The sequence below is a fragment of the Mesorhizobium sp. B2-4-7 genome (genome assembly GCF_006442685.1).
GTDB lineage: Bacteria > Pseudomonadota > Alphaproteobacteria > Rhizobiales > Rhizobiaceae > Mesorhizobium.
The window spans coordinates 1-57,671 of sequence record NZ_VFVH01000015.1 but is presented as its reverse complement, the minus strand read 5'-3'; the positions used below and the strand labels follow the sequence as shown (position 1 = coordinate 57,671).

The 57,671-nt window shown below is 62.5% G+C and carries 52 protein-coding genes and 2 tRNA genes (1 of these 54 running past the window's edge); 20 read left to right on the top strand and 34 right to left on the bottom strand.

What is annotated here, in order from left to right; all coding sequences use genetic code 11:
- The 3 genes from FJ946_RS28810 to FJ946_RS28800 form a co-directional block, all read right to left on the bottom strand.
- Positions 1-844 carry the 5' portion of an SNF2-related protein gene (locus FJ946_RS28810; RefSeq protein ID WP_140567768.1) on the bottom strand. It extends 1,886 nt beyond the left edge of the window, so 844 of the gene's 2,730 nt are visible here — the first part of the coding sequence; it begins with the start codon at positions 842-844; the stop codon falls past the left edge of the window.
- 317 nt (positions 845-1,161) lie between these two features.
- On the bottom strand, positions 1,162-2,730 hold the full coding sequence (locus FJ946_RS28805) for a tyrosine-type recombinase/integrase (RefSeq protein ID WP_140567766.1): 1,569 nt from the start codon (positions 2,728-2,730) through the stop codon (positions 1,162-1,164).
- A 92-nt stretch (positions 2,731-2,822) separates the two neighbouring features.
- Positions 2,823-2,897, bottom strand: a tRNA-Thr gene (locus FJ946_RS28800).
- Between the two features lie 161 nt (positions 2,898-3,058).
- On the opposite strand from FJ946_RS28800, the gene FJ946_RS28795 reads away from it, so the two are divergent.
- The 9 genes from FJ946_RS28795 to yacG all read left to right on the top strand — a co-directional run bounded on the left by FJ946_RS28795 (position 3,059) and on the right by yacG (position 8,743).
- Entirely contained in the window at positions 3,059-3,235 is a 177-nt protein-coding gene (locus FJ946_RS28795; RefSeq protein ID WP_140501051.1) for a hypothetical protein, read from the top strand.
- A gap of 127 nt (positions 3,236-3,362) precedes the next feature.
- Positions 3,363-4,655, top strand: a complete 1,293-nt coding sequence (murA, locus tag FJ946_RS28790; RefSeq protein ID WP_140525562.1) for a UDP-N-acetylglucosamine 1-carboxyvinyltransferase — start codon at positions 3,363-3,365, stop codon at positions 4,653-4,655.
- Between the two features lie 149 nt (positions 4,656-4,804).
- On the top strand, positions 4,805-5,239 hold the full coding sequence (locus FJ946_RS28785; RefSeq protein WP_140501047.1) for a DUF2948 family protein: 435 nt from the start codon (positions 4,805-4,807) through the stop codon (positions 5,237-5,239).
- A 3-nt stretch (positions 5,240-5,242) separates the two neighbouring features.
- Complete coding sequence (hisD, locus tag FJ946_RS28780) at positions 5,243-6,535, top strand: histidinol dehydrogenase (protein ID WP_140501045.1); 1,293 nt, start codon at positions 5,243-5,245, stop codon at positions 6,533-6,535.
- Between the two features lie 5 nt (positions 6,536-6,540).
- Positions 6,541-7,026, top strand: a complete 486-nt coding sequence (locus FJ946_RS28775; protein WP_140501043.1) for a UPF0262 family protein — start codon at positions 6,541-6,543, stop codon at positions 7,024-7,026.
- A 48-nt stretch (positions 7,027-7,074) separates the two neighbouring features.
- Positions 7,075-7,485: a low molecular weight phosphatase family protein gene (locus tag FJ946_RS28770; protein WP_140501041.1), complete on the top strand. Its 411-nt coding sequence runs from the start codon at positions 7,075-7,077 to the stop codon at positions 7,483-7,485.
- A gap of 196 nt (positions 7,486-7,681) precedes the next feature.
- Positions 7,682-7,900 (top strand): translation initiation factor IF-1, encoded by a 219-nt coding sequence (gene infA / locus FJ946_RS28765; RefSeq protein ID WP_006200926.1) that lies wholly within the window; start codon positions 7,682-7,684, stop codon positions 7,898-7,900.
- Between the two features lie 22 nt (positions 7,901-7,922).
- Complete coding sequence (locus FJ946_RS28760) at positions 7,923-8,549, top strand: Maf-like protein (RefSeq protein WP_140501039.1); 627 nt, start codon at positions 7,923-7,925, stop codon at positions 8,547-8,549.
- Positions 8,546-8,743 (top strand): DNA gyrase inhibitor YacG, encoded by a 198-nt coding sequence (yacG, locus tag FJ946_RS28755; RefSeq protein WP_140501037.1) that lies wholly within the window; start codon positions 8,546-8,548, stop codon positions 8,741-8,743. The genes FJ946_RS28760 and yacG overlap by 4 nt, the downstream gene beginning before the upstream one ends.
- 18 nt (positions 8,744-8,761) lie before the next feature.
- Here yacG and FJ946_RS28750 read toward each other — a convergent pair whose 3' ends face one another.
- The 6 genes from FJ946_RS28750 to FJ946_RS28725 all read right to left on the bottom strand — a co-directional run bounded on the left by FJ946_RS28750 (position 8,762) and on the right by FJ946_RS28725 (position 17,744).
- Positions 8,762-10,132 (bottom strand): alpha-glucosidase/alpha-galactosidase, encoded by a 1,371-nt coding sequence (locus FJ946_RS28750; protein ID WP_140567763.1) that lies wholly within the window; start codon positions 10,130-10,132, stop codon positions 8,762-8,764.
- Between the two features lie 19 nt (positions 10,133-10,151).
- The gene (locus tag FJ946_RS28745) at positions 10,152-11,819 is read right to left on the bottom strand and encodes an ABC transporter ATP-binding protein (RefSeq protein WP_140567761.1); all 1,668 of its coding nucleotides are present in this window, start codon (positions 11,817-11,819) and stop codon (positions 10,152-10,154) included.
- A 10-nt stretch (positions 11,820-11,829) separates the two neighbouring features.
- Positions 11,830-12,966, bottom strand: coding sequence for an ABC transporter permease (locus tag FJ946_RS28740; protein ID WP_140567758.1), 1,137 nt, complete (start codon positions 12,964-12,966; stop codon positions 11,830-11,832).
- Complete coding sequence (locus FJ946_RS28735) at positions 12,967-13,974, bottom strand: ABC transporter permease (RefSeq protein WP_140567755.1); 1,008 nt, start codon at positions 13,972-13,974, stop codon at positions 12,967-12,969.
- A gap of 111 nt (positions 13,975-14,085) precedes the next feature.
- The gene (locus tag FJ946_RS28730; protein WP_140525556.1) at positions 14,086-16,167 is read right to left on the bottom strand and encodes an ABC transporter substrate-binding protein; all 2,082 of its coding nucleotides are present in this window, start codon (positions 16,165-16,167) and stop codon (positions 14,086-14,088) included.
- A 110-nt stretch (positions 16,168-16,277) separates the two neighbouring features.
- Positions 16,278-17,744 carry an alpha-glucosidase/alpha-galactosidase gene (locus FJ946_RS28725; protein WP_140558599.1) on the bottom strand — a complete coding sequence of 489 codons (1,467 nt, stop codon included), beginning with the start codon at positions 17,742-17,744 and terminating at the stop codon, positions 16,278-16,280.
- A 244-nt stretch (positions 17,745-17,988) separates the two neighbouring features.
- Here FJ946_RS28725 and FJ946_RS28720 point away from each other — a divergent pair, with 244 nt between their 5' ends.
- On the top strand, positions 17,989-18,864 hold the full coding sequence (locus FJ946_RS28720; protein ID WP_140558629.1) for an AraC family transcriptional regulator: 876 nt from the start codon (positions 17,989-17,991) through the stop codon (positions 18,862-18,864).
- 37 nt (positions 18,865-18,901) lie between these two features.
- Here the strand turns inward: FJ946_RS28720 and FJ946_RS28715 are convergent, their stop codons facing one another.
- The 5 genes from FJ946_RS28715 to FJ946_RS28695 form a co-directional block, all read right to left on the bottom strand.
- Positions 18,902-20,929 carry an aldo/keto reductase gene (locus FJ946_RS28715; RefSeq protein WP_140567753.1) on the bottom strand — a complete coding sequence of 676 codons (2,028 nt, stop codon included), beginning with the start codon at positions 20,927-20,929 and terminating at the stop codon, positions 18,902-18,904.
- A 36-nt stretch (positions 20,930-20,965) separates the two neighbouring features.
- Positions 20,966-22,045, bottom strand: a complete 1,080-nt coding sequence (gene ugpC / locus FJ946_RS28710) for a sn-glycerol-3-phosphate ABC transporter ATP-binding protein UgpC (protein WP_140562216.1) — start codon at positions 22,043-22,045, stop codon at positions 20,966-20,968.
- Positions 22,046-22,053: 8 nt separating this feature from the next.
- A complete protein-coding gene (locus FJ946_RS28705) occupies positions 22,054-22,890 on the bottom strand; it encodes a carbohydrate ABC transporter permease (protein ID WP_140513329.1) in 837 nt (278 codons plus the stop codon).
- Positions 22,887-23,747 carry a sugar ABC transporter permease gene (locus FJ946_RS28700; protein ID WP_140501017.1) on the bottom strand — a complete coding sequence of 287 codons (861 nt, stop codon included), beginning with the start codon at positions 23,745-23,747 and terminating at the stop codon, positions 22,887-22,889. Before FJ946_RS28700 ends, FJ946_RS28705 begins: the two co-directional genes overlap by 4 nt.
- Positions 23,748-23,907: 160 nt before the next feature.
- On the bottom strand, positions 23,908-25,179 hold the full coding sequence (locus tag FJ946_RS28695; RefSeq protein WP_140567750.1) for an extracellular solute-binding protein: 1,272 nt from the start codon (positions 25,177-25,179) through the stop codon (positions 23,908-23,910).
- Positions 25,180-25,283: 104 nt separating this feature from the next.
- Here FJ946_RS28695 and FJ946_RS28690 point away from each other — a divergent pair, with 104 nt between their 5' ends.
- On the top strand, positions 25,284-26,156 hold the full coding sequence (locus FJ946_RS28690) for a helix-turn-helix domain-containing protein (protein ID WP_140567748.1): 873 nt from the start codon (positions 25,284-25,286) through the stop codon (positions 26,154-26,156).
- Positions 26,157-26,328: 172 nt separating this feature from the next.
- Positions 26,329-26,404, top strand: a tRNA-Phe gene (locus tag FJ946_RS28685).
- Between the two features lie 37 nt (positions 26,405-26,441).
- On the opposite strand, the gene FJ946_RS28680 is transcribed toward FJ946_RS28685, so the two are convergent.
- The 12 genes from FJ946_RS28680 to FJ946_RS28625 form a co-directional block, all read right to left on the bottom strand.
- Complete coding sequence (locus FJ946_RS28680) at positions 26,442-27,605, bottom strand: helix-turn-helix domain-containing protein (protein WP_140567745.1); 1,164 nt, start codon at positions 27,603-27,605, stop codon at positions 26,442-26,444.
- 275 nt (positions 27,606-27,880) lie between these two features.
- Positions 27,881-28,621 carry an AprI/Inh family metalloprotease inhibitor gene (locus FJ946_RS28675; RefSeq protein WP_140525780.1) on the bottom strand — a complete coding sequence of 247 codons (741 nt, stop codon included), beginning with the start codon at positions 28,619-28,621 and terminating at the stop codon, positions 27,881-27,883.
- A gap of 51 nt (positions 28,622-28,672) precedes the next feature.
- Positions 28,673-29,050, bottom strand: a complete 378-nt coding sequence (gene csgH / locus FJ946_RS28670; protein WP_140501008.1) for a curli-like amyloid fiber formation chaperone CsgH — start codon at positions 29,048-29,050, stop codon at positions 28,673-28,675.
- A 2-nt stretch (positions 29,051-29,052) separates the two neighbouring features.
- Positions 29,053-29,748: a hypothetical protein gene (locus FJ946_RS28665; protein WP_140525781.1), complete on the bottom strand. Its 696-nt coding sequence runs from the start codon at positions 29,746-29,748 to the stop codon at positions 29,053-29,055.
- A gap of 26 nt (positions 29,749-29,774) precedes the next feature.
- Positions 29,775-30,269, bottom strand: a complete 495-nt coding sequence (locus FJ946_RS28660) for a hypothetical protein (protein WP_181165453.1) — start codon at positions 30,267-30,269, stop codon at positions 29,775-29,777.
- A 267-nt stretch (positions 30,270-30,536) separates the two neighbouring features.
- Positions 30,537-31,646, bottom strand: coding sequence for a CsgG/HfaB family protein (locus FJ946_RS28655; protein WP_181167614.1), 1,110 nt, complete (start codon positions 31,644-31,646; stop codon positions 30,537-30,539).
- A 143-nt stretch (positions 31,647-31,789) separates the two neighbouring features.
- Positions 31,790-32,371 carry a curli assembly protein CsgF gene (locus tag FJ946_RS28650; RefSeq protein WP_210239494.1) on the bottom strand — a complete coding sequence of 194 codons (582 nt, stop codon included), beginning with the start codon at positions 32,369-32,371 and terminating at the stop codon, positions 31,790-31,792.
- A gap of 182 nt (positions 32,372-32,553) precedes the next feature.
- Complete coding sequence (locus FJ946_RS28645; RefSeq protein WP_140567739.1) at positions 32,554-34,734, bottom strand: hypothetical protein; 2,181 nt, start codon at positions 34,732-34,734, stop codon at positions 32,554-32,556.
- A gap of 75 nt (positions 34,735-34,809) precedes the next feature.
- The gene (locus tag FJ946_RS28640) at positions 34,810-36,975 is read right to left on the bottom strand and encodes a hypothetical protein (protein ID WP_140567736.1); all 2,166 of its coding nucleotides are present in this window, start codon (positions 36,973-36,975) and stop codon (positions 34,810-34,812) included.
- 222 nt (positions 36,976-37,197) lie between these two features.
- Complete coding sequence (locus tag FJ946_RS28635) at positions 37,198-38,196, bottom strand: TRAP transporter substrate-binding protein (protein WP_140525785.1); 999 nt, start codon at positions 38,194-38,196, stop codon at positions 37,198-37,200.
- Positions 38,197-38,502: 306 nt separating this feature from the next.
- Positions 38,503-39,474 (bottom strand): cupin domain-containing protein, encoded by a 972-nt coding sequence (locus FJ946_RS28630; RefSeq protein ID WP_140500993.1) that lies wholly within the window; start codon positions 39,472-39,474, stop codon positions 38,503-38,505.
- Between the two features lie 262 nt (positions 39,475-39,736).
- A complete protein-coding gene (locus FJ946_RS28625) occupies positions 39,737-40,681 on the bottom strand; it encodes a 2-hydroxyacid dehydrogenase (RefSeq protein ID WP_246673025.1) in 945 nt (314 codons plus the stop codon).
- 305 nt (positions 40,682-40,986) lie between these two features.
- On the opposite strand from FJ946_RS28625, the gene FJ946_RS28620 reads away from it, so the two are divergent.
- The 3 genes from FJ946_RS28620 (at position 40,987) to FJ946_RS28610 (ending at position 43,649) form a co-directional block, all read left to right on the top strand.
- Positions 40,987-41,463: a hypothetical protein gene (locus tag FJ946_RS28620; RefSeq protein WP_140558614.1), complete on the top strand. Its 477-nt coding sequence runs from the start codon at positions 40,987-40,989 to the stop codon at positions 41,461-41,463.
- Positions 41,464-41,734: 271 nt separating this feature from the next.
- Complete coding sequence (locus FJ946_RS28615; protein ID WP_181167624.1) at positions 41,735-42,862, top strand: iron-containing alcohol dehydrogenase; 1,128 nt, start codon at positions 41,735-41,737, stop codon at positions 42,860-42,862.
- A gap of 40 nt (positions 42,863-42,902) precedes the next feature.
- Complete coding sequence (locus FJ946_RS28610; RefSeq protein ID WP_140525786.1) at positions 42,903-43,649, top strand: SDR family oxidoreductase; 747 nt, start codon at positions 42,903-42,905, stop codon at positions 43,647-43,649.
- An 85-nt stretch (positions 43,650-43,734) separates the two neighbouring features.
- Here the strand turns inward: FJ946_RS28610 and FJ946_RS28605 are convergent, their stop codons facing one another.
- From FJ946_RS28605 to FJ946_RS28580, 6 genes are all read right to left on the bottom strand, one after another.
- Positions 43,735-44,613 (bottom strand): type II secretion system protein GspK, encoded by an 879-nt coding sequence (locus tag FJ946_RS28605; protein ID WP_181167615.1) that lies wholly within the window; start codon positions 44,611-44,613, stop codon positions 43,735-43,737.
- A gap of 104 nt (positions 44,614-44,717) precedes the next feature.
- Complete coding sequence (locus FJ946_RS28600) at positions 44,718-45,278, bottom strand: A24 family peptidase (protein WP_140567733.1); 561 nt, start codon at positions 45,276-45,278, stop codon at positions 44,718-44,720.
- Positions 45,275-47,419: a type II secretion system secretin GspD gene (gene gspD, locus FJ946_RS28595; protein WP_224519202.1), complete on the bottom strand. Its 2,145-nt coding sequence runs from the start codon at positions 47,417-47,419 to the stop codon at positions 45,275-45,277. The genes FJ946_RS28600 and gspD overlap by 4 nt, the downstream gene beginning before the upstream one ends.
- A gap of 381 nt (positions 47,420-47,800) precedes the next feature.
- On the bottom strand, positions 47,801-49,078 hold the full coding sequence (locus tag FJ946_RS28590; RefSeq protein WP_140500983.1) for a TRAP transporter large permease subunit: 1,278 nt from the start codon (positions 49,076-49,078) through the stop codon (positions 47,801-47,803).
- Positions 49,075-49,620, bottom strand: coding sequence for a TRAP transporter small permease (locus tag FJ946_RS28585; RefSeq protein WP_181165438.1), 546 nt, complete (start codon positions 49,618-49,620; stop codon positions 49,075-49,077). Before FJ946_RS28585 ends, FJ946_RS28590 begins: the two co-directional genes overlap by 4 nt.
- Positions 49,621-49,833: 213 nt before the next feature.
- Positions 49,834-50,124, bottom strand: coding sequence for a DUF1330 domain-containing protein (locus FJ946_RS28580; protein ID WP_140500979.1), 291 nt, complete (start codon positions 50,122-50,124; stop codon positions 49,834-49,836).
- Between the two features lie 211 nt (positions 50,125-50,335).
- Between FJ946_RS28580 and FJ946_RS28575 the strand changes: the two genes are divergently transcribed.
- Positions 50,336-51,145 carry an IclR family transcriptional regulator gene (locus FJ946_RS28575; RefSeq protein ID WP_140500977.1) on the top strand — a complete coding sequence of 270 codons (810 nt, stop codon included), beginning with the start codon at positions 50,336-50,338 and terminating at the stop codon, positions 51,143-51,145.
- A gap of 129 nt (positions 51,146-51,274) precedes the next feature.
- Here FJ946_RS28575 and FJ946_RS28570 read toward each other — a convergent pair whose 3' ends face one another.
- Positions 51,275-51,499 carry a hypothetical protein gene (locus tag FJ946_RS28570; protein WP_140500975.1) on the bottom strand — a complete coding sequence of 75 codons (225 nt, stop codon included), beginning with the start codon at positions 51,497-51,499 and terminating at the stop codon, positions 51,275-51,277.
- A 606-nt stretch (positions 51,500-52,105) separates the two neighbouring features.
- Here FJ946_RS28570 and FJ946_RS28565 point away from each other — a divergent pair.
- The 4 genes from FJ946_RS28565 to FJ946_RS28550 are packed head-to-tail and all read left to right on the top strand — an operon-like array spanning position 52,106 to position 55,386.
- Positions 52,106-52,687 carry a DUF2796 domain-containing protein gene (locus FJ946_RS28565; RefSeq protein WP_140500972.1) on the top strand — a complete coding sequence of 194 codons (582 nt, stop codon included), beginning with the start codon at positions 52,106-52,108 and terminating at the stop codon, positions 52,685-52,687.
- Between the two features lies 1 nt (position 52,688).
- On the top strand, positions 52,689-53,411 hold the full coding sequence (locus FJ946_RS28560) for an ATP-binding cassette domain-containing protein (protein WP_140500970.1): 723 nt from the start codon (positions 52,689-52,691) through the stop codon (positions 53,409-53,411).
- Positions 53,408-54,664, top strand: a complete 1,257-nt coding sequence (locus FJ946_RS28555) for an FtsX-like permease family protein (RefSeq protein WP_210239486.1) — start codon at positions 53,408-53,410, stop codon at positions 54,662-54,664. The genes FJ946_RS28560 and FJ946_RS28555 overlap by 4 nt, the downstream gene beginning before the upstream one ends.
- On the top strand, positions 54,661-55,386 hold the full coding sequence (locus tag FJ946_RS28550) for a DUF3299 domain-containing protein (protein WP_140558626.1): 726 nt from the start codon (positions 54,661-54,663) through the stop codon (positions 55,384-55,386). Before FJ946_RS28555 ends, FJ946_RS28550 begins: the two co-directional genes overlap by 4 nt.
- A 74-nt stretch (positions 55,387-55,460) precedes the next feature.
- Here the strand turns inward: FJ946_RS28550 and FJ946_RS28545 are convergent, their stop codons facing one another.
- The gene (locus FJ946_RS28545; RefSeq protein WP_181165437.1) at positions 55,461-57,146 is read right to left on the bottom strand and encodes a GspE/PulE family protein; all 1,686 of its coding nucleotides are present in this window, start codon (positions 57,144-57,146) and stop codon (positions 55,461-55,463) included.
- Positions 57,147-57,671 lie beyond the last annotated feature (525 nt).

The window sequence follows — 57,671 nt, the reverse complement described above, 5'->3', positions numbered from 1 at the left end:
ATGACCCGAGGATCTTACGGACCTGAAGCACCACGAGTTGGTTGGCGCGGTCGCCGTAGGAGATGGTGTCCTTACGTTGCAGGAAGGTTGACACCTTTTCGTAGAGTTGCACCTCGAGGCTGGGCGGTTCAAAATCGAAGACGACCGCATTCCGCTTGGTGAAGTTGATGTGACCGGCCTCTTGAACCTGCCGGCGCAGCGTGCGGTAGCAGACCGGTATGAGGCGCTCGCGCAGCGCCTCAAGGGATGCCGGCGTGGCACGAGCCCCTGTGTAGAGAGTCTTGAAAGCTTCCTCACCGCCGAAATGATTGTCGTCAATCATCGACACAATGCCGAAAAGTTCCATAAGGGAGTTCTGTAGCGGGGTGGCCGTAAGCAACACCTTGAATGGCTCCTTCAAGGCGTCTTTCAGGAGCTTCGACCGGAGAGCACCCGGTTTGTAGACGTTGCGCAACCGATGTGCCTCGTCGAACACCACTAGGTCCCACTTGGTCAAGGCGAGTTCATCGGAACAACGCGCCGCGAACTCGTAACTCGAGATGATGATTCCGGGAGCATCACGGAACGGCTTGGCGCGCCCTTCCTTTTTCAAGATCTTGTAGGTAGCTGACTCCAAAATCGTTGCCGGTAGCGAAAACTTCTCGCGCAGCTCCTGTTCCCACTGCTTGCGCAGCGAGGCCGGGACAATCAGAAGGATGCGGCGTTTCTGCTCAGCCCATTTCTGGCCCATGACGAGACTAGCTTCGATCGTTTTGCCGAGGCCCACTTCGTCAGCAAGAAGAACGCCTTTCGAGAGCGGTGACTTCAAAGCGAACAAGGAGGCTTCCACCTGATGCGGATTCATTTCGACCCGCGCCGCCGTCAGAGACCGTGTGAATGCGTCCTGCTCAAAGCCATCTAAAGTTATGCGATGGCTGTGATAGTGACCCTGAACTCGTGCGTAAGAACCCAAAATTCCCCCAAATTGATTTCACTCGAAACCCGATGTCAAGTCGGATCGAGGATGCCCCGACGATTTCTACTAAGCCGATCAAAATATCGCAAGCTGGGGATACATGATTCGAGCACAGTCTTGTTGCCTAGCTATTTGGCCTGCTGGGGTATGTATTTGGGGTCATCGCGCTACATCGAGCCTTCGTGCGCCGTAAATGCGCTGTCGTTTTAAAATTCATACCGCGGTAGCCGCGCAATCGCGGACGCCTTCGCAGTGATTGTCACATCCCCATAGTCGTCGCCGGCAGTTCGGCCCGCATGACCTTGGATCGCCTCAAGTATCCGTCCAGCCACGCCGATCTCAAGACCGACTGTCTTGAACCTATGTCGCCAACCATGGCTGGGGCTCACGCCTTCTGGGATGACCTTCTTAGCCTGCAACCACTCACTTATTCGGCCTGCGACGGTTCGCGCCGGAAGGGTCCCGTCCTTTTTTTCTGAGGCTGGATAGAAGAGCGGGCCGTCGGCAGCGCCCTCCACGAAATCCATCAAGCCAAGGTCGATTAGCTGCTGATGCAAGGGAACATCGCGATAGTTGCCAGCCTTCACCGAACCAGCGTTGGGGGCAATCCGAACGACCGGCACACCTTTTTCATAACGGAAGTCCTGTTTCCGAAGCTGAGTGATCTCTGCAATGCGTGCCCCGGTGTGCGCGCATAGGATGGGCGACCAACGCTTCGCGGCGGTCGTCTGCGGTGCTTCCCGCGTTTGTGGATTGTCCGAATGTTTCGGTTGATGGTCGCTAGCGACCTTCAAAACCACAACCGCCTCGTCCAGGGTAAAACCTTTTTCGCGCGAGTGCTGCCTTTTCGAAACCTTGATACGAACGTTTTCCGCCACGTTGGTTTCGAGCCGATCATTGTTCACGGCCCATTTCAAGACCGTGCGCACGGATGCCAGATACACGTCACCTACGGTCTTGCTCGCAAGAGTTTTCAGGCTCGCATCTTTCCAATCGAGGAGGTTCTGCTTGGTGAGCTTACGGGCGTCGTTATGCCGGATGAAATTGGACAGGTCAGCGAAAACAGGCGTCCAACGCTTGCGAGCCTCCCGGCCCTTCCCGTCGGCGGCACGCTCATCCAGGTAGTCAGTAAGCAGTCCTTTGAGGGAAACCGGCTGGCGGTCATCCTCGACCGGCTGGGCGGTGGTTAGCAACGGGTGCGAGGGCTCGCCCTTGAAGTCACCGTCATTTCGCTCGTGTTGCCGGGACATGGCCTCATAGGCGGAGACGCAAAGGGCCTGTGCGATCAGGCGCCATTCCAGACCACCTTTGGTGGCTGAATGATTGCCTAACGACTTGAACTCCTCGAGGCGCTCGCCGATCAGCCGTTCCAGCTCATCATCGGACAGCTTTCCCGAGTAGCCGTCTCGAAAGAGCCTGGCAGCCTCGTAGTCGACCTCAAAGCCCGCATATTGATAATGGTGCGCACGGATCTCTGCATCGTCGGCCAGGCGCATTTGATAGTCTCGGCTGGCAATTTGTGGTGGAAGAAGTGGATAGCGGCCGACAGTGATGGACTGTTCGCCAGCCGCGACGGCGCGGCGCTCGCCAAGTGCAATCTCATGCTGAAGAGTGGCGACAGCACCAGGCAGCATCTTCAGGGCTGTCCTGTAGTCGGGACCAAGCCCTGTTCGCAATTCCGTTTTCCCGATATACGGCCGAAGCTCTTTCGGGACTACAAGCCGTGCAAAATAGCGGCCGTCCCGATTCAGGAGATTTCGAACACGACCGGTCATCAGTTCCATCCGAATTGTTACGGCATTTGTAACGTCAGAATGGACAGAAACCGTTGCGTGTCAATGACTTCAATGATTTCAATGGGATAATCTGGTGCTGCGAGAGAGGATTGAACTCTCGACCTCTCCCTTACCAAGGGAGTGCTCTACCACTGAGCTACCGCAGCCGCTGATGGCGGGGCTTCTGCCATATCGAACCGGCAAGCGCAAGGCCAAGTGCAAAGCATCTGTGAAAGCCTTTGCCGGATACGTTTTGATGACATGGCCGCGCCACAATGTTGGTTATGCCTGAATAGCGGGCTGGCCGGCCGCCGGCTAGGACGGGACGATGAACGATAAGACAATTCCACCGAAAAAGGGCGGCACCGGCCGCAAGGACCGCCTGGCCGAGCAGCTGCGCGCGAATCTGCTGAAACGCAAGGCGCAGTCGCGCTCGCGGCGCGCCGGCGACGCCGGCAAGCGGCCGGACGGGGTCGGCGCGGCGAAGGAAATACAAAAAGATTAACTCAAATCCGCCACTCTTGGGTCGGGTGCCAGGAAATCCTATTTCTTGAACCAGCTTGGCCGATGGTCTAGACGGGCCGATACTCAAACGATTGAAACCGGCTTTCAGGGCCGAGGGGATAGTCTTCATGGATCGCATCAGAATTGTCGGCGGCAACAAGCTCGCCGGAAGCATTCCGATCTCGGGCGCGAAAAACGCCGCCCTGCCGCTGATGATCGCGTCGCTTCTGACAGACGACACGCTGACGCTCGAAAACGTGCCGCATCTGGCCGATGTCGAGCAGCTGATCCGCATCCTGGGCAATCACGGCGTCGATTATTCGGTCAACGGACGCCGCGAAAAGCAGAATGAAGGCTATTCGCGCACCATCAATTTTTCCGCCCGCAACATCGTCGACACGACGGCCCCCTACGAGCTGGTGTCGAAGATGCGCGCTTCGTTCTGGGTCATCGGCCCGCTGCTGGCCCGCATGGGCGAGGCCAAGGTGTCGCTTCCGGGCGGTTGCGCCATCGGCACGCGGCCGGTCGACCTGTTCCTGGAAGGCCTGCAGGCGCTGGGCGCCGACATCGACGTCGACACCGGCTACGTTATCGCCAAGACCAGGAACGGCCGCCTCGTCGGCAACCGTTACGTCTTTCCGAAAGTGTCGGTCGGCGCCACCCATGTGCTGATGATGGCGGCGTCGCTCGCCAAGGGCGAGACGGTGCTTGAGAACGCCGCCTGCGAGCCCGAGATCGTCAACCTCGCCGAATGCCTCAATGCCATGGGCGCCAGGATTTCCGGCGCCGGCACGCCAACCATCACCATCGACGGCGTCGAGGCGCTGTCGGGCGCGCGCGTGCGCGTCATCCCGGACCGGATCGAGACCGGAACCTATGCCATGGCCGTCGCCATGACCGGCGGCGACGTCGTGCTCGAGGGCGCGCGTCCCGATTTGCTACAGACCGCGCTGGACGTGATCTCGCAGACGGGCGCCGAGATCACGCCGACCAATTCCGGCATCCGCGTCAAGCGCAACGGCGCCGGCATTTCACCGGTCGACGTGACGACGGCGCCCTTCCCGGCCTTCCCCACCGATCTACAGGCGCAGTTCATGGGGCTGATGACCATGGCCAAGGGCAAGTCGCGCATCACCGAGACGATCTTCGAAAACCGCTTCATGCATGTGCAGGAACTCGCGCGCCTGGGCGCCCACATCACGCTTTCGGGCCAGACGGCGATCGTCGACGGCGTGCCGAAATTGAAGGGCGCGCCTGTCATGGCGACCGACCTTCGCGCTTCCGTTTCGCTGGTCATTGCCGGCCTGGCGGCCGAAGGCGAAACCACGGTCAACCGCGTCTATCATCTCGACCGCGGCTTCGAGCGGCTTGAGGAAAAACTGTCCAATTGCGGCGCGGTGATCGAGCGGATCTCGGCTTAGGTCGATCGCCGCCCGCCTCACGGCTGCGCGGACCGGAATGACCTCCGGATTCCTGCTTGAGCATGATCTTTTCCGAAAAGCGGTTTCCACTTTTCGGGATCATGCTCTAACAGAAGGCTGAACAGTCAATTTTCAGGTGCGAAATCCGCATGAACGGCCTCAAGCTTATCGCCCTCGACGACCAGGACCTGAGCATCGTCTCCGCCCACGTCCAGGACGCCGTGATGAAAGTCTCGGACCTTGAATACCTTCCCGCGGCCAAGCGTTTCGTGCTGACCATGAACCGTTTCGTCTGGGAGGCCAAATCGGGCTTCTTTCGCCAGCACAATGAACGGCGCCAGGCCGTGCTGCATTTCGATCGGGTTCTGGGCGCCAAGACCAGCGGCATTGCCCGCGACAAGCCGGCCGAAGTGCTGTCGCTGCTGGCGATCAGCTTCATCGAGATCAGCAAGCCGGCCGGCATCGTCGAGCTGATCTTTTCCGGAGGCGGCGCGATCATGCTCGATGTCGAATGCATCGAGGCCCGCCTTGCCGATGTCGGCGGCGCGTGGGAAGCCACGTCGCGTCCCGTGCACAGGGCTTGAGCGATGGCCATCACGCTTCGTCAGTCCGACGCCGATTTCGAACAGCGTTTCGCCGCTTTCCTCACCACTAAGAGGGAAGTGTCGGCCGATGTCGACGCGGCCGTGCGCCAGATCATCGCGCGCGTGCGCGCCGACGGCGACGCCGCCCTCGTCGATTTTACCAGACGCTTCGACCGGGCCGACCTCAGGGAACTTGGCATTGCCGTGTCGAAGGACGAGATCGCCCGCGCCTATGCCGCTTGCGACCACCAGACGATCGAGGCGCTCGAATTCGCGCGCGACCGCATCCGCGCCTACCACGAGCGGCAGCGGCCGAAGGACGACCGCTTTACCGATGCCGCGGGCGTCGAGCTCGGCTGGCGCTGGACCGCGGTCGAGGCGGTCGGGCTCTACGTGCCGGGCGGCACTGCGAGCTATCCGAGTTCGGTGCTGATGAACGCCATACCGGCCAAGGTCGCCGGCGTGGAGCGCATCGTCATGGTGGTGCCGGCACCCGGTGGCGTCATCAATCCGCTTGTGCTGGTGGCGGCCGATCTTGCCGGCGTGCCGGAAATCTATCGCGTCGGCGGCGCCCAGGCGATCGCTGCCCTGGCTTATGGCACCGAGACGATCAAGCCGGTCGCCAAGATCGTCGGCCCCGGCAATGCCTATGTCGCGGCGGCCAAGCGCCAGGTGTTCGGCACCGTCGGCATCGACATGATCGCCGGCCCCTCGGAAGTGCTCGTCGTGGCCGACGGCGACAATGATCCCGACTGGATCGCCGCCGATCTTCTGGCCCAGGCCGAACATGACGCGTCGGCACAGTCGATCCTGATCACCGACGATCCGGCCTTTGGCAAGGCGGTGGAAGAGGCGGTCGAACGGCAGCTGCCAAACCTGCCGCGCGCGGAGACGGCAGCGGCGAGTTGGCGCGATTTCGGCGCGGTGATCGAGGTCGAGGCGATCGAGGCGGCGCTGCCGCTGGTCGACCGTATCGCGGCCGAGCATGTCGAACTGGCAATCGACGATGCCGAGGGTTTCCTGTCGCGGATGCACAATGCCGGTGCCGTATTTCTCGGCCGCCATACGCCGGAAGCCATCGGCGACTATGTCGGCGGTTCCAACCACGTGCTGCCGACGGCACGCTCGGCGCGTTTCTCGTCAGGCCTTTCGGTACTCGATTTCGTCAAGCGCACCTCGATCCTGAAGCTCGGGCCCGAGCAATTGCGCGCGCTGGCGCCCGCCGCGATCGCGCTGGCCAAGGCGGAAGGGCTCGACGCGCATGGACGCTCCGTCGCCATACGGCTGAACATGTAGGCGCCATGTCGGGCTCCGATCAAACCCGTGCGAGGCTGATCGATGTCGAACTCGATGAATCGATCGGCCGTTCGACGCCCGACGTCGAGCACGAACGCGCGGTGGCGATCTTCGACCTGATCGAGGAGAACAGTTTTCAACCGGTCAACGACAGCGGCGCCGGCCCCTACCGGCTGAAGCTGTCGCTGGCCGAGTCCCGCCTGGTTTTCGCCGTGACGCGCGACGACGGTTCCGCCGTGGTCACCCATATCCTGTCGCTGACGCCGCTCAGGCGCATCGTCAAGGACTACTACATGATCTGCGAAAGCTATTACGACGCCATTCGCTCCTCGACGCCGAGCCATATCGAGGCGATCGACATGGGTCGCCGCGGCCTGCACAATGAGGGTTCGCAGACGTTGATGGACCGGCTCGCCGGCAAGATCGACATCGATTTCGACACGGCGCGCCGGCTGTTCACGCTGGTCTGCGTGCTCCATTGGCGGGGTTAACCCCTGACCGCCGGCGCGCAGCCCCGTTCGATCCTGTTCCTGTGCGGCATGAATGCCGTGCGCTCGCCGATGGCCGAACTGTTGGCGCGACGCATGCTGCCGGCCAGCACCTTCGTCGCCTCGGCGGGCGTGCGCAGCGGCGAGCGTGACCCGTTCGTCGATGCCGTGCTTGCCGAGGAAGGCCTGTCGCTGGGCGAGCGCCACCCAAGGACGATGGACGAGCTGGAAGACGACTATTTCGATCTCATCGTCACGCTCGCGCCGGAGGCGCACCATGCCGCGCTGGAGCTCACCCGCTCGCTCGCCGTCGAGGTCGAATACTGGCCGACGCCGGATCCTACCGGCGCCAGCGGCACGCGCGAGCAGATCATCGCGGCCTATCGCGATGTGCGTGAACGGCTGAAGTTGCGCATAGGCCGACGTTTTTTGCTTCCGGAAGCAAAAAACGCGACGGATTAAGCGTGTTCACAAGCCGACGATTATCATATAGGTTCCGCCGAATTTCCGGCTAGAGTCGGATGCGGTTGGGTCTCTTCGACCTGACAGCTTCCGACTCTAGATCAAAGAAGTAGAGCATGATGTCGTCCGAAAACCGCCTCATACTTTTCGGCATCATGCTCTAAACGCCGGGAAACCATCCAAGCAAAGGTATCGAATGCCGAAGGAAGAAGTCCTCGAGTTTCCGGGTGTCGTCACGGAACTGCTGCCCAACGCCATGTTCCGAGTGAAACTCGAAAACGAACACGAAATCATAGCCCATACGGCCGGCCGCATGCGCAAGAACCGTATCCGCGTGCTGACCGGCGACAAGGTCCTGGTCGAGATGACGCCCTACGACCTGACCAAGGGCCGCATCACCTATCGTTTCAAGTAAGATCAAGGCCGACTGGTCCGCGATGAGCATTTTGCTGAAGCTGGTGCTTGCCTCGGGTTCGCCGCGCCGCATTGAACTCCTGCAGCAGGCCGGCATCGAACCGGACCGCATATTGCCTGCCGACATCGACGAGACGCCGCTGCGTGCCGAGCATCCGCGCTCGCTGGCCAAAAGGCTGTCGAAGGAAAAGGCCGAAAAGGCATTCGCCTCGCTGAAGTCGGAAACCGACTACGCGCCGGCCTTGGTGCTGGCCGCCGACACGGTGGTCGCTGTCGGGCGGCGCATCCTGCCCAAGGCCGAGACGCTCGACGATGCCGCCAACTGCCTCGGATTGCTGTCGGGGCGTTCGCACCGGGTCTATTCCGGCATCTGCCTGATCACGCCCGGCGGCAAACTGCGCCAGCGGCTGGTCGAGACGCGCGTGCGGTTCAAGCGGCTGCCGCGCGAGGAGATCGACGCCTATGTCGCGTCGGGAGAATGGCGCGGCAAGGCCGGCGGCTATGCCGTGCAGGGGCTCGCGGGCGCTTTCGTCGTCAAGCTGGTCGGCTCCTACACCAATGTCGTCGGCTTGCCGCTTTACGAGACCGTAGCGTTGCTTTCGGGCGAAGGCTTCAAGGTCCATCAAAACTGGTCCTCGGCGCGGCCATGAGCGCGGACGACAAGGTGACGCCGCTGCGGCCAAGGCGCCCCTGCCCCGAATGCGGCAAGCCTTCGGCGCGCGAGACCTACCCGTTCTGCTCCAAGCGCTGCAAGGACATCGACCTCAACCGCTGGCTGAAGGGCGCCTATGTCATCAAAGCCCGCGACGACGAGGAAGAACCCGACGCCGACGAGCCGAAATAAGCTAAGAGCGACGCTTGGTCAGGCGGCTTCAGTCTTGCGGCTCACGCGCGCCCAGGCCGGCAGCCAGTCGCCGTGAGCGGCAAGAAGCTCGTCCACCAGTGACCATATCTGGTCGAGGTCGAGCTCGGCTGCCGTGTGCGGATCCATCATCGCCGCATGATAGATGTGTTCCCGGTTCTCGCTCGTCAGCGCCCGCACCGTCAGTTCCTGCACGTTGATGTTGGTGCGGATCAGCGCCGTCAATTGCGGCGGCAGGTCGCCGATGTAAGTCGGCTGGATGCCGGAGGCGTCGACCAGGCACGGCACCTCGGCGGCGCACTCGCGGGGCAGCGAGGTGATGCAGCCATTGTTGCGAACATTGCCGTAGATCACCGACGGCTCGCCGGTCCAGACCGAATTCATGATCGAGGAGGCATATTCCTTTGACTGCTCGACTTCGATGCGCTCGGCCGAACGGTAGGCCTCCGCCTGTCCCTGCCAACGCTCGATCTGCTCGATGCAGCGCTTGGGATATTCATCCAGCGGGATACCGTATTTCTCGATCAGGTCGGGACGGCCGCTCTTGATGAAATAGGGCGTGTATTCGGCGAAATGCTCCGAGCTTTCGGTGACGAAATAGCCGAGCCGGGTCAGCATCTCGTAGCGCACCTTGTTGGGGCAGCGCGGATTCCAGCCGGGCTTGGGCGCGCGGCCCTCGCGATAGGCGCGCAGGAGATCTGGGTAGAGGTCGCGGTAGGAGCCGTCGGCCTGGCGGTGCTCGAACTTCAGGTAGAATGCCATGTGGTTGATGCCGGCCGAGCGATAACGGATGTCCTCGTAGGGAAGATCGAGATCGTGCGCCAGTTCCATCGCGGTGCCCTGCACCGAGTGGCACAGCCCGACCTGCCTGATCTCAGGATATTTCTCCGATATCGCCCAGGTGTTGATCGCCATCGGATTGACGTATTGCAGCATGATCGCATCGGGGCAGACGGCGAGCACATCCTCGCAGATCTTCCACAGATGCGGCACGGTCCTCAAGCCTCGCATGATGCCGCCGACGCCGAGCGTGTCGGCGATGGTCTGGCGCAGGCCATATTTCTTCGGCACTTCAAAGTCGGTGACGGTGCAGGGCTCGTAGCCGCCGATCTGGAAGGCGACGACGACGAAATCGGCACCGGCCAGCGCCTTGCGCTGGTCGGAATAGGTCTCCGCTTTCGCCTTCACGCCGAGCGTCGCGATCAGCTTGTTGACGACGACGGCACTCTCTTCCAGCCGCTGCGGATCGATGTCCATCAGCGCGATCGTCGCGCCCGAAAGCGCCGGCCGCTGCAGCACGTCACCGACGATGTTCTTCATGAACACGGTCGAGCCGGCGCCGATGAAAGTGATCCTGGGATTTCTTGCCACGCTAACCTCCGGCATGTGTTCAGGCCACGTCGAAAGCGGCCCGGACGAGCCGTTCGGTGTAGGCGGTCTTGGGATTGGTGAGGACCTCGTCGACAGGTCCCTGTTCGACGATCTTGCCGTGCTGCATGACGATGACGCGGTGACACAGAGCGCGCACCACCTTGAGATCGTGCGAGATGAAAAGATAACTCAGGCCACGCTCGTCCTGCAGCCTGCGCAAGAGATCGATGACCTGCGCCTGGACGGAGAGGTCCAGCGCCGATGTCGGCTCGTCGAGCAGGATGAATTCCGGTTCCAACGCGATGGCTCGGGCGATGGCGACGCGCTGCCGCTGTCCGCCGGAGAACTCGTGCGGAAATCGCGAAAGGATGTCGCCCGGCATGCCGGCGCTGACCAGCGCCTCGCGCACCCGCTCGACCCGCTCGCGCCGCGTCGCTCCGATGCCGTTGACGATCAGCCCTTCCTCGATGATCTGCCCGATCGTCATGCGCGGGTTGAGCGAGGAGAACGGATCCTGGAAGACGACCTGCATGCGCGATCGCAGCGGCCGCATCTCGGCCCGTGACAGCCCATGGATCGGCTGGCCGTCGAAACGGATCTCGCCGCGCTTGGCATCGATCAACCTGAGCAGGCACTGGCCGAATGTGGTCTTGCCGGAGCCGGATTCGCCGACCAGTCCCAGTGTTTCGTGGCGGCAAAGCTTGAGATCGAGATCGTCGACGGCGACCAGCTCGCGCCAGTCGGGTTTGAGGAAGGTGCCGTGACGCAGCATGAAGCAGACGCGCACCCCGTTCGCTTCGAGGATGGTGCCGGAGCCCTCCGGCAGCGGTTGTGGCCGCCCGCGCGGTTCGGAGGCGAGCAGTCGTTGCGTATAGGGATGCTGGGGATCGGAGAACAGACGTTCGGTGACGTTATGCTCCCGCATCTCGCCATGCTGCATGACATAGACGTAGTCGGAGAATTTGCGCACGACCGTGAGGTCATGGGTGATCAGGATCACCGCCATGCGCAGCTCTTTCTGCAGATTGCGGATCAGGTTCAGGATCTGTGCCTGGACGGTGACGTCGAGCGCCGTCGTCGGCTCGTCGGCGATCAGCACGTCGGGGTCGTTGGCCAGCGCCATGGCGATCATCACGCGCTGGCGCTGGCCGCCCGAGAGCTGATGCGGATATTGCTTGAGCCGCGCGACGGGATCCGGGATCTGGACATGCTGCAGGAGTTCGAGCGCCCGTGCCCAGGCTTGCCGCCGGCCGACCTTGCGATGAACCCTGATCGCCTCGACGATCTGGCTGCCGATCGTATAGATCGGATTGAGCGAGCTCATCGGCTCCTGGAAGATCATCGAGATGCGGTTGCCGCGCAGCTTGCGCCGGGCGCTTTCGGGGAACTTCAGGATGTTCTGCCCATCATAACAGACGGTCGATCTCGGCGACACGGTGGCGCGCCGGGACAGCAATCCCATGACGGTGCGCGCCGTCACCGATTTGCCGGAACCGGATTCGCCGACGATGGCGATCGTCTCGCCGCGATAGAGCTGGAACGAGACGTCCTTGACCGCCTCGACCGTGCCGTGCTCGACCTTGAAGACGACCTCGATGTTGCGGGCATCGATGACGGGTTCTCCCTGGCGTCCGTCATGGTCGTGCCGGACGGAAGGTGCGAAAGGTTCGGCGAGCGCGAGCGTCATCCCAACCACCTCAATAAGGATCGACGGCGTCGCGCAGCCCGTCGCCCAGCGCGTTGAAGGCAAAGACGGTGACCAGCACGAAACCGACCGGCGACAGGATCCACGGATAGGTGCCGATGACGGAGTAGGTCGCGGTGTCCTGCAGCATCAGCCCCCACGAGATCAGCGGCGGCTTCACCGCGAAGCCGAGGAACCCGAGGAAGGATTCGAGCAGCACCACGGTGGGGATCGCCAGCGTCACCGCGACGATCACATGGCTCATCACATTGGGGAAGATGTGCTGCATGATGATGCGCCGGTCGGTGGCACCGACCGCCATGGCGGCGCGTACGTATTCAATGCGCGCAAGCGCCAGCGTCTTGCCGCGCACCTCGCGCGACATCTGCGCCCAGCCCAGCGCCGACATGACGATGATGACGAAGGCGAGGAAGACGTTGGTGGGCGCGGTGACCGGGATCAGCGTCGTCAGCGCCAGATAGAGCGGCAGCTGCGGGAAGGCCAGCACGAGTTCGACGAAGCGCTGCATCCAGACATCGAACCGACCGCCGAAATAGCCGGAAGCCATGCCGACCGTAGTGCCGATGACGGTGATGATGAAGACCACCGTCAGCGCGATCATCAGCGAGACGCGCGAGCCATGGATGGCGCGCGAGAGCACGTCGCGTCCGAACTTGTCGGTGCCGAGGAAATGCACCGGCTGGCCGTCCATCGAACCGAAGAAATGCCGGTTCGCCGCAATGAGCCCGAAGAGCCTGTAGGGCGCGCCGTCGACGAAAAGGCCGAGCAGTCTTGGATGATCATAGTCGGGACCGACGATGGGCTGAAAGGTGACCGGATCGAGATCCGCCGAATCCGCCAGCGCATAGACCCTGGGCCGGGCGACGAAGTTGCCGTCCCTGTCGTGGAAAATAGGGGTTTGCGGCGGCGCGAAGGCGACATCGGTCACCTTCGGGTCCATCGGCGCCAGGAACTCGGCGAATACCGCCATGAGGATCAGCAGCATGACGAGCCAGAACCCCGCCATGCCGGTCCAGGAGCGCTTCAGCCGGCGCCAGACGAGCGCGGTGTAGCTCTCGTTGCCGCGCGCGGGTCTCTCGACGGGTCCTTCGGCCGGCAGCGGCGGCGGCGATGTATCGCGGGCTAGCATCTAGCTCTCCCCGAACTGGCGCACGCGCGGATCGAGCAGGACCAGCAACATGTCGGCGACGATGTTGCCGACGATCAGCGTGGCCGACAGCACCATCATGAAAGTGGCGGTGACATAGACGTCGCCGACCGCCATCGAGCCGACGATCGCCGGGCCGACGGTCGGCAGCGCGAAGATGATCGCCGTCTCGATTTCGCCGGTCAGCATGTAGGGCAGCACCACGCCCTGATACATGACCAGCGGATGCAGCGCATTGGGCACGGCGTGTCGCATGACGACGGCGCTGCCGGTCAGCCCCTTGGCTCTGGCCGTCTCGACATATTGCGCATTCAGCGTGTCGAGCAGATTGCCGCGCATGACGCGCATGTTGTAGGCGAGCCCGCCGAAGGTGGCGATCGCGACCACCGGCCAGACATGCTTGACCAGATCGACGAACTTGGCCCACGACCATGGCGCACCGCCATATTGCGGCGAGAAGAAGCTGCCTATCTCCGAGACGTTGAACTGGAAGACCAGGAGATAGACGATGATCAGCGCCATCAGGAAGCGCGGCACCGTCATGCCGAGGAAGGAAATGGCCGAAAGTGTCGAGTCGATCCAGGTGTATTGCCTGGTTGCCGCCCAGATGCCGAAGGTGATGCCGAGCACCGAGGCGAGCAGATGGCACACAAGCGCCAGGATGAGGGTGCGCGGCAGGCGCTCGCCCACGACGTCGGCTACCGGCTTGTTGTAGTAGAGGCTGTAGCCGAAATCGCCGCGGGTGACGATGCCGCCGATCCAGTTGAGATACTGGACGGGCAGCGGCTTATCGAGGCCATGTTCGATCCGGTAGGCGTTGGCCTGAGCGTCGGCTTCGGCGAAGGAAGCGCCTCCCTGGTTGATCAGCTGCGAGCGGATGTAGTCGGCATAGTCGCCGGGCGGTGCCTGGATGATGGCGAAGGTGACGAGGCTCAGTATGGCAAGGACCGGGATTGCCGACGCTATGCGCATGAGCAGAAATCGCAGCATGGACGGTCGCTTCCTCGTCTTGCCGATCGCGTCTTTTTGGTGCGTTCGGAGGTTGCCTTTGTCCGGCCGCGCCAGCGGCGCGGCCGGAGGTCTCAGTCAGGGGAGGTAAACTTACATCGGGCCCTTGTCTCCAGGCTTGCCGGGCAGCTCTTCCGGGAACAATTCGTATTTCGCCTGCTTGTCGGCCGCCACGAAGACCCGTTCTCGAATGATCGAATCCTCTGCCCAGTTGAACATGTAGATCGGCGTGCCCTTTGGAACGTTGGAGAAGCGCTTATTGACGATCAGCGCACCGGGATATTCCGTCAGGCCGACATTGTAGACGTGCTCCGTCGAAATCTTCTGGAAGTCTCTCATCAGGGCGGCGCGCTGGTCATTGTCCTCAGACGTGACAAATTTGTTGACGATGTCGACGAGGTCCTTCTCGAAAGGCATCAGGTCGACCTCGCCGCTTTCAGGTGCGCGGTGATCCCAGCTGGTCTTGGGGCCGACGGGAGCGAGCTGCACGGTGTTCTGCACGACGGAGGTCAACTCCTGGTCGTTGCGCCGGATCAGCCAGTCGAAGCGCCCGGAATATTGCGAGGCATCGCGCTGGGTGCCGTTGAGACCGTTGAGCACGATCCGCAGCCCGAGCTTCTCCATCTGGGCGACAACGCCTTCGGCGAGGCTCTTGTCGGTGCCGTAGTCATTGTTGACCAGCATGACGATCTCGACATTCTTGCCGCCGGCCGTGCCGGCCGGGAAGTTCACGAAACCGTCGCCATCGGTATCCTTGAGTCCGGCCTTGGCGAGTTCGGCCTTAGCGCCCTCGAGGTCGAAGGGATAGTAGACCGTCGACTTGCGGTCATAGAAGCTGGTGCCGGAGGACAAGCCGCCGGGGTAGATGGCGGTGAACGGCCCCTTGACCAGGGAGTTGCCAAGCGCCTTGCGGTCGAGCGCCATGGTAACGGCCTTGCGGAAATCCTCATTGCGGTTCAGCTCGCGAATCGCCTGACCGCGCTCGTCCGGGTTGCCCCAGCCATTAGCGGAAAAATTGAGGCGCAGATTATAGCCGATCAGCCGTGGACCGAACGCCAGGCGTGCAGGCGCATTCGCCTCCGCGGCCCGCTTCAGCGAGGCGACGAAGTTCTCCGGCTGCTCCAGATTGGAGAAATCGCCCGAGCCGGCCACCGCCTGGACATCGCGGTCGGCCCAGGTGGACAGCTTGTAATGTAATTCGTTGAGGTAGGGCAGCTGATTGCCCTTCTCATCGACCTTCCAATAATAGGGATTGCGGCGCATGACGATGATGTCGTCTGGCCGGTATTCAACCGGCACCCAGGCGCCCATGACCGGCATGTTCATATATTCCGGCGGGAAGGCGTTCTTGAACTGGTCGTAGGTGTTCTTCGAATATTTCGGATGCTGCGGCTTCAATATGTGCGCGGGGCCAGGACAGAAAGTGCCGTAGGCCATCGCGTAGAGATACTGTTTCGGGAAGGCTTCCTTGAAGGTCCACTCGACGGTGTAGTCGTCGACCTTCTTGAGCGTGGTGCCGACGCCGAACGTTTCCTGGGTGGCACCATTGAGCGGCGAGACATTGGGATCGACGACCTCGTCGTCCCAGTAGAACATGACGTCGTCTGAGTTGAAGGGCGCGCCGTCGGACCATTTGGCACCCTCGACGAGGTGCATGGTGAGCTTGTGGCCATCCGCCGACCAGTCCCAGCTTTTGGCGAGGTTGGGCAGCGGTTCGGTGTCCTTGGCCTCGACCTGGAACAGCGGCGCGGTGCGCGTCAGGCATTCGGACAGGCCGATATCGATGCCGCCCCATCCCTGCGTCTGACCGGCGCCGTAGTTCCAGCCTTCCGGCCGCCCGCCGATAACGTGGCGCATTGTATCGCCGTAGACGCCGATGCCATCAGGCATGTTGCCCGTCTTGAAAACCAAGGGCTCCTTCGGCAGCCTGTCTTTCACCGGCGGCAGCTTGCCGGCCTTGACGTATTTCTCGGTCACCCAGTCCGGCTCGTGATAGTCGGGCAGCGCCTTGAACTCCAGGATGGACTCGCGCGGCACATAAGTGATCTTGCCTTCGGCCGGAAACGCCGCCGGTACCGGCGGGACCGTCGGCTCGGAGGCGAAAGCGTTGAGCGCCGGGACGGAGACGCCCAGCGCCAGTCCCGCGACCATGCCAATGCTGCGTAGGTTCCTCATTGTCTCCTCCCTCGTGTTCGGACGTTTTGTTTTGCTGCTGCTCGTCTTCTGCCCGGACGGCGACCGCGGCGGACCTGTCTCCCGCAGGCCCGTCGCCGCCACCTGGGTTTTCAGCCGGCCTGCTTCAGCGCGGCCTTTTCGGCGCGCAACTCCTCGATCGAGCGGACGCTGCGCCAAGCGGCGCCCGCCCATTCGCGGGTCTTGACCCTGGATTTCGACAACCTCTCTTTTGCCGCCGGAACGGCGTGCGCATATTGCGGCAGCCAGGCGGCTTCAGCGACGACCATTTCGTCGACCATCTGCCAGACCTCCTCCGGTGTCGATACCGCACCAACCAGCGGGTCATGCAGCACGGCAAGCTTGAGCAGGTCGATGTCGCCGGATATGGCGGCATGCACCGACATGCGCTGGACATTGATCGAGGATATGCAGGTCGCGGCACATGCTTCCGGCAAGGTGATGCCGGCCGCCATGTTGATGCCGAAGCGGTCGACGAAGCCGGGCGATTCGACGATGGCGTCCTGCGGCAAATTGGTGATGACACCGTCATTCTTGACGTTGAAGTGGCCGCGATAGACGCGGTTGGTCTCCAGCGCCTCCAAGATGTGGCTGGCATGCTCGTTGGAGCGTTTTGAAGGATCGATCGGCTTCGACGCCGCTTCGAGGAATTGCGGATATTCCGTCTCGAACCAGTTGCGGGTCTCGGTGGAATAACGGAGATAGCCGCCCGTCTCGCCATGGATCCAGTCGGACATGTCGATCCAGCGGGTGATCTCGTCCGGGCGCTTGCGGTACCAGGGAAGATACTCGGACAAATGGCCATTGCTTTCGGTCGAATAGACGCCGAAGCGCTTCAACACGTCTATGCGCAGCTTTTCCTGCCTGGAATAGACCGGGTGCGCCTCGAAGGCGGCGACCAGCTCGTCCTTGCCGATTTCGCGCCCGTTCAGGCGCAACTCGATGAACCAGGTCTGGTGGTTTATGCCGGAACAGACATAGTCGAGCTCCCGAGGTGACTTCGCGCCCAGTACCTCGGCGATCTGCTCGGCGCCGTGCTGGACCCCGTGGCACAGCCCGACCGTGTCGACCTTGCCGTACTCGATCGCCGCCCAGGTGTTCATCGCCATCGGGTTGGCATAGTTGAGGAATTTCGCATCGGTCTCGGCGACATCGCGTATATCCTTGCAGAAATCGAGGATCACCGGGATGTTGCGCTGGCCATAGAGGATGCCGCCGGCGCAGATCGTGTCACCGACGCATTGGTCGATGCCGTATTTCAGGGGGATCCTGATATCGTCGGCATAGGCTTCGAGGCCACCGACCCGCACACAGCTGATGACATAACGTGCGCCCTCGAGCGCCTTGCGGCGGTCCGTCGTCGCCGTCACCGTGGTCGGCAATTTGTTGGCCTCGACGATCCGGTCGAGGATCGCTTTGATCATCTGGAGATTGTGTTCGCTGACATCGGTCAGCGCGAATTCGATGCCCTTGAATTCCGGCACGCACAATATGTCGGTGAACAGTTTTTTGGTGAAGCCGACGCTGCCGGCGCCGATAATAGCGATTTTGAAACTCATCACCTTCACCTCGATCCGATCGAATGCTAGGCAAGGAGCAGTAAGGGAGGATATGGCCACACGCCAAGGTGCGCGTGCCAATCGAGCCGAATTCCGGCTTTTTTCCTCCCGCCCGCTCCTCGACCGCGGGTTCTTCACGTTCTTCGAGGATGGATTATGCGCTTATTCGCGAGCACGGCCAGAGAAGGATTATGCTTTCAAGGGTAATTTTGTGCTGCGGGATCTGATCGCCAACGGACAGTCGATGCGTACGATCTCGCTGCCGCGCGGTCGCCAGCGCCTGCATGCCATGCCGACGAGCACCGGCTACGAAGTGCGCGAAGGCGAAATCTATGATTGGGACGGGCGCAAGCGCGGCCAGACGCCATTCACCGTGCTCCAGCACACGATCAACGGAAGCGGCCGGCTTCGCTATGAGAACCGCGACTATCGCCTGCAGCAGAACGACACGCTGCTGGTGCTGGTGCCGCACAACCATCGTTACTGGCTGGCCAAGGACGAGCGCTGGGAATATTTCTGGATCTCGATGAATGGCGAGGAGGCGCTGCGCATCCACAAATCGATCCTCGACGTCTCGGGTCCCGTGTTCCGGCTGCAGCCGGAGACGATCGATCACCTCGCCCATTGCAGCCTGCGTCTCATCAACGGGGCCGCTGCGCCGGGGGCGGCTTCTGCGATCGCCTACGAGGCGGCGATGGCGCTCTACGACGATGTCTTCGGCTCACATGCCTTTGCCGAGAAGCAGAGCGCCATGCAGCCGGTCATCGACCACATCAACGCCAATCTCGACAGGCCGCTGCCGGTAGCGGACCTCGTGGCGATCAGCGGCCTCAGCCGGGCGCACTTCTCGCGCTGCTTCGCCGAGAGCGAAGGCATCCCGCCCGCGGAGTTCGTGCTGCAGCAGCGGCTGCAACGCGCCGCCAAGCTTTTGACCAAGGCTGACTTCCTGCCGGTGAAGGAAGTCGCCATCCTGTGCGGCTTCGAGGACGCGAACTATTTCTCGAAGGTCTTCCGCCGCTGTTACGGCATTAGCCCGGGCCAGTTCCGCACCACCGGCATGTATGCCAGCATGAGGGTTCCGGCCAGGCGCGACATCAGGGTGTCCGACGACGAGACCTGACCCCGTAGCCGTCCAGCGCAGCCTTGCATGACATGCACTACGCCGCTTGCCGGCTGCCGCCGTCCAGCCATTGGAGATCGGCAGGTGAAAGCGCGATGTCCAGGGCGCGCAAGCTGTCGTCCAGTTCGCCCAGCGTGCGCGGGCCGATCAACGGCACCGATGGGAAAGGCTGGTTGAGCACATAGGCGAGCGCAACATGGATCGGGCTCTTGCCCAGCCGCGCGGCAAGTTCGATCGCCCGGTCGCGGCGGCCGAAATTGCGCTCCGAGTACCAGACCCGCACCAGTTCTTCATTGTCGCGCCGGTCGCGCCCGGCGCGTTCGGTGAAGAAGCCGCGCCCTTGGCTCGACCAGGCGAAATTCGGCATCTGCCGGGCGGTCAGCCAGGCCTTCCAGTCATCGGTGGAGGAGGTCACGCAACCGGCCCAGATCGGCTCCAGCATTTCAGCCAGCGAGAAGTTGTTGGAGAGCGCGCCGGGCTTTTGCTTGCCGGTGCGCTCGGCATAGGCGATCGCCTCGTCCATGCGCTGCATCGTCCAGTTCGAGCCGCCGAACGGGCCACGGATGCGGCCTGCCTTGACCTCGCGGTCCATCGCATCGACGAACTCGCCGACGGGCACGTCCGGATTGTCGCGATGCATGAAATAGATATCGACATGGTCGGTTTGCAGGCGGTCGAGCGACTGGACGAGCTGCTTGCCGATCACGTCGGGATAGCAAAGCGGCGAATGTGCCCCCTTGGCGATGACCACCGACTGCTCGCGAACGCCACGGTTCTTCAGCCATTGCCCAAGCAGCGTCTCGGTGTAGCCGCCGCCATAGACATAGCCGGTGTCGAACAGATTGCCGCCAGCCTCGAAGAAGGCATCGAGCAGGATCGAACCCGAGGAGAAGGTGCGGAAATCCTCGAAACCGAGCGCCACGATCGAGGCCGGCTTCGACAGGCCCGGAATGGCGCGTTTGGCGATCGCCGTGCCGCCGGATCGCAAGGGCCGGTCGGCGATGGTGTTGGTGCGTCGCGAGGCCTTTTCGATCTCGTACTCCAACCCCACAGCCGCGCGCCATCTGTCGAGCACGCGCAAGGTGCCGAGGCTGTCGGCCCAGGCCATGCCCGGCCAGGCGAACTCCTGCCGGCCGGCAAGGATGGCGTCCCCGGCGGCGTCGACTTCGAAGGAATAGACGTGACGCTTTTCGTTCACGCTGATGGTTTCGCGCACGCCGTCCGCGCCGATCACATCGATCCGGCCGAGGCCGACATCGCGGTCGCCGCCGGCGAACCAGAAATCCGGCACTTCGATGCGGCCCCTGGTGCCGAAGATGCGCAGCACATTGTCCTGGTTGAGCGAGATGCTGCAGGAGACCTCGGCGAGGATGCCACCTGGAAAATGCAGCAGCGCGGACGCCCATTCGTCGACGCCGGACTGGCCAAGATGGGCAACGCCGGTCACCTTGTCCGGCTCGAGGAACGGCTTGCCGGCCGCGGCGCCGGCAATCAGCCGCGCTATCGAGACGGGATAGCCGCCGACGTCCAGGATGCCACCGCCGGCGAGGTCGTTGGCATAAAGCCGGTGCTGCGGCATGAAATCAGGCATGGCAAAACCGAAGCTCGACTTGATCATCCTGATCTCGCCGATGACGCCGGATTTGATCAGTTCCACCAGCTTCAGCGTCTGCGGGTGCAGCCGGTACATGAAGGCCTCGCCGAGAAAGGTGCCGGCCTTGCGCGCCGCATGCATCATGGCGTCGGCCTCGAACGCGGTCAGCGCCAGCGGCTTTTCGCACAGCACGTGCTTTCCCGCCTCCGCCGCCCGGATCGCCCATTGCGCGTGGCCCGGGTGCGGGACCGAAATGTAGATCGCGTCGATTTCCGCGTCAGTGAGCAATGCTTCGTAGCCCTCGAGAATGCGCGCGCCGGGAAAGCTCTGCGCCAGGCCCGGCTTGCCCGGATCGCGCGCACCGATGGCGACCAGCTTTCCGTTGCGGGAGGCGGCGACGCCGCCGGCGAAGGCCTTGGCGATGCTGCCCGGGCCGAGAATGCCCCAGCGGATGGGCGTGGTTGCAGTCATTGTCATTCTCCTTGCGGGATGGGAAAGGGCAGCCGATCAGCGCAGCCGCAGCCCTTTTTCGTCGAACAGGTAGGATTTGCGGATGGATACGATGATCTCTGATGTCTCGGGGACCTTGGCCGCGTCGCGCTGGATCACCACGTCCTCGCCATTGGCCGTTCTGGCGTAGAGAAAGCTCGTGCCGCCCAGGTGCTCGACCACATCGATGGTGACGGCAAGATCGGCGTCGCCTTCTCCGGCGCTGCCAAAATGTTCGGGCCGCACGCCAACGATGACCTTGCTGCCGATTGCGGGCGCGGCGCCCGTCAGCGGCTGCGTGATGCGGGTCTTCTCCTGGCCAGCGAGTTCCACCACGACGCCGCGCGCATCGCAGCCGACGACGCGGCCCTTGATGAAATTCATCTTCGGCGAGCCGACGAAACCGGCCACGAACTGATTGTCGGGATTGTCATAAAGATCGAGCGGGCGGCCGATCTGCTCGACATGGCCGCCGCGCAGCACGACGATCCGGTCGGCGAGCGTCATCGCCTCGGTCTGGTCGTGCGTGACATAGACCATGGTGGTGCCGAGCTCCTTGTGCAGGCGCGAGATCTCGACCCGCATCTGGACGCGCAGTTCGGCGTCGAGGTTGGACAGCGGCTCGTCGAACAGGAACACCTGCGGCTCGCGCACGATGGCGCGGCCGATGGCAACGCGCTGGCGCTGGCCGCCGGAGAGTTTCTTCGGACGGCGCTCCATCAATTCGCTGATGCGCAGGATCTCGGCCGCCCGTTTCACCCTGCGGTCGGTGTCTGCCTTCGGATTGCCGGTCATACGCAGGCCGAAGGAGAGATTCTGCTCCACGTTCATATGCGGATAGAGCGCGTAGGACTGGAACACCATGGCGATGCCGCGGTCGGCCGGCTCGACATCGTTGACCACCTTGCCGCCGATGGCGATCTCGCCATCGCTGATATCCTCCAGCCCGGCGATCATCCTGAGCAGCGTGGACTTGCCGCAGCCAGACGGGCCGACGAAGACGACGAACTCGCCATCCCTGATGTCGATGTTGGCGCCATGGACGACCTCGAAAACGCCGAAGCGCTTGACGACATTCGTGAGCGTGACGGTTGCCATGCCTACCCTTACTTGACCGCGCCGGCGGCGATGCCGGCAATGAAATGGCGTTGCAGCAGCACGAACACGATCAGCATCGGCACCGTCAGCATTACCGCGCCCGCCATGATGCCGCCCCACGACACTTTGGTGAGGCCGATCAGCGTGCCGAGCGCCACCGGTGCGGTCATCGCGCCGGGCTGGCTGTTGATCAAAAGCGGCCAGAGATAATTGTTCCAGGACGCCAGGAACAGGATGATGCAAAGGGCGGCCAGCATCGGCCGCGCCAGCGGCAGCGCGATGAAGACGAAGATGCGCCACTCCTTCACGCCTTCGACGCGGGCGGCATCGAACAGGTCATCGGGCATCATGGAAAAGCTCTGGCGCATGAACAGCACGCCCAGCGAATTGAACAGCGGCGGCACGATCAGCGCCACCCAGGTATTGGCGAGCTTGAAATCGCGCGCCACCATGATGAATTGCGGGATCAGCACCACCGCATAGGGAAGCGTGATGGTGCCCAGGATGATGGCGACGACCAAGCCCTTGCCGACGAACCGGTAACGCGCCAGCGCCCAGCCGGCCATCGACGTCAGCAGCACCGACAGAAAAGTGTAGGTGACCGCCACCGAGACGGAGATGAAAATCGCGCCGACAAAGTCGGTGTCGCGCTGCAGGTTGTTGAAATTGTCCACGAAATTGCCATGCGGCAGCAACTCGATGCCGGGGCTGAAGATGCCGTTGTCCGGCATGGTCGAGAACACGACCATCATCCACAGCGGAAACAGCCAGATCAGCGCCAGTGGCGTGAGAAAGAGATGCAGCAAGAGGCTGCGCTTCAGCCTGGCCGAGGCGAGCGAGCTCATTTCGGTTCCCTCGTCAGCCACAGTTGCACCAGCGTGATGGCGATCGCCAGCCCCGCCATGGTGTAGGCGACGGCCGAGGCGTAGCCGAAATTGAGCGACCGGAAGCCCTGGCGATAGAGCAGCAGGCCGAGCGTCTCGGTGCCGCCGCCCGGTCCGCCGCGTTCGGTGATCAGGAACGGCTCGGTGAACAGCTGCATGGTGCCGATGATCGACAGCACGGTGCAGAACACGATGACCGGCTTCAACAGCGGCAAGGTGATGAAGAAGAACTGCTTGAGCTTGCTGACCCGGTCGAGCGTCGCCGCCTCGTAGACGTCCTCGGGGATGGACTGCATGCCGGCCAGAAGGATGATGGCGTTGTAGCCGGCCCAGCGCCAGGTGACCGCGATCATGATCAGCGCCATGGCCGGCGTGACATTGGAGAACCAGTCGATCTTTGGCAGCCCGACGCTGTTCAGGAGCTTGTTGATGATGCCGAAATCGAGGTTGAACATCAGCCGGAACACCGCGGAGTAGGCGACCTCGCCGACCACCACGGGAGCGAAGAAGGCGAAGCGGTAAAGTCCTCTCGCCTTCAGGAGCGGCGAATTCAAAAGCACGGCCATCACCATCGCCAGCGCGATCATCACCGGCACCTGGATGACGAGGATGAGCAGCGTGTTCTTCAAGGCATTGAAGAAGGCCGGATCGCCGATCAGCCGGCCCCAGTTGAAGCCGGGCGCAAAGCGCCAGGGCACGGTGCGCGTCGCCTGGAACGAGATCAGGAACGAAGAGATGATCGGCCATACCCAGAAGACGGAGAAGATCAGCAAATAGGGCGCGAGGAAACGATAGGCCGTGGCGTTGCGGTTGCGCATCGTGCTCCTCCTTCTCTCGTCGGCGTTTCAAGCTGTGGTCCCGCGCGCAGCGGCAACCGGTTGGTCGGGACATGCGACATTTCACACGTCCCGCGAGGAAGCCCCGCGGGCCGCGGTCGGGTCCGGGCGGCGCATGCCTGCCCGGACCCCGTCTGGGAGGTTATGACTTGACCGGCAGTCCGGTCGCCGCCGCGATCTGGCCGGCGGCATCGTCGAGTGCCGCCTTGGCATCGGGATAGCCGCCGGCGAGATATTTGGTCTGCACCGCGCGCATGATGATTTCGGCGTCGCTCTGGAACTGCGTGCCGCGGCTGGGGACGATCTTGGGCAGGGTGGCGAGGATGTCCTTCCACACCGCCTGGCCGCCCCAATAGGGCAGGCCTTCAGAGACGTAGGGGTCGTTCAGCGCCGAGACCAGCGAGGGAACGAGGCCGAACTCCTTCAGCATGGTGATCTGGCCCTCATTGGTTTCGAGCGTGTATTTCAGGTACTCGTAAGCCGCTTCCTTGTTCTTCGACCCGGAAGCGATGGCCAGCGACGACCCGCCGAGATTGGCGGCGCGTGGCCCGTCGGCGGTAAGGCTCGGCATCAGGTAGACGCCCCATTTGCCGTTTTCGCCAGCCGATTCGGTGCGGATGGTGCCTTCATACCAGCCGCCATAGACCTGGGTGGCGACGGTGCCGGCGGTGTTGTTGGTGATCTTGGTGCCCCAGTCGGCCGAGGAGATGACGCCGGCGTCCTTCATCTCCTTGATCTTGGCCAGCGTATCGATGCATTTCGGCTGGTTCACCGTGATCGACTGGCCATCCTCGGAGAAATAGCCGCAGCCCTGTTCATTGGAGATCATGCGGAAGAATTCGGTGTCGCCGTTGAAGTCGGCGTTGGTCATCGTGACGCCGGGATTGGCGGCCTGGATCTTCTTGCCGGCGGCAATGAAATCGTCCCAGGTCTTGATCGACGCCGGATCGACGCCGGCCTTTTCGTAGAAGTCGCGGCGGTAGAAGGCGGCGACCGGGCCGGAATCCCACGGCATTGCATAGGCCTTGTCGCCGACTTCGAGCTCGGTGCGCTTGAAATCGGGGAATTTCGCCTGGTCCTCTGCGCTGTAGCCCAGCGTGTGCAGGTCGACAAAGCAATCGGGAAATTGGCTCCAGTAATTCTCGGCCTCGCCGTTCTCGATGGTGACGACATCAGGCAGGCCGACGCCACCGGCGGCGCAGCCGGCGATCGATTTGTCATAGGTCGGCTGGTTGCCGAGATCCTGGACGGTGACCTTGATGTCAGGATGCAGCTTGTTGAACCCGGCAATCGTCGCCTTCAGCGACGAGGCGGCGATGTTCCAGCTCCAGATGGTGATTTCGCCCGATTGCGCGAAGGCCGGGGCTGAACCCAAGGCAAGCGCGAGCGCGGCGCAGGACAGTGTGATGCGCATTGAAATCCTCCCATTTCATTTGCTCTCTCTGCGAGCCGGGCTAGACTATGCGGCGCGGAAGGCTTGTCCCCGACAAAGGGAATACGAAATTGGCGGAAAGTAAGATGCCGGACCGGCCGTTTTACCAGCCTGGCGCCAGCAGCGTGGAAGGAATGCCGCTGCTGTTGCAGATGTTCCACACCGCTCCCCTGGTGATGCTCAAGCCGCATTGGCATGCGCAGGTCGAGGTGAACTTCATCGTGCGCGGCAGCGTGCACTACCGCATGAACGACCACGAAATCTCGCTTTCGGCCGGTGAGATGTGCCTGTTCTGGGGCGGACTGCCGCACCAGATGGACGATTTGAGCGACGACGCCATCTATGCCGGCGCGCATCTGCCGCTGGTGCATTTCTTCCGGCTGCATCTGCCGGCTGACATACGTCACCGGCTGATGACGGGTGCCACGCTGGTGACCAGCGCCACCGATCAGTCCGACAACGATAATTTCGACCGATGGAACCGCTACGCCCGCTCCGGCGACCCGGCCAAGGCGGAGCACGCCGTCAACGAACTGTTGCTGCGGCTCGAGCGGGTGCGGTTCGAGCCGTACAGGCTGGTGCCGGAAAATGCGGCCGGACAGGAAGCGGGCAGTCCGTTCGACCAGCAGTCGTCGCGCAATGTCGGGCGCATGTGCGATTTCATCGCCGAGAATTTCCTCTACGACATCGATTGCATGAACATAGCGGCGGCCGCCGACCTCCATCCCAAATACGCCATGAGCATCTTCAAGAAATCGACCGGCATGACGCTCAACGAATATGTCAACCTGTTGCGGCTGAGCTATGCGCAGGCGCTGCTCATGCACCAGGACGCCAATGTGCTCAGGGTCGCGATGGATTCGGGCTTCGGTTCGCTCAGCGCCTTCAACAAGTCGTTCCGGAAGCTCGCCGGCATGACACCTACGGATTTTCGCAAGGGATTGGCGGGCGCCCGATAGCGGCGGTGAGGCGCGGAAACCAGCGGATCGGGCGGCACTTCTTTTCCTGCCGGAAATCCACATCTGGGCGCTGGACAGGCCGGATTCCCATGCTATAACCCACGCGCTTTCAAGGGGACGCCCACGGCGCTTCCATGAAATCCGGAGCGCGAGTTTTCGTTAGCCGGAACAGGCCCAGATAGCTCAGTTGGTAGAGCAGCGGACTGAAAATCCGCGTGTCGGTGGTTCGAATCCGCCTCTGGGCACCATTTCCCCCCGGTCCGTTCCGGACACATAGGTTACGGTTTATACCGGAGACATGGGTAACACTTTTGGCCCGAAGGGGTTTTGGAGTGGTTCGAGCCTGCATGTCTCATCATCGAAATATCCCAAATCGTAGTCCATGAAGCTAGCCAGCCAGATATGGTCCTCGACCTCTTTGATGCCGACGATCTGGCCGGCAAAGACAAGGCTGAGGTTGATCTTCTTTCTGTTATAGCAGATGCGGCCGCAGGTGGTGACGGTGAGGGCCTTGTCGTGAAACGGATAGTCGAGGTCTGGTAGGCCGGCATAGGGACGCGTTGAGGGCGCGTAGCGCTCCGCCGGGTAGTCCATGTCGAGCGCCTGGTGCGGGCGTTCTGAGTTGAACTCATCGATGAAGTCATCGAACCTGGCCTGCTGTTGAAGGAAATTGGCACCAGCCGGTTTGGTGGTTTCCTTCTTCAGGGTGAGGTGCATGCGCTCATGACGCCCGTTCTGCTGCGGGCAGCCCGGCTTGATGCGCTCGATGTCGATGCCCAGGCGCAGCCACCAGACCGACAGCTTGCTGAGGTTGAACAGCGCATTGGGGCTGGCGAAGGGAACGCCATTGTCGGTCCTGATCGCGCTGGGGAGGCCGAACTCTTTGAAAACGCTTTCGAACACGGTGAAGGCATAGGCTTCCTTGGTGGTCGAGAGCGCCTCGCAGGCGATGAGATAGCGGCTGGCAAAGTCGGTGATCGTCAACGGATAGCAATAGCGCCGATCGGCGAGCATGAACTCGCCCTTGTAGTCGGCACACCACAGATCGTTGGGGCGACAGCCGTTTGAAAGCGGTGTCCCCGTCGCCCGGTTTCGCCTGCGCTTGCGGTGCTCGACCAGGCCGTGGCGATCGAGCACGGCGTGCACCGTCGAGATCGCCGGCCGGTGCACATCCGGATACAGCCGGGCCAGCCGCTCGCGTATCTTCGGCGCGCCCCATGTCGGCTTGTCTTGCTTGAGGCGCACAATCAGCTTCTCGATTTGAAACGGAAGCTGATTGGCGTGGCGATAGGGCCGACGCGATCGATCCGTCAGCCCCTCCAGGCCGCTACCGTTGTAGCGCGCGAGGATCTTGTAGCCGGTCTTGCGCGAGATATCGAACTCTCGGCAAAGCACGGCCATCTTCTCACCGTCCAGCAGCCGGGCGACGAACTTCAGCCGCTCTTCCATGACGTTACACTCCTTCCAAGGCACCTTGCTCTCCTTGCAAAGGGCCGAAAGTGTAACCCATCTATCCGGAATGAACTGTCACCCATCTCTCGGGAAGGGCACCCAAGCCGCTGATTTTCCTGAAGCGTTATTTTCCAAGGGTTTGACCCACCTCGACTGTCACACACGCTGTGATACAGTCGAGGAATGGACGACATGCGCAAGATACCAAACACAATCATCCGAAATGGCATCTACTATGTTCACGTCCGCGTACCGAAAGACCTCATAGAGAGTTAGCCGCCCTGCTTGGGGCAAGAGTTGTCGAAGGTGACGATGGCCCAGCGGTTCTGGCGCAAGGCCAACTTGCGCATCCATCCGGTCCTCTCCCCGAACTTGGCGCGGCACCAGGCGCCGTCGGTCGCCGTCATGCACAGTTCGGTCGTGACGCAGGTTTGCGACGGAACCACGCCGACCACCTCGGCGTCGTCGCGCGCCTCGGCGCGGACGTTCAGGTTAACCAGGACCTGGACGCTGGCGCCTTCCGGCGCGGGAGGCGCGGCCTGTGCCGCATCCGCGCACTTGCCGGTGAAGCCCGAATAGAAGCAGCCCCCGGCCCGCTTGGCAGTCTTGAGCATGGCCGCCGTTCCGGCAACACCGACCTTCTCGAAGATCAGCGGAGCGCCCGATACGCTGGTGCCGCTGATCCGCCGCTGGTTGCCGCCAAGACGGGCGATCACCGCTCCGGCCGCATCGAACAGGGCCATCTGACCCTCGCTCACGCCCCAGGAACTGACCAGAGCGGCATCGCCGCGGCAGCCCAGCCCCTTAATGGCGAAGCGGCCGTTCGCATCGGCTGTCGACCCCAGCGCCATGTGGCAAGTTGAGGGAAGGTTGGAATAGCGCGCATCAACGAGCTGCCAGGTGCCGCTGAATGCCTGAACGAACTGGTCCACGGACTGCGCCCGTACCACCGTGGCCGGGAACGACATGCCCGCCACGGCCAGAACGACGGTCAAAAATCTCGCAACCTTCATGATGCCCTCTCCGCTGCGCGAAAGTCGAAAATTAGGGAGCTAGCGACTTCCTCAGGGCTCGCCCGCCGAAACCTCGGCCTGGCCGACGACCCTGCCGTCCTGCCGGAGAACAACCCTGATGGAGATGTGGTCGCCCTTGGCGAGAGACAGCGCAGTCCTGGCTATGTCCTGGGATTGGCCGGCGGAGAGCCTCAGTGTGCGGTTCTGGCGCGTGGTCATCGTGCCCGAGCCGCCCGTCCGGTCGATCTCAACCGAGCCCTCGATCTCCACAACGCCAAGGCCGACGGCCGATGCAGTGATCTGGACCCCGGCGCCCGTGGGCACGATGGCGATGGAGGGGACCGCGACGGCGCCTCCGTGCTGCGCCACCGCGCCGCCTGCACCGCAGGCGGCGGCAAGACCCACGACGAGTGCAGCCGCGCCGCGCATCGCTAGAAACCGGTCTGGGTGATCGAAACTGTTCCCGGCGCCGTCGAGAACACCTGCATGCCTGTCACGCCTACCGGGCTAAGATTGTTGCCGTTCTGCGTGATGGTCACGGCGGTGTTGGCCGCCACGGACGTGGAGAAGGTGTTGCCGTTGCCGTTCTGAACTATCTCGCCGCTGCCACCAGAACCCACGGTGAGTGAGTTGGCATTGCCGCTGCCGTTCTGCACGATCAGACCGGTTGCGCCACCGCCTACGGTCAGCGATGCATCGTTGCCATCGCCGAGCTGCAGGACGGCGCCAAGGGAATCGGCTCCAAATGCGCTCAACTGAGCCGAATTGCCCAACGTCCCGCCAGCCGAATTGTCCTGGAGAAGAAACAACTGACCACCATCGCCTTCGATGGTCAGCGTTGCGGTGTTGCCCTGGCCTGTCTGAAGCGCGGACGGCGCAGTCGCCTGGTCCATCCGGTACAGGTCGCCGACAGCAAGCGTGCCGCCGAGCGCGTTATCGATCATCTGCTGCGTCGGGCCGGCGACAAGCGAACCGGTGGCGCGCGACTGGTCTGACGACAGGACGTTTCCCTCGAGCGCGCCAGGAGGGCTGGTCTGGATGATCTTCAGGACGTTATTGTCGCCAGCAAAGGCCGGAGAGGAACATAAGACGAGAGCGCTCGCCAGAACAGCCGTAGATTTGCGCATGATGCGAACAAGCTCCCTGTGTTGCGTCACCAGGATGTCTGCGAGACGCTGACCGTATTGCCGTTTCCGGACTGTGAAAATCCCACGACGTTATTTCTTCCGGATTGGGTGACGGCTGCCTGATTTGCCATGCCCGAGATCGAGGCTGTAAGCCGGTCGCCGCTGCCCTCCTGCGCGAAAGCGAAGAGATTGTAGCTGCCGGTTACGCTGGCGATGATGTGGTCGTCGAATCCGCTCTGTGTGATCGAACCGGGCGTGAGGCCAGCCGAGAGGATCGCTCCGATGAAGGACGGGCCAAGCGGGCCGCCGTTGAAATCGCTCTCGATGTTGACGTCGATCACGTTCGCCGCGCCGAGACCGTGGTGGGCCTGAAGAACGGACACCGCATTGAGGCTGCCGCTCACGCCGAGCATGAGCGAATTGGACAACCCGTGCTGGGCCAGGATAACCAGTTCGTTGCCGGCCTGGGCAGGCGCCGACGCCAAGACGACGCCCGCAACAAAGACAGAATGCAGATTCATTGTTACAGTCCCCTCGTAATGTGGGGAGATCATCGCAAGTGCTGCCTAATATTCGGGCCTCGGGATCGATCAAAGTTGAAGCAACGTCGCTTTCTCCGGTCCGACCGAAGACAAGGTCATTGCTGGAGCACGACGGCGCTCTGCCAGAACCAGCCTGAGGCGCCACGCCACCGAACTGGTTGCTGTCGCCGTGCACCGACGCCAGGAGGGTAAGCGCCGCGCCGCCCTTTGCGTTGGAGAACGGATTGAGAGGGTCCATGAGCATCGTCAACGCACCGGCGCTATCGAGGCCACATAGTCACGTTGCCGGGCCGCCTTCGGAGTCGCGGCAGGGTTTGGCGCCGTCGCCGCGCCGGCGACCGCAGGCGAAGCCTCGGGAACGGCCACGCCCGGCTCAAGCGAGCCGACGGTTTCGTCCGGCGCTGCGGGAGGCGGAGCCACGGGGACGGGCGCGCCCGGCGGCGGAGCCGCCAGGGCCGGAGTCGTGCGTCGCGGCGCAGCCGCCGCGCGCGGCCATGCGGCTGTCGTCTCGACGACGTCCGCGGCGTTGCGTGTCTTGGGCGGCGGCACGATTTCAGCGGCCGCGGTCAGCTTGGTGCCATACTTCTCGTTGCGGTAGTCGGCTATCAGCTCGCGTCCTGCATCCCGGTCCTCAAACGACCAGACACCGAGTTCGGCGCCCTCGATGATCATACCCATCACCGCCTTCTCGATGGCCTGCTGCACGGCGATCTGCTTGGGCTCGTTCTGGGTGACGCCCGCCTCAGCCTCGAGGATCTTGTCCAGGGCGACATAGCGGAATGCACCGCCCTGCAGCGCGTAGGAGGCGATCATCTTGTGGACCGCCACGCTGGACAGCACCTCTCCCGTGTTCGTCGAAACGGCCCGCAATGTGACGGTCACAGTGTCCTGCTGCCACTTCACATCGCCGCCGATGCCCAGGTAGCGCGCGCCGATGCCGCCCGTCATGGTGTTGGTGTCGTAACCGGTGATTCCGCCCTGGAGGATGATGCCCGCGTGATCGAGCGGCGGCAGGATCCGCGCGTCGATACGCTGCTCGTTGCGGTAGAGCCGCCGCATCTCGGTGACGATCTGCCGTTCCTTGAGCAGGTCGTCAAGGCGGGCACGGTCGAGCACAGTGAACCAGCGCTTCTCGCCAGCATCCTGCAAGGCCTTGATCAGCATGGGCGCACCGCCCTGGGTGACAGCCCGCGACAGGGTCTGGACGTTCTCGCGTTCCTTGTACTGGCCGGTGAGATCGGGGAAATCGTAGACGGCGACGGTAATTCGCTTCGAGGGGGCCGGGATGGTGCGCAGGCTGTGGCTCTGCTTCGTCACAGGCGTATAAACAGGCTGCAGAACGCCTTCGGTCGGCACCGCCTGGCATCCGCCAAGCACTGACACGAGTGCGCCTACGACGGCGACCCTTGCGATCTTTGTCCCAAAGCGCCGGCTTTTCGGCATGTCGGCCTCCCGTGAGGCCGCTGCCCGCACTCGCACTGATCCATCCCGCATCGAAATCAATTGAGCCCCGGGCTGAGCGACGTGCTCGACGTCAGGTCGCCGCTCAGGGCGCCGGTGTTCAATCCGCCGGACAGAGCGTTGCCCGACTCCAGGCCACCAGCGCCCTGCATGAGGGAATTCACGGTGTTGTTTGTCGCGACCAGCAGGGGCACCACGATCTCGGTGACGCCGGTCGGGTCAGTGATGATCAGCCGGATCGAATCGACGGTCCGCTCGAAGGTGACGGTCGTCTCACCGAAACGGACCGTACCCGAGTCCTGGGGATTGTCACCGAAGATCGCCTCGGTAACCTGACTCGCGAGCCCCGAAAGCAGGCGGCTCTGGAGCTGGCGGATGAAGAGGTCCGCGTCGGTGGAGCCCGGATCGCTCGGATCCGTCGAATCCGTGCCCGGGCCTGGCGTACGGGCCGTGGCCGTACGCTGGGCGTTGGCGAGGCCGAGCAGGTGAGACGAATTCAGCGGGCTGCCGCCGAAGGAGGGGTTGACCGGAGTGTAAACCATATCCTGAGCGACCGAACCGCCCGCGGCAGCCAGAACAACGCCAGCGGTCAGAAGCGCCGCACAAGCAGTCTTCATCATCTCATCTCCCCCAACACCTTGCGAATGAAAACCGCCATAACGGCGTTTCTTGCAAACACTTCCAGGCACCGTTTCCGCCACCCTGCCGCTTTTCCCCAACGTACATGACAGGATCGCTATTGCGCCTGCGCCCGGCCTCACTGCGCTTTTACGGGACGTGCTGGCGGGGCGGCCTGGCAACCCTACTGCGAGACGCCGATGCTGTTTGAGCTGCCGATCTGGCTGAACGATGCATAGTTGCTGTTCCCCGCCTGGACGATCGCGACCTCGTTGCCGGTTCCCATGACCGACCCGTCGATCGTGTTGCCGCCGCCGATCTGGGCGAAGGCGAACTCGTTCAGATTGCCGACGATGTCATAGGTCAGGCTGTTGCCCGACAGCGCCGAGGACGAGTCCTGAAGCGCCCTGCCCGCCACGAGTTGACCGCCAGACGTGCTGACCAGCAATCCCGCGGCGCCGGTCAGGCTGCCACTGCCGTTCGAGTCCCCCTGGAAGGTCATGCTGACCGTATTGAAGCTGCCGTTCTGGTCGATCGCTACATCGTTCTGGTCGCCGAAGATGTCGACAGAGCCGGTATTCACGTCTCCTGTCTGACTCAGCGTGACCTCGTTGGCATTGCCGTTCGCCAGCGCCACCGCGTCGTTGAAGGTGCCGTCCTGATCGACGTCGAACTGGTTGCCGTCCCCGTAGATCTCGATGAGCGCGCTGTTGATGGCGCCGTCCTGGGCGAGCGTTGCGCCGTTGAGGTTTCCGGTGACGACCATCCCGCCCGTATTGCTGCCCTCCTGGTCGACCGCCACGTCGTTCTGGTCGCCCTGGATGTCGACTGTCGCTTCGTTGGAGCCGGCCGCGCCGAGTTGATCGACGACAAGGTTGTTGCTGTTTCCATCGACGCGGATCCCGGCTTCATTACCGAAGGAGGAGATGGCTTCCTGGTCGAGCGAAACGACGTTGAGGTTTCCGGTGACGAACACCTCGCCCGTATTGCTGCCGTCCTGGTCCACCGCCACGGCGTTCTCGTCGCCGAGAATGTCGACGGTCCCGTAGTTGCTGCCGATCACGCCCAGCTGGTCGAGCGAAATCGTGTTGGCGTTCCCGTCGACGTCGATCTCGCCGACATTGCCGAACGAAGCGAGGCTGTCCTGGTTCAGGACCACCGCATTGTCGTCGCTGCTGCCGGCGGTCCGGGATCCGATCAGGACCTCGCCGAGATTGGCGATTCCGATCTGGCTCAGTGTAAGTTCGTTGGAGTTGCCGTTCGCAAACGCCAGCGCCTCGTTTGCCTCGCCAATCTGGGCAATGCCGAACTGGTTGCTGTCTCCGCGGATCTCGAGTTCGGCGCTGTTGACGTCGCCTTCCTGCGATACCGCGACCTGATTGGCATTTCCGTCCACAGTGCCGACGATCCGGTTACCCAGCCCGTCCTGGACGAAGCCGAACAGGTTGCCGTCGCCGGTCGCGACATAGCTCAGGTCGTTGCCTTCCCCGGTCTGGCGAATGCGCGACTGGGAGATCCCCACGCCCAGCGCCACCCCGGTGAAGACGCCGGACGTCACCCCGTTGCCGGCACCCGAGAAGGTCAGCCTCGCGGTGTTGTCCAGGGTGCCGGTGTTGGTCTGGCTCAGCTCGCGAATCTGGTTGCCATTGCCGCCGCCCTGGGTCACCGACGCGACGTTCGTGCCGCCGCTCGAGGCGCTGTTGATCTGCGTCGCCGTGTAGACGAGCTGGGAATTGCCAGTCTGGTTGACGGTCAGCTGGTTGCCGAAGCCGGTCTGGTGTGCGCCACTGCCGTCATTGCGCGGGCCGCTGCTGGTGTTGCCCACGCGCGAAGACTGGCCGGTCTGGGTGATGGTGACGTCGTTGGAACCGTCCGCGGCGCCGCCGGTGAAGGTCTGCCGCAAGTTGGAGACGCGTGCCGACCAGCCGCCGTTCTGGGTGATCGTTGCGTTGTTGGAAGAGGTCGTCGCAGACGTGCCGCCATTCTGCTGCACCTCGAAGACGGCCTGGTTGGCACCCGTCTGATCGATTCGCAGATAGTTGGAGTTTCCGATCTGGTCGATGCCAAGACCCGCCTGGTCGCCCGGCGCTCCTGCCCGGTTGATCTGGTTGCGCGGCGGGCTGTTCACGTTCGAGTCATGCGTCTGGTTGATGATCAGCTCGTTGTCGGTGCCGTCCTGCCGGATTCGCTGCGTCGTGTGTCCGGCTCTGTTGCCGACGGCTGAACCGTTCGACTGGCCCTGGACTATGGAGGCCGAGTTACCGTCGCCGATCTGGTCGATATAGGCCTCGTTCTCGCCTGCGAGTGCCGCCCCCATGAGAAGTCCGACCGCCGTGGTGGTCGCAAGTGTCAGCTTGAATGTCATCGTGTAACCCCTGTCACGCGGTTGAATGTTGCTCGAAGACGGCGGCCGGGCGGCTTCCCGCCCGGCCGATAGTGCTTACTGCGAGACTGAGAGGCTGTTCGAGCCGCCACCGTTCTGGGTGAACGACGTCACGTTGTTCGACCCGTTCTGCAACACGGCGACCTGGTTTCCATCGGATGCACCGGCGTTGCCGACGAGGCCGGTGATGGAGTTGCCGCCACCGATCTGAGCAAAGGCGAACTGGTTCAGATTGCCGATGGCCTCATAGGTCAGGCTGTTCCCCGTCAGGGCCGAGGACGAGTCCTGAAGAGCCCTGCCCGCCACGAGGAGGCCGCCCGAACTGCCGGCCAGAGCTCCCGCAGCGCCAGTCAAGCCGTTCGCGCCGTTCGTGTCACCCTGGAAGGTGATGAGGGCCGTGTTGAAGCTGCCAACCTGGCTGATCAGCGCTTCGTTGCCATTGCCGGTCGCCAGGCCCAGCGCATCGTTCAACGTGCCGGACTGGACCACCGCCAGCTCGTTGCTGTCTCCGAGGATCTCGATCTGCCCGTTGTTGGAGTCGCCGGTCTGGTCGAGCGATGCGGTGTTGAGGTTTCCGACCACCGACACCAAGCCCTCGTTCCTGCCGACCTGGTCGACCGCGACGTGGTTCGTGTCGCCGAAGACGTCGGCGAGCACGTTGTTGCCGTAATCGAGACTGGTCACGCCGAGCTGGTCGACGGAAATCGTGTTGGTGTTTCCATCGACGAGAATCTCGGCTTGATTGCCGAACGAGGCGCCGCTGTCCTGGTTCAGAGCCACGACATTGTCGTCGCTGCCGCCGTTCCGGTCGCCGACCAGGATCTGGCCGATATTGGTGCCTCCCGTCTGGCTCATCGTGACGTCGTTGGCGTTGCCGGTCGCCCGCGCCGTCGCCTCGTTGTAATCGCCGGACTGGTCAACGTCGAACTCGTTGTCGTCCCCGATGATCTCGAGCAGCGCGCTGTTGACGGCGCCGTCCTGGTCCAGCGTTGCGTCGTTGGCGTTTCCGACGACGTACACGTCGCTCTGATTGCTGCCGTTCTGGTCGACAGCCAGGTCGTTGTCGTCGCCCTGGACGTCGACGGCCGCCTCATTGTAGCCGATCGCGCCGAGCTGATCGACCGACACCGTATTGCCGTTTCCGTCGACCAGGATCTCGGCTTCATTGCCGAACGAGGAGCCGGTGTCCTGGTTCAGAACCACCAGGTTCTCGTTGCTGGCGCCATCCCGGTCTCCGATCGCGATCCGACCGATATTCGCGTCGCCCGTCTGGCCCACCGCGAACTCGTTGGCGTTGCCGGTCGCCCGAGCCACCGCGTCGTTCCCCGAGCCGGACTGGTCGATGCCGAACTGGTTGCCGTCACCGAGGATGTCGAGCAGCAGGCTGTTGCCGTTGCCTTCCTGCTTGATCAAGCCTTGCGTCACCGAGGACGAGGTGCTGACAAAGGTGCCGAAGCCGGTCGTGCCGTTCGAGTTGCCGACCTGCGACGCTTCCGCGGTGTTGCCATCGCCGACCTGCGATCCGTCGATCGCGTTGCCGTCGCCGTCCTGGCTCATGGCCGTCGCATTGCCCTGGCCGTTCTGGAGCGAGGCGCCGATGCGGTTGCCTGCCCCGGTCTGGCTCAGGTTGGCGTCGTTGCCGCCGCCGGTCTGCGTCACCCCGCCGCTGACGGAGTCAGCGTTGCCGGTGCCGATGATGTTGCCGCCGGCGCCTTCGCTGGTCTGGGTGATCGCCACAGTGTTGGCAGCACCCGAGACATGCGTCTGTGCGATGCCGGTGACGGTGGAGAGCCCATCCACAGGCTCGCCCGAAGCGGTCTGCTGGGTGACGGTCGCGCTGTTGAGCCTCCCCGAGCCGCTTGCGCTGCTCTGGTTGATCTGGTTGACGCGGTTGCCGTCGGAAAGCTGGTCGATGACCAGCACATTGCCGTCGCCTGTCTGGTCGAGGCCGGTGCCGCGGGTACCCACCTGGTTGCGGTTGCCGGCCTGCCCGACATCGAGGTTGTTACCCGAGCCGTTCTGGCTGGCCGCGTCGGTCGCGGTGCCGACTTCGTTCTCGTCGCCGGGACCCTGGACCACCATGCCAGTGTTGCCGCTGCCCGTCTGCGAGACGTTAGCGAAGTTGTCGTCGGCCCAGGCCGGCGCAGACACCAGCGCCATCGCCGTCGCGGCCAGAAGTGTCGAAGCGAAACGTTTGGATGAGAGTAGTGCCGTCTTCTTCATTTTGATTATCCCCAACTAGAGTGAGAGATGTCGATGCCGGTCGCGCCCGGATGCCGGAAGCCGGATTGGAGCGCGGGGGCATCGTCAATTTGTTGAACCTTGGCGTCTGCGACGTGTCGTAAGCCGCGCACACTGCTTGCGGCTTCAAACTGACTCGGACGCACGATGCTTCTGCAAATGGACGCCGGAGCAGGCGAACCTGGCTCCGGCGCCATAAGACCTCTATGGCTTGGCAACTGCCGCCATAGCGGCGCGCGCCTGCTCGACCAGATCGACGCCGATCTTTTCGCTGTACTCTTTCACGACAGGCGCAACGCGTTCGGTCATGGCTGCGAGCGCTTCAGGCGTGGGTTGGGAAATCTCGAAGCCCTTCGCCGCGAGCTCCGCCTCCAATTTCCCTGCCTCCTTGCGAGAAAGATCCCGTTGGAAGGCTGCCGATTCCTTCGCAGCTTCCATGACGGCTGCCTTGTCCTCCTCGGAGAGGCTTCCAAACCATTTCTGGCTCGCGAGAAGAACAAACGGCGTATAGACATGGCCCGTCTTGGTCAGATACTTCTGCACCTCATAGAACCTTGCGGTGTAGATAAGAGCGTACGGCGTCTCCTGGGCATCGACGGCGCCATTTTCGAGCGCGCTGTACAGCTCAGGCCAAGGAAGCGGCGTCGGATTGGTTCCCAAAGCCGTCCAGGTCGCAATGAACAACGGGTTGGGTATGACGCGGATGTTGATCCCTGCCATATCGTCCACCGTTTTGACGGGACGAACCTTGTTGGTCATGTGGCGGAAGCCGTTGTCCCACCACGCCAGACCGACGATGCCGGTCTTTTCCTTCAGCTGTGCAAACAGCTGCTCGCCGACCGCGCCGTCCATGACGGCATCGACCGCGGCGAAGTCCTTGTAGAAAAACGGAAGATCGTAGATCATGAATTGCGGAACGACGCCGACCAGGTTGGGCGTGGGGCCAACCATGATATCGATGAAGCCGGCCTGAACCGACGCCTGCATCTCGGGCTCGCTGCCGAGCACGCCATTTCCGAACGTGTCGATCTTGATGCGCCCGCCCGTCTTCTCTTCCACCAGCTTCGCAAAATAGCGCGAAGCCTGTCCGACCGGATGGTCTTCCGTAGGCACGTAGCCCAGGCGCGGGTTCTGAGCCATGGCCGGAGCGGCGGCCAAGAGCCCTCCCAGCAGCGCCGCAGTCAGAAACAATACTTTCTTCATAGTTCAACCTCCCAAGAATTGGTTCAAAGGAACCAGAATGCAGGAACTGCAACCACTAAGGAACAGGACCGGCGGTACGAGAATGGCCTATTCGGCCAAGACTAACGATATGGCGTCCCTGGCTGCTGAAGCGGACGGTACGCCGCTTCTGCTACGGCGCCGACGAGCCTCCGACGGGCGGTGTGATCAATTTCTGCGGCCACGATGAACGCGCCCCCCGAATACACCCCGGCCGATGCTCCCCCGCGCCAAAGTCAGGTCAGACCAACGGCCCGCCCTCACGATGAGGACGGGCCACCGGCAACATCAATCAAGCCATCCCTTGCCCGAGATCGGGGGCATCGGTGGGTTGGGCTGGCTGGCAGTCGGCGGCCAGTTATGCGTACCGGTCGGGAAGGGATTGATGGCAATCCGCGTGTCACTCCCCGGACAATAGTTCGCCGCCGAGTGCCACCGGCCGGCCGGGACATAGACAATGTCGCCGGCCTCCGAGACGAAGCCCGGCAGGCCTTCGAGGTTGTATTGGATCTGACCTTCCATGATGAACCAGAATTCACCATAGTTGATGTGCCTGTGTCCGAGCGCCGTGGGGGACTGCATATTGCAGTTGAACGCCTGGCCGCGGATGGCGTTAACGAACAAGCCAGGGGCGGTTACGAATGCGCCGCCCGAGGGCGAAGCAAGGAAATCCCTGAAAGTAGAATTGCCTGTCCCAAGGGCTTCTGCACCCGGATCCTGTCGCGTCAACGCCCAGGTCATCCCCGGCTGCGGCTTAGGCAAGGTTGCCGCCGCCTGCGGGTAAGTGATCTTGGCGTCCGCGGTGAAGACCTCGAAGTGCAAGGACGGCACCGCGCCGACGTTCTTCATCTGGAACTGCGTGCGCGCGGGGACCTGGACCATAAAGCCTTTGGTGGCCGTAAACGGCGCCTCGCTCCCGATCGTGAACTCGACCGAACCTTCCCAGACAATGAAGGCCGCGCGGGTATCCGATATGAACATGGCCGGCGACTGATCACCGACCGCCAACTGAACCCATGAAGCCCGCAGGTGCGCGTCGCTGACGATCTCCTGGTGCCAAGTCTTGGACTGATTGGCGGGAGAAATCTTGGCGCGCACGTCGGCTATCGTCGTGTGCGGCTTGTTCGGGGCCTTGTATGGTGCCAGCGCCACCGGCTTTGGCGTCCAGGTGAACACCGTCTGTGCGAGCGCCGCGGTGGACGATACCGCCCCGATCGCCAGCGCGGCCACCACGGCCAATCCGCCTTTCCATAGGTTCATGAGAGTCACTCCTCCGTTTTCTGCTTGACCGATGGTGACACCGCGAATCTGACCGAAACCCCAAGCATCGACCGATCAGAAAAATCCACAATGTGGACGCGATGTCCAACAATGCATATTGGGCAGACTATTAATGGGTTGTCAACGCCTCACCGCGGCGCTTCAGGGCCTGTCGATCGGATGCTTGCCTGTTGGGTTAACGTGCATGGATCATAACGTCCGCTGACAGTGCAGGAGGCCTCGGCGGCTGATCGGAGGCTGTCTAGGGTACGGGTGTGATCGCCGCTCCACTCTGGAACCAGGCGATCACGTTCTGGGCCACGAGGTCCGCCATTGCGGTGCGCGTACTGACCGACGCGGACCCGATATGCGGCAGGATCGTCAGGTTATCGAGCGCCAGCAGGTCTTCGGAGACATTGGGTTCATCCGCGAGCACGTCGAGGCCGGCCGCCGCAATGGCTCCCGTGCGCAGGGCGCCGATCAGTGCATCCTCGTCCACGACGGTTCCGCGGCCTACATTGATGAACACGCCCTCGGGCCCGAGGGCGGACAGCACCTCGGCATTCACGCTGTTTGCGGTCGACGGGTCGCCCGGCACGATGGAGATGAGCACATCGACGGCACTGGCAAGTTCCAGCAGTGAAGGAAAGTAGTCGTACGCAACCCCCTCCGCCGGGCGCCGGCTGTGATAGGCAACAGGAAGCCCAAACGCTTCAACTCGTCGGGCGATGCAGCGACCGATCCGCCCCATTCCGTAGATGCCGACCCTGCGGTTCCGCAGTGTCAGACGGCTAAGCGGGTAGTCCGATGCTTTCCAGTGGCCCCCGCGAACGAAGGCTGCCGCCTTGGGTATCTCGCGCACGACGCTGATAAGGAGCCCCAACGTGAGATCGGCGACCTCCTCGTTCAGGACATCAGGGGTGTTCGTGACGACGATATTCTTGCTTCGTGCGTAGGCAGCATCCACCGCGTCGTAGCCGACGCCGTAGCTGGCGATGATCTCAAGGTTGGGAAGGGCGTCTATGAACTGCCGATCGATTCTGGCGCGACAGGCCACGCCACGAATTGACGCCCGCACCTCCGGGGACAAACGGGCGTGAATGTCACAGTCAGGGGTTTCGACCAGGCTGAAATGCGTTCCGAGCATGCAGCGGGCATGCTCGTGCATCCAGCCTGGTATCAACACGGTGGCGGCGGGTTTCGACAAAGGCTTTCCTTCCGGTTCGGGGTGTCACTGCCGGCACGAATGGCCGCAGGTGAATCAGGGTTTTCGCACGGGAGGCCTTTGGATTGCGCAATGCGCCGATAGTGAGCCGCGGACTTGATTTTGGCTTCGAGTTCGCGGCGGCTGGCCAGTTTCTCCAGCGCAATCGGCATGTCAGCGGTTCCTGTACCACGTCCTCCAAGGTCGCCATCGATGTGACCATACTGTGGTCAATCTGCCCAAACTTTGATAGGAGCCCGCGACCTCTTTGTCAAGGCGGCGGGAACGCCGTGTCGTAAGCAGATGAGTTGGGTATCGAACATATTCCAGCCTATTCCCCTGAAGCGCGAGGCCGCTCGGAGCGGATGTTCTCCACCTTGCAGGATCGGCTGCCGAGGGAGCTGGCGCTGGCCGGAATTGCCGACATCGAGGCCGCCAACCGGTTCATCGCACAGACCTACCTACCAGCTCACAATGCCCGCTTCGCCAGGCCGGCCGCGGTCGAGGACAGCGCCTTTGTCGCCGCAGACCCGCAACAACTGGCCCAGATCCTGTGCATCGAGGAGGAGCGCGTCGTTGCCCGCGACAACACGGTCGCCTTCGCGCGGCTGCGATTGCAGCTGCCGCAGAGCCCGATCCGGCATCACTTCGTCAAAGCCACCGTCAAGGTCAGGCACTACCCGGATGGAACCCTCGCGATCTTTCACGGGCCGCGCCGCATTGCTCGCTACAGCTCTGACGGCGCCGCAATCGAAGACACTTGCCCCATCAGGCAAGCCGCGTGAACCGCTTCGACGCCATAACAGAAGCGGACAGATCATGTGCTACCAAACCGGACAACTTGATTAGCTACCGACAGGCGGCGGGAACGCCGCAACCAAAAGGGGGAGCTTGACAAGTGTGCAGTTCCACCCAATGCTTGGGCATATTGTCCATATTATGGACGAAGCGATTCCAAAAAGGTCGCGCGTTCGCATTCACCGGCTGCACGAATGTGCCGAATGCCAGGCGGTGGCTGCAGCGATGCATGTGCGGAATGTCAAGGAGAGTGGCAGCGTGAACAACATAAACTACCTTACAAATATCAATTTCGGGCTTGGAGCGGCCGAGTCACTGGCGGAAATTTTGGGCGAACTCGGCGTGTCCCGCCCTTTGGTGATCAGCGATCACGGCATCAAATCCGCTGGTTTGCTTGAGCGTCCGGTATTCGAGTTCCTGAGAACAGCGCCGATCTTCCTGGACGTTCCCTCCAACCCGACTGAGAGCGCAGTTGCTGCCGGTCTCGCGCTATACAGGCAAGGCGGCTGCGATGGGGTAGTGGCGATTGGCGGAGGCTCTCCGATCGACCTGGCAAAGGGCGTGGCGCTGCTTGCCACGCACGATGGTGAACTTGAGCGTTATGCAGCGATCCTGGGCGGGCTGGCACGCATCACCGGCGCGGTAGCGCCGCTTGTGGCCATCCCGACAACGGCGGGTACGGGGTCCGAAGTTGGACGCGCGGCACTGATCACACTGGATGACGGCCGGAAGCTCGGATTTATCAGCCCGCACCTCATCCCGCGCAGGGCGATCTGTGACCCGGGGTTGACGATGGGGCTCCCCCCGGCTCTGACGGCCTCGACAGGGCTCGACGCACTGTCGCATTGTATCGAGACGTACCTTTCCCCCCGCTATAATCCGCCTGCCGAGGCAATTGCCACCGACGGCTTCCAACGGATCTGGAAGGCTTTGCCTGTCGCCTACGCAGACGGCGCGAACGCGGAGGCGCGGACCGAACTCATGATGGGTGCCCTCGAAGGGGGCATGACGTTTCAGAAGGGGCTTGGCGCCGTCCATGCGCTTAGCCATGCATTGGGCGGTCTCAAGGAGGCTAAGCTCCATCATGGGACGCTCAACGCCATCCTGATGCCGACCGTCCTTCGGTGGAACGTGGAAGTTGAAGCCGTGGCTCAGAAGGTCGACTACCTCGAGCGCCTGGCGGGACTTGAACATACAACGCTCGCAGATGCACTGGACGGGTTGAACCGTAGTCTTGGCATTACGCCCAGATTGTCCGAACTGGGGGTGCCCCGGCACGTCATCGATTGGGTGTGTGAGCGAGCCATTGCAGACCACAGCCATCCCACAAATCCACGTTCGCTGACCAAGGAAGACTACGCCGCGATCCTTGAGACCGTTTTCTAGGCTGCGAATGCCCTCAAAGGAGGAGCGAGGAGGTAATTCCGTGAGACCGATCGTGATCGTAACGGGCGCAAGCCACGGCATCGGTGCCGCAACGGCGCGGCTGTTCGCCGTTGAAGGCTACGATGTTTGCATAAACTATCTTTCGGATGCTGCCGCTGCATCCGAAGTCGTTGAGCACTGCAACGCCGCAGGCGCCCGCGCCATCGCGGTACAGGGAGACGTGGGCAAGAGGGAGGACATCGAGGCCCTGTTCAGTGCCTGCGACGATGCACTGGGGCGAGTGACCTGCCTGGTCAATAATGCCGGGATCATTGGGAAAGCCTGCAGAATCGATGAGTTGCAGCCCGCGGTGCTGGAAAACACCTTCAGGACCAACGTCTTCGCCGTCATGTACTGTATACAGGAAGCCGCGAAACGCATGTCCAACCGCAAGGGCGGCAGAGGCGGGACGATTATCAACATGTCTTCGCTCGCCGCCTTCCTCGGCAGCCCGAACGAATATGTGCATTATGCCGCAAGCAAGGGTGCAGTGGAATCCATCTCCATCGGCGCGGGGAAAGAACTGGCGCCGGAGGGCATCCGTGTGAATGCCATACGTGTCGGGACCACCAACACGCGGATACACACACAAGGCGGAAACCCCGAGCGACCAGCCAGGATTGCGGCGGCAACCCCCATGGGGCGCATCGCGGAGCCTGAAGACATCGCGCGCGCGGCCCTGATGCTTGCGTCTCCTGGCGCGGGGTTCATGACAGGCACCCTGATCACGGTGTCCGGGGGGCTCTGATGCTCCGCGGTCGGGATATTCCGCTGGGAGTGCCAGGCTGGCCTGGCACTCCTGCTGAGACCAGTCGCGCCCCATCCACGGGCATTCATTCCAGCTCAATTGCCGCGCGACGCCAGTCAAGCACTCTGTAAGGTGCCTCGTCCGCGTTCGATACAAGTATCAATGCCTCGAAAGATTCGCTGTAGCCGGACCGCAGGGTCGTCCTGAGATCGACGCGCCAGCTCGGTGCCGGCTTCAGTGTGTTGAAGGTCACCCCCGCCAGCGACTGATCGAGTTGCTCGCGCGACAGACGGCCGGCGTGGAAATCCTTGATCGCCTTTCGCACCGACGGCGGCAGGCCAGGAATGTCGCCCAGCAGCCCATCATCGAGCGCTTCCAGGCGAACGCCGGCCAATCCGGAGGAGACGGTGACATAGGGTTCGATGGCGATGGCCATGTCGGGCGTTATTCCCGGGAAGGCGGCCAATTCGGAGACCGTCTGAAACAGCTTTGTGTCGTTTCCAGCCTGCTGCGGAGCGGAACCGGCCGGCTGTCCGTTCGCCGGAGTCGGCCGGGCGCGGTGGCCGATGATCTTTGTCGCCAGATCCTCCGCGGTTCCGGGAGCGGCGCCGGCGGCTCGCAACGCGCCAACGATCAGCGGCCGCTCGGCGGTGTTGAGATCGATCCGCAATGCTTCATTTCTCGCAGAGATGGAAGCGACCCCGGCCGGCAGGGTGATCGTGGACGAAATCTGATCGCTCAGCTTGCCCACACTGTCGGGCGGGCCAGCGCGGATCTCGGCCGCGGCCTGCGACAGCCCGGCTTCCGCCAGAATGCGCGCCGACGCCTTGTCTTCCGTGACGCGCACACTGGCCACGACCCCGGTCATCTGCACGCGAAGTATGACGGCAAGGAATCCCAGAAAAATCATGATCCACAGGACGCTGACGAGGATTGCACCTCGCCGGGTCGTTGCCGAGTTCATGCCCACTGCCGCAAGACCCATTTCGGCCCCATGCTTCGCCACGAAAGGTGACGCCACGATCGCGTCGAAATCAAGACTTCGCTCCCCGGCTCAAGCAATGTGATTCACCATGCGGCGGGCAGCCACGCCCAGATGATGACCAGTGCCGGCGCGAGGAACGTTCCGAACGGAACGCGCGCCGCGGCACGGAGCGGGCGGCGCAAGCGAACCGCGCGGATGATGCTGAAGATGAAAGCCGCGACCGAAGCAAGCAGGATCTGGGCGCCGACGCCGGCCAGCCCGGCCAAGACGGTGGATACACCGATCAGCTTGATGTCGCCGAAGCCTATGCCGTCGCGGCCGCGCAGCCTCCCATACGTGACGTCGAACAGACACAGCAGGAGCATCAGGACGCCCCCCGGCCCGATGCGCCAGGCCAGCGCGGCGAAATCGCTCGCCTCGAACCACCAGTCGGCGAGCGCGACGACCAAGATGCCGGCCGTGTAGCGGTCAGGAATGAGCAAAGACGCAAGATCATGGACCGCGATTGCCGCGGCCAGAAGGCATAGCGCAAGCGCCGAAGCGACGACGAATGCGGGGCTTCCCATGACAGCCGGCACGGTAGCGGCGGCGAGCGCGACTGCGACGGCGGCGGTAGACCGACGCCGCGCCCTCAGAATCTTCATTCGATCATCGTCTTGGCCGGCCGCCGAAGCGGCACGTTTCTGGATGGCTCGTTCATCAGCCGCAATTGCGACCGCATCTCCTCCGCCACATGTTGCGCATCCATGCCGTCCTTCATGACCTGAGGCCGGATCAGGATGATCAGCTCCGTCCGCGTCGCGGAGTTCTGGTTGCTCCGGAAGGCGTCGCCGATGACGGGCAGATCGCCAAGCACCGGCACACCGTCGCGGCCGCGCTGCTGGCGTTCGCTGATCAGTCCGCCGAGCATCACGGTCTGGCCGCTGGTGACCGATACGGTCGAGCTGACCTTTCGTTGCGATATGGTCGGCGTCAGGGACTGGGCCTGGCTGCGCTGGACCGAGCTGATCTCCTGTTCGATGACGAGGCTGATCGTGCCGTTCCCGGTGATCCGGGGCAGAACCTTCAGGATCACGCCGGTATCGCGGAACTCGACGTTGTTGACGACCGGCGCTTCGGGATCGGTGACGGACTGCGCGGTGCGGGTGACGATCGGTATTTCATCACCGACCTGCAGCAAGGCGGGTTTGTTGTCGAGCACCACCACCGAGGGCGAGGAAAGCACCTTGACCTCGGTAACGCCGCGCAGCGCATCGATGACAACGCGCGGCTCGGTGTCGGGGCCAAGCAGCAGGTTGAAGCCCGGAAGCGTTCGCGACAGCACGGCCTTGCTGGCTTCCTGGAACAGACCGACCGATCCGTGGTTGCCGCCCACGCCGATATCATTGGATTTCAGGAAGAACTGCACGCCATAGCGCAGCTCGTTGGTCAGGGTGACCTCGGCTATCGTCGCTTCGATAGCGACCTGCTCTTGCGGCCGGTCGAGTGCGGTGATCGCCTGTTCGATCAGCCGTTGCTGGTCGGGCCGCCCGTAGATGAGAATGGTGTTGTTTTCGGGGTTCGCGGCGATGCGCACGCCGCTTTGCGACCCACCACCGCCCGGGATAGGCTGGTCGGTTTCGCCAGCGGGGGCCGGCAGGCTATCCGCCATGCGCTGATCCGGCGTCGCAGTGGCCGCCTGCGAACCGTTTGCGCCCTGATTCTGGCCGTCAGCCTGCGAGCCGGGCGGAAACTGCGAGGCCGGGTCTTCTGAAGCCGACGATGCCGGGGCGCCGTTGAATATTTCGTTGACCATCGATGCAAGGCGCCGTGGCTCCAGGTGCTGGACCTTGTACACCCGCAAATTGGAGGCAGACGCGTCGATCCGGTCGAGCCGCTCGATCCAGCTCGCCGCGCGCTGCAACTGGTTGCGCGTCTTCGCCACCACCAGAATCGCATTGCTGCGCTCGATCGGCTCGACCCTGATCGTGTTGCGTCCGCGACCGCCCTCCCCGATGTCGAGCACGCGGGTCAGCTCGGGCATCATGGTGGCCGCGCTGGAATTGTTGACAGGGAAAATGCCGACTGACTGGTCGGCCAGCCAGTCCTGGTCGAAAGAGCGCGCTGCTTCGATCGCCGCAGTCCGCTCCGCCGCCGTCCCCTGGAAGATCAGCGCGTTGCGGCTGGGATCCTCGCGCACCATGCCGGGACGGGCGACGAAGTTTTCGAGCAGCGGCAGGATCGTGCTGGCGGAAACGTTTTTCAGGGGAAACACCGTGACGGCGTAGCCAGGCTGGATGGTGGTGCCCGGATCGAGTTGGGCGGCTCCGAACGCTTCGTTCGCAGGTATCAGCCGCAGACGGTCGCTTTCGCGCATCATGGCCACGCCGCTGCTGTGCAGCGCGGACTCGAACATGGTGAGGATTTCCGCGGCCGGCGTAGGCTTCGACGTCGTGATCGATACCTTGCCCGCGATTCTGGGGTCGAGCGAGTAGCTGATCCCCAGCACCTCGCCCAGCACCGTGCGGGCCGCGACTTTGATCTCGGCCTCCTCGAGGTTGACCTCGAACTTTTCGCCGCTCAGCCGCTCGAGCGACTTGCGCTCGCCGGCAGTCAGCTGCTGTTGGTATCCGTAGTATACTTCACCCTGCCGGTTGTTCTGCGTGCGGCCGAAGCCGAGCCTCGACAGAAAACCGCCGCCGGAAGGTTTGCGCGCACTCAAATCTGCGTTCGCGACCTTGTCCAGGGCATCCGGCCGCGCGGCAACGTCTCCAAGATAATCACCAGTGGAGGTACACGCGGCCACTACCGCCAAGAGGCAGGCCGCCGCGCCTCTGCGAACCCACACGGAACAGGCATTTGGGGCACTGCCTTGCCGACCTACGCTCACCTACACACCCAACCCAAGCCTACGCCCGGCGCCTCGGGAAAGTACCGTTCTATGACGCTTGAAAACCACAAGGCACGCTTTCTGCTTCCCGCTTGGACACCGTACACCTCGTCGACCTCGGTCAGCCCGAGGTAGGTGAAGAACTCGAACTTATGCCGCGATTCGACATGGACCTGCGCCAGCGGCTGCAACTCCTCCCGCGTCAGGGCCCCGCCGACGTCGTCGTTGAGGCCCTGCTCGCATGGGCGGCAAAGCCATCGTCGAATGTTCAGCCTAACTCCTCCACGGTTGGGATTCTCAATGGAACCAGCCCGCTGGCACGGTCACCAATGCCGGGAACAGAACCAGCAGCACGATGAGGACCATCTCGGCCAGAAGGAAAGGCCACACACCTCTCAGGGCCGACCCCATTGAAACTTTGCTGATTCCGCACACCGTGTTGAGGACAGTTCCGACAGGGGGCGTAATCATGCCGACCGCGGCGGTCATGATGAACATGACCCCAAAATAGATCGGGTCGATCCCGGCCGCCGTTACGAGCGGCATGAGGATGGGTACCAGTATGGTGATCGAAGGTGCGAAATCGAGCACCATGCCGATGACAAAGATCGCCAGAACGATCATGGCCATCAGCAGGATCGGCATATCGATGAAAGGACTGAGGAGAGTAACGAGCTGGGCGGGCAGACTGGCGATCGTCATCATGAAGCCGGTGACCACGGAGGCTGCCACCAGCAGCATGATTACTGCCGTCATTCGACCGGCGTCGAGCAGCGCGTCAAAGAGCAGCCGCGGCGTCAGCTCCCGATAAACAACCAGCCCCACGAACAGTGCATAGAAGGCTGCAACGACGCCGGCCTCCGTGGGGGTGAAGATGCCGAACCGCAGTCCGACCAGGATAATCACCGGCAGCATCAACGCCCAACCGGCGGTCAGAATGGCTTTCGGGATGTCCCTGCGCGGGAGTTTGGGCTGGACCGCCGACGTTTCCTTTCTGGAGACGATCCACCAAGTCACCACTAGGCTCAGCCCCATCAGGATCCCTGGCACGATTCCGGCGAGGAATAAGCCGACGATGGAAATGTTTGCGGTGACGCCCAGGATGATGAATCCGACAGAGGGCGGGATCACGGGGGCAATGATGCCCGTCGCCGCCATCAAGCCCGAGGCGCGACTCATGCTGTAGCCCGCATCGCGCATAAGAGGGATCAGCATGACGGCAAGCGTCGCCGTATCCGCGATTGCCGATCCGGAGAGGCTGGCCATCAGCAAGCCCGTGCCGATGACCACGTAACCGAGGCCGCCACGTATGTGACCGAAGAGCGCCAGGGCCACGTTCACGATGCGGCGGGAGAGGCCGCCGGCGTTCATGAGCTCGCCGGCAATGAGAAAGAACGGGATCGCCATCAGCGGATAGCTGTCAGCGCCATTGACCAGCCTCTGCGCCAGAATCTGTGCATCCAGATTTCCCATCAGCATCATCATCGCGACGCCCGACAGCATCAGGGCGAAGGCGATTGGAATCCCGATGCCCATTGCACCGAGGAGTGAACCTATGAAGACCAAGCCGCTCACGGTGTTTTCTCCGAAACTAGCGCGGGGGACACGGCCGGTGGCGGCACATCGATCTCTGCTCCCGACCACGGGGCGGGCAGGATGCCGCGCAGCGAGCGCCACAGATCAAGAAGGAGGATCAGAGCCATCATGATGGCAGCGGTAATACCCGCGGCGTAGATGGCCCCGACGGGAATTCCCGACAGTGCTTGGACGTTGCCCCATTCGATCACGGTGAGTGACCAGCTGCCTTGTGCCAGGAGCCAGCAGCACCAAAGCATCAAGCCATACGAAACAAGAAAGCAGACGAAGCGCGCCCTGCGAGGCAACCGGACCACCAATGAGTCGACGCCGAGATGCGCGCCCTTGGCTAGGGCCACCACGGATCCCATAAAGATGATCCAGACGAGGACCACACGGGAGACTTCAACGGCAAACGGAATGCCTGAGCTGAAGCCGTAGCGTAGCACGACATTTGTAAAGATTAGGATGCTGATGACGGCCATGCCGACGACGACGAAGACGTCAAAAGCCTTGAAAAGCCACTGTAACGGCGTGGTCATGACTGCTCCCAAAAGGTTGTGCGCGCATGCATCGATCCTTGCGGCACTCTGACGAGAATCCGCAGACCGTGAGCAGGGAGCCTCCAGCATGCTGATGGGGTAGAAACACCCAATCGCGTGATGAAGGCCTGTCCTGCTCATCCGGTCGAACAGCGCAGGGGTAAAGCCAACGATCCCTCCAACCAGTAGGAGGTCCCGGGCGAGCTTCCGGTGTCAGACACCTTCCACCACGGCCAGATGTGCCTTGGCATGCTTCTCGCGGGCCTTGATCGCCGTCTGATACTCTGGAGAGTTGTAGCAGGCGAGAGCGGTCTCGTAGTCCCTGAACTCGATGACCGCCAGGCGGTTCGCGTGAGGGCCCTCCATGACTTGGCTCGTTCCCGCGCGAACGACGAAGGACGCCCCGTATTTGTCGAATGCTGCCTTGTTCAAGGCAATGTATTCTTTATAGCCCTCATGGTCCGCGATATCGACCATTGCAACCCAGTATCCTTTTTTGGTCATCTGCTTCCTCTCCCACAGAAATTCCCATACCCTCTCGCGGAAGATACGGACGTCCCGATGCATTCAAATTCGCCACAAGTGCGTTTGCCGTTGATCCTCCTCGATCACACGGCTAGAACCGAAACTACGACGCTGACTACAATATGGACAGCTTGTCCAAAAGCGTGTAGTACCACCATGTTTCGTTGTCAAGCTTGCAAGGAGATGCGCCATGGGCCTAAGTGAGCTCCAGGACGAAGCCGATGAGAGAGCTTCTACTCACGTGCAGGGAGCGGCCTCGTTCTCGAAGTTCATCACGGTGCTGCAGATCATCGCGGATGCCCCTGGAACCTTGGACATTGCCCAACTGACAAAGTGCGCGCCATTTCCCCGGGGGACGGTCTACCGTCTCGTTTCGGCGCTCACGGCGGAGGGACTCATCACACAGTCGGGAGAGGGTGGAACGTTCCGCTTGGGGCCGCGCCTCCTCCAGCTTGCTGCCAAGACCTGGGAGGACTCCGACTTGCGGACGATCGCCAGGGATTTTCTGGTTTCGCTCCGCGACGCAACCGATGAGGCGGTTCACCTTGCGGTGCCCAGCAACAACCGGATGGTCTACATAGACAAGTTGGTGGGCTCCAGCAGGGTTCAGATGAAAACCAGCATTGGCGGCCAGGTTGAACTTCACTCGACATCCGTGGGTAAGGCGTGGCTGTCTGGTCTGCCAGACCAGCGGCTGTTGGAAGTCATCAAGAGCCTGGATCTGAGACGCCATACCGCCAAGACGTTCACGACACCCGAAGCGCTGTTCGATGAGTTGAAGCGGACGCGCGAGCAAGGGTTCGCGTTCGATGACGAGGAGAACGAACCGGATATCCGCTGTCTCGGCAGCCCGATCTTCAATCGTTCGGGGGAACCGATCGGAGCGGTCAGCATCAGCATGCCGGTGTACCGGCACGACGCTCGGCGCCACGAGCTCTGCGCAAGGCTGGTGCGTCAAACGGCGAAACAGATCAGTGGCGAATTGTCCAGGATGGTGTAGCGCCGGGCGCGCCACCGCGTCCATCGCCACCATCGACGTACCGCTTTAACGGCATCGCTATCATTCGACGCTGAGGAAGATGGCTGATCCAACAGCACCGAAACAGCCTTGGGGGCCGTTCAAGCCAGGTCAGTCCGGAACCCGGCAGGCAGGCCCAAAGGGGCCCACAACAAGCTCGTTGAAGCATGCCTCGAAGACATGCTCGCGGATTGGGAGGCCAACGTGCCAGCAGCCATTGGCAAGAAGCGAGAGAAAAAGCCAGACGCACACCTCGAAATCGCCGCTTCGATCCTGCCGCGAGACTTGCCGCACCAGATCGACAAGCGGCAGCCCTTCGTCAATGCCTTCGCCCACCGCTACAACCGTCACAGGGCACACGACGCTCTCGACGAATCAACTAAGCCGAGTATCTCAAGACCTTCAGCGGCGCGCCCCGCAGGCCTCCTCACATGTCTTGAACCAGGACATCCTCCAGGATGACACCAAGCGAACTCACTGTGCCGGAATGGCTGCGACGATCTCAGGCGATAGCCTGGGTGACATTGCTTGGCATGCTCTTCCATATCGCATTTGCTTTCGGACACATCGATGGCCCGACGCATAGAAACGGCTTGCTCTTATCCAGCTTCGAGCGGTCGCTCGCAGGATCCGGAGAAGGGCCCGCGTCGGGGCACCACGACGACAAGTCCCAGGGCCGTTGTGACATATGCATCATCGGCTCCATGGGAGCCGCACTGCCGGCGCCTGCGGCAGTTCATGTCCTTTCCGAGCTCACCTTCTACGCGATCGACTGGGTCGCGACTGCGGCGCGCCCGGACACCAGAGAACTCTCTTCACACTACGACATCCGCGGCCCTTCGCGAGCTTGAATGGATGGCTGAACTGCCGCTTCTCGCGGTCGCGCAACGCGCCGACACTTGTTATGGCGGCTAGTGACCATATCGATCTGGAGAGACAGAGATGGGATTGCATCACCACACCGGGACGTTGTTTGCCGCTGGCATGTTTATTGTTATTTCGACGGCGCACGCAGAAGAAGATCGTCGAGAGCTTGGACCACATGTTCATGGACACGGGACATTGGCGATCGCTTTCGAGGCCAACAATGTTGAGATGGAGCTCGCTGCCCCTGGCATGGATATTGTCGGGTTTGAGCACGAAGCTGAAACCGCGGAGCAGAAGAGCGCCGTCGAGACCGCGCTCGCCGACCTTAAGGAACCCTTGAAGCTCTTCGCGATGCCCGACTCCGCAGGGTGCACCGTCACCTCCGCCGACGTCAAAGTCGTCGCGGAAGAACATGAGGACCACCCTGCTACCGCGGAGGCTGGTGAGGCCGCGGGTTCTGAAGAGCACGGGACCCATCACACCGAGTTCCGAGCAACTTATGCTCTCGCCTGCGCGGATACTGCCCAGGCCGCGTGGCTCGACTTCCCCTTCTTCGATCGCTTCGCCGGATCCTGGAAACTCGGCGTGACGGTCGTCGATGCCAATGGACAGACCGCTTTCGAGGTGTCCCGCGAGGCGCGCTATCTGGAGAGATGAGATGAACGCGGACGCCGCGACGGACGCCGTGCGCTTGCACGGCGTCGAATACAGGTGGAACGCGCGAGACCCGTTTTGCCTCTCAATCGGCGAGTTCGAAGTTTCCCGCGGTGAGCGTCTTCTGCTGCTTGGCGCATCCGGTAGCGGAAAATCGACGCTCCTCAGCTTGCTGACAGGCATCGCGTTGGCGCAAGCTGGGCGCTTGGAAGTCCTCGGGCAACGGCTTGACGAATTGAGCGGCAGCGGGCGCGATCGGTTTCGGGCGGAACATTTTGGCATCATCTTTCAGATGTTCAATCTTCTTCCCTACGGCGCCGTCATCGACAATGTGCTGTTACCGCTCAGCTTCGCGCCGGAACGTCGCGCCCGCGCAACGGCCGCGGGAGGCGCGGAGAGCGAAGCCCGGCGCCTCTTGTCGGCCCTGGGACTTCCGGCGGATATCGGGCAGCAGACGGCGGCCACCCTGAGCGTCGGTCAGCAGCAACGCGTCGCGACGGCGCGGGCGCTCATCGGCTCCCCCGATATTGTTGTCGCCGACGAGCCTACATCGGCTCTCGACGACGATCGGCAGCAGGATTTTCTCGACCTGCTGTTCGGCCAGATCGAGGCCACAAAGGCAACTCTGATCATGGTCAGTCACGACCGCCGCTTGGCGCAGCATTTCACGCGGGCGATCCAGCTCAACGACATCCTTACAACGTCGAAAAGCCGAGCCCGGGCATGATTGTCGCACGTCTCACTCTGCAATCGCTGCGCAACCGCTGGATCACGGTGTTGCTGACGATCCTTTCGATCTCCGTCAGCGTCATGCTTCTGCTCGGTGTCGAGAAGGTGCGCAGTGGCGCGCGAGACAGCTTTGCCGGGACCGTGTCTGGTGCGGATCTGGTCATTGGCGCCCGATCGGGTGCCATGCAGCTCCTTCTCTACTCGGTGTTCCGCATTGGCAACGCGACCAACAATGTCACCTGGCGCAGCTACGAAGACATCGTTTCGCGCCCGCAGGTAGCCTGGGCAATTCCGCTTTCACTTGGCGACAGCCATCGCGGCTTTCGCGTCATCGGGACGACTCCGGATTACTTCGAGCACTTCCAATATCGCGGCGGCCAGGCCTTGACGTTTGCCGCAGGCGCACCCTTTGACGACCTGTTCGATGTCGTCCTCGGCTCGGATGTTGCGAGCCGGCTTGGCTATTCCATCGGCGACAAGATCACTGTCGCGCACGGTGCGGGCTCCCTTGGGCCGCAGCATGACGACCTCCCGTTTCGCGTGTCCGGCATACTGGCACGTACCGGCACGCCGGTGGACAAATCCCTCCATGTCAGTCTCAAGGCTATCGAGGCCATTCATGTCGACTGGCGGTCCGGTTCACGGATCCCGGGACAAGTTACACCGGCCGACCGTCTGCGGCAGATGACCATTGCTCCGAAGGCGGTAACCGCCGCGATCATCGGCTTGAAGTCGCGCCTGCAAGTCATCGGGTTCCAGCGCGGCGTGAACGAGTACAGGGCCGAGCCTCTTTCGGCTGTGCTGCCGGGGGTCGCCTTGCAGGAGATGTGGGGACTGGTCGCCACCGCCGAGACCGCATTGCTTGGCGTCTCCGCGATGGTCGTGGTGACCTCGATGCTCGGCTTGTCGGCAATGATCCTGTCGACGCTCAACGAGCGACGGCGTGAGATCGCGATATTGCGCTCGCTGGGGGCAAAGCCCGGCACGGTTGCAGGACTTCTTGTCGGAGAGGCGACACTGCTGACAGTAGCGGGAATCGCAATAGGAACGGCGGCACTTTATGCGGTCCTGGTGGTGGCCCGCCCGCTTGTTGACAGACAGTTCGGCATCGACATCGGCATTCAGCCCCCATCCGCAACCGATGCCCTGTTGTTATTGGCAATATTGATCGGCGGGATGGCCGCCGGGTTCCTGCCGGCCTGTCGCGCCTACAGGATGTCACTCGCAGATGGCATGATGGTGAGAACATGAAGACTTCCGGATTCCTCGGCAACGCGAGGTCGATGTTGCGCTGCATCGCTCTCATCCTGGCCGTTTTGGGCGCGGGCTGCGGCGCGGCATTCAGCGAGGCCGCAACCCAGCTGAAATGGGAGATGCTGATCCCGCCGACAGAACCGCTGGCAAATTTCCCGGACGAACTTCCTTTTGAGCAGCAGGAGGCCCTGAGAAATGTCCTATACTGGAAAGGTCACCCGTCGGGCGAGTTGAGCGAAGAGTTTGCCCTTCAGCGCGACGAAGCCAAAAAAAGGGTCGACGCCGACAGGGAGAAACTTGCAAAGCAAGGCGTCGATCTTGATGCGCTTTACGAACGATACGTCGCCTGGGCTACGGAGATCGAGAGGCGTGGAACCCTCACCGAGAAGAAGTTGGACGGGGCGCAGGTAGCCATCGCCGGCTATCTGCTGCCCCTGGATTTTAACCCGGACGGTACGACGGAGTTCCTGCTGGTCCCCTATTTCGGTGCGTGCATCCATGAGCCGCCACCGCCGCCGAACCAGGTGATCTACTTGAAATCCACCGCTCCGTACGCGCCTGCGGCCCTGTTCGAGGGCGTGATGATAACCGGCACGATGCGCGTGCAGTCCGAAAGGAAAGACCTCTCCTTTGTGGACGGTTCAAGCGAAGTTGCTTCGGGCTACGTCCTGGAGAGCGAAAGCATCGAGCCCTATCAAGGCGAAGGTGGCGGGCAATAGTGGCCAGTCCTGCGGAGGCGATGCCAACCGCCAGTCCGCGGGTCAGAGGCAGGCACGGACGTGGATGGATGCGCTCAGCGAAACCCGGTGACCCTGAGCACCTCCGCCGGCGAGGTGAGACCTTGCCCTGCCTTCCTGGCACCGTCATGAGCCATCGTGCTCATGCCCCGCTCCAGCGCGAGCGCTTCGATCCTGGAGTGGTCTGCTCCTTGTGAAGCGAGCTCGATGATAGCCTCCTCGAGGACCAGGATCTCGAACACGGCGATGCGGCCTCGATACCCGGTGCCGTTGCAACGGCCGCAGCCCACTGCGCTGAACACTTTCTGGCCCTGGGAGAACCCGACGGCCTGGTAACGCGAGTCGGAGGAGAAAGTCTCGGCCGGAAGAATTCCTTCCTGCTTGCAGTGATCGCAGAGCCGCCGCAACAGGCGCTGGGAGATGATGCCGCGTACGGCGCCGACCAGCAGATAGGTCTCGACACCCAGGTCGCGCATACGGGTGAAGGCCGCCGCCGCGGTGTTCGCGTGGACCGTGGTGAGAACGAGGTGTCCGGTGAGCGCTGCCTGGACGGCGGCCCGTGCCGTCTCGCCGTCGCGTATCTCGCCGACCAGGATCACGTCGGGGTCCTGTCGCACGAACGTCCGGATCGCGGATGAGAAGGTGATGCCGATCGCCGAGTTGATCTGCGACTGCACGATGCCGGGGATCTGGTACTCGACGGGATCCTCGATGGTCACGATCTTGCGGCCCGGATCGTTTAGCTTCGAGAGCGCGGCGGCGAGCGTCGTCGTCTTGCCGCTGCCGGTCGGGCCGGCGACGGCGATCATTCCGTGGGTGTGCTCAAGGAGCCGGTTCAGCGTCTGCCGTTCCTGGTCATCCAGGCCCACGCCCGCGAAATCGAGCAGGACGCTGTCGCGGTGCAGGATGCGCATGACGACGGTCTCGCCATGGATGGAGGAGAGGGTGGCAACGCGCAGTTCGACTTCGCGGTCGCCGATGGGAAGGCGCATCGCACCATCCTGAGGCTTGCGGCGCTCGGTGATGTCGAGGCCGGCGAGAACCTTGATTCGCGACACGATCGCATCGCCCATTTCGTGCGGCGGCGGAGGCATGATCCGCAAGACGCCGTCGATACGGAAACGCATCACGAGCCGTCCGCGCATCGGTTCGAGGTGGATGTCGGTTGCCCTCAGGTCGAGCGCGCGCCGGAAGATGTCGTCGACGACAACCACAACCGGCGCGCCGCTCGCGAGATCCCGCAGGCTTGCGATAGCCGCTTCGGAGGTTGCTCCTTCGCCGGTGGCCTGGGCAACGTCCTGGGTGCCGGAAAGACGTTCCAAGCAGGATTCCAGGTCGGGTGCGGGAACCACGCAGACCTCGACGTCACCGTCGAGAACGGATCGCAGCGCCTCTATCGGGTCTGCGTCTCCAGGGTGGAGAACCCCTATGACGGCGCTCCCGTCAGGCGCCGTGAGCGGCGCGATCCAGTTCTCCACAAGAAATCGGTTTGAGAGATTCTGCGCGACGGGCCTGTAGTCGGCGAGTTGGTGCCGGTCGAGAAGCCGCACGCCATAATAGGACGACAGGAAGCCTGCGAGGGCATCGGCGTCGACGATCTGCGCTTCGATCAGGCGGTGCAGGTCGGAGGCTCGCGAGGCCGTGCTCTCACCGAAAAGGCCCCGCGTAGCCTCGCGGCTCGCCAGTCCGGCACCGGCCATGGACGACAAGAGCGAGTGTAAGTCTGTAAGCTGTGGGTTCATTGAACGTACCTGTCGCACTTGACCCTTGAGCACAATGGACGCCGGCTTGCGCATGCCGAATCCGTCTGTCGGTTTAGTCCGCAGAGCGGTCTGCCTGACGTACGATTCCGGACCCGGCGGTTCCCCGGAAAGCTGCGCCAGACCAGAAGGCTGTGCGGTATGGGTGTCAAGAGCCCGTGCCCTTCTACTCCCACCAGACGGTGAACCGGGTGCCACACGAGGTAGCGATTGAGAATCTTTCGCTACACCCACATATCGCCGCCAATATTGCGGAACCCCACTCGACCAAGGCAAGCGTCACGCCCGCCAGCAGCTGGTGGGAAATCGTCATGACCCATGCGACCGTGACGATCGTAGCCGAGGGCCGCAGACTGCGCCGCGTTGGAATGAGCAGGCTTGGAGTGGCTGGAGCCCTTCCCGCTTCATCGCCTTGCCGGGCGTATCAATCTCAGTGATCCATGGCCTTGACGATTTCCTCGGTCATCTTCTTGGCGTCGCCGAGCAGCATCATGGTGCCGTCCTTGT

Coding starts and splice junctions, on each gene's coding strand:
- FJ946_RS28775 (WP_140501043.1), top strand. CDS start 6,541: ATGTCGGGCTCCGATCAAACCCGTGCGAGGCTGATCGATGTCGAACTC.
- FJ946_RS28555 (WP_210239486.1), top strand. CDS start 53,408: ATGATTGTCGCACGTCTCACTCTGCAATCGCTGCGCAACCGCTGGATC.
- FJ946_RS28740 (WP_140567758.1), bottom strand. CDS start 12,966: ATGCTAGCCCGCGATACATCGCCGCCGCCGCTGCCGGCCGAAGGACCC.
- FJ946_RS28605 (WP_181167615.1), bottom strand. CDS start 44,613: ATGAACTCGGCAACGACCCGGCGAGGTGCAATCCTCGTCAGCGTCCTG.
- FJ946_RS28630 (WP_140500993.1), bottom strand. CDS start 39,474: ATGAACCTATGGAAAGGCGGATTGGCCGTGGTGGCCGCGCTGGCGATC.
- FJ946_RS28745 (WP_140567761.1), bottom strand. CDS start 11,819: ATGACGCTCGCGCTCGCCGAACCTTTCGCACCTTCCGTCCGGCACGAC.
- FJ946_RS28805 (WP_140567766.1), bottom strand. CDS start 2,730: ATGACCGGTCGTGTTCGAAATCTCCTGAATCGGGACGGCCGCTATTTT.
- FJ946_RS28680 (WP_140567745.1), bottom strand. CDS start 27,605: ATGGAAGAGCGGCTGAAGTTCGTCGCCCGGCTGCTGGACGGTGAGAAG.
- FJ946_RS28675 (WP_140525780.1), bottom strand. CDS start 28,621: ATGAAGGTTGCGAGATTTTTGACCGTCGTTCTGGCCGTGGCGGGCATG.
- FJ946_RS28665 (WP_140525781.1), bottom strand. CDS start 29,748: ATGCGCAAATCTACGGCTGTTCTGGCGAGCGCTCTCGTCTTATGTTCC.
- hisD (WP_140501045.1), top strand. CDS start 5,243: ATGGCCATCACGCTTCGTCAGTCCGACGCCGATTTCGAACAGCGTTTC.
- FJ946_RS28705 (WP_140513329.1), bottom strand. CDS start 22,890: ATGAGCTCGCTCGCCTCGGCCAGGCTGAAGCGCAGCCTCTTGCTGCAT.
- FJ946_RS28690 (WP_140567748.1), top strand. CDS start 25,284: ATGCCGGACCGGCCGTTTTACCAGCCTGGCGCCAGCAGCGTGGAAGGA.
- FJ946_RS28565 (WP_140500972.1), top strand. CDS start 52,106: ATGGGATTGCATCACCACACCGGGACGTTGTTTGCCGCTGGCATGTTT.
- FJ946_RS28720 (WP_140558629.1), top strand. CDS start 17,989: ATGCGTACGATCTCGCTGCCGCGCGGTCGCCAGCGCCTGCATGCCATG.
- FJ946_RS28770 (WP_140501041.1), top strand. CDS start 7,075: ATGAATGCCGTGCGCTCGCCGATGGCCGAACTGTTGGCGCGACGCATG.
- murA (WP_140525562.1), top strand. CDS start 3,363: ATGGATCGCATCAGAATTGTCGGCGGCAACAAGCTCGCCGGAAGCATT.
- FJ946_RS28695 (WP_140567750.1), bottom strand. CDS start 25,179: ATGCGCATCACACTGTCCTGCGCCGCGCTCGCGCTTGCCTTGGGTTCA.
- infA (WP_006200926.1), top strand. CDS start 7,682: ATGCCGAAGGAAGAAGTCCTCGAGTTTCCGGGTGTCGTCACGGAACTG.
- ugpC (WP_140562216.1), bottom strand. CDS start 22,045: ATGGCAACCGTCACGCTCACGAATGTCGTCAAGCGCTTCGGCGTTTTC.
- FJ946_RS28735 (WP_140567755.1), bottom strand. CDS start 13,974: ATGCTGCGATTTCTGCTCATGCGCATAGCGTCGGCAATCCCGGTCCTT.
- csgH (WP_140501008.1), bottom strand. CDS start 29,050: ATGCGCGGCGCGGCTGCACTCGTCGTGGGTCTTGCCGCCGCCTGCGGT.
- FJ946_RS28545 (WP_181165437.1), bottom strand. CDS start 57,146: ATGAACCCACAGCTTACAGACTTACACTCGCTCTTGTCGTCCATGGCC.
- FJ946_RS28785 (WP_140501047.1), top strand. CDS start 4,805: ATGAACGGCCTCAAGCTTATCGCCCTCGACGACCAGGACCTGAGCATC.
- FJ946_RS28730 (WP_140525556.1), bottom strand. CDS start 16,167: ATGAGGAACCTACGCAGCATTGGCATGGTCGCGGGACTGGCGCTGGGC.
- FJ946_RS28600 (WP_140567733.1), bottom strand. CDS start 45,278: ATGAAGATTCTGAGGGCGCGGCGTCGGTCTACCGCCGCCGTCGCAGTC.
- FJ946_RS28645 (WP_140567739.1), bottom strand. CDS start 34,734: ATGACATTCAAGCTGACACTTGCGACCACCACGGCGGTCGGACTTCTC.
- FJ946_RS28715 (WP_140567753.1), bottom strand. CDS start 20,929: ATGACTGCAACCACGCCCATCCGCTGGGGCATTCTCGGCCCGGGCAGC.
- FJ946_RS28795 (WP_140501051.1), top strand. CDS start 3,059: ATGAACGATAAGACAATTCCACCGAAAAAGGGCGGCACCGGCCGCAAG.
- FJ946_RS28650 (WP_210239494.1), bottom strand. CDS start 32,371: ATGATGAAGACTGCTTGTGCGGCGCTTCTGACCGCTGGCGTTGTTCTG.
- FJ946_RS28760 (WP_140501039.1), top strand. CDS start 7,923: ATGAGCATTTTGCTGAAGCTGGTGCTTGCCTCGGGTTCGCCGCGCCGC.
- FJ946_RS28700 (WP_140501017.1), bottom strand. CDS start 23,747: ATGCGCAACCGCAACGCCACGGCCTATCGTTTCCTCGCGCCCTATTTG.
- FJ946_RS28635 (WP_140525785.1), bottom strand. CDS start 38,196: ATGAAGAAAGTATTGTTTCTGACTGCGGCGCTGCTGGGAGGGCTCTTG.
- FJ946_RS28575 (WP_140500977.1), top strand. CDS start 50,336: ATGGGCCTAAGTGAGCTCCAGGACGAAGCCGATGAGAGAGCTTCTACT.
- FJ946_RS28640 (WP_140567736.1), bottom strand. CDS start 36,975: ATGAAGAAGACGGCACTACTCTCATCCAAACGTTTCGCTTCGACACTT.
- yacG (WP_140501037.1), top strand. CDS start 8,546: ATGAGCGCGGACGACAAGGTGACGCCGCTGCGGCCAAGGCGCCCCTGC.
- FJ946_RS28580 (WP_140500979.1), bottom strand. CDS start 50,124: ATGACCAAAAAAGGATACTGGGTTGCAATGGTCGATATCGCGGACCAT.
- FJ946_RS28550 (WP_140558626.1), top strand. CDS start 54,661: ATGAAGACTTCCGGATTCCTCGGCAACGCGAGGTCGATGTTGCGCTGC.
- FJ946_RS28585 (WP_181165438.1), bottom strand. CDS start 49,620: ATGACCACGCCGTTACAGTGGCTTTTCAAGGCTTTTGACGTCTTCGTC.
- FJ946_RS28660 (WP_181165453.1), bottom strand. CDS start 30,269: ATGAATCTGCATTCTGTCTTTGTTGCGGGCGTCGTCTTGGCGTCGGCG.
- FJ946_RS28725 (WP_140558599.1), bottom strand. CDS start 17,744: ATGAGTTTCAAAATCGCTATTATCGGCGCCGGCAGCGTCGGCTTCACC.
- FJ946_RS28560 (WP_140500970.1), top strand. CDS start 52,689: ATGAACGCGGACGCCGCGACGGACGCCGTGCGCTTGCACGGCGTCGAA.